At 73.7% G+C, this 55,036-nt stretch carries 60 protein-coding genes and 1 pseudogene (1 of these 61 cut by a window edge); 22 read left to right on the forward strand and 39 right to left on the reverse strand.

The annotated features are described in order from the left end of the window. Positions 1-125: integrase core domain-containing protein (locus ABEA04_RS21160; protein WP_345464394.1), on the forward strand; the 125-nt coding region annotated here is incomplete at its 5' end. Between the two features lie 6 nt (positions 126-131). On the opposite strand, the gene ABEA04_RS21165 is transcribed toward ABEA04_RS21160, so the two are convergent. Together ABEA04_RS21165 and ABEA04_RS21170 are read right to left on the reverse strand one after the other, a co-directional pair. Next, the gene (locus tag ABEA04_RS21165) at positions 132-575 is read right to left on the reverse strand and encodes a hypothetical protein (protein WP_345463686.1); all 444 of its coding nucleotides are present in this window, start codon (positions 573-575) and stop codon (positions 132-134) included. A gap of 15 nt (positions 576-590) precedes the next feature. Next, a complete protein-coding gene (locus ABEA04_RS21170; RefSeq protein WP_345463689.1) occupies positions 591-911 on the reverse strand; it encodes a DMT family transporter in 321 nt (106 codons plus the stop codon). Between the two features lie 193 nt (positions 912-1,104). On the opposite strand from ABEA04_RS21170, the gene mraY reads away from it, so the two are divergent. Then, complete coding sequence (mraY, locus tag ABEA04_RS21175) at positions 1,105-2,190, forward strand: phospho-N-acetylmuramoyl-pentapeptide-transferase (protein WP_345463692.1); 1,086 nt, start codon at positions 1,105-1,107, stop codon at positions 2,188-2,190. On the opposite strand, the gene ABEA04_RS21180 is transcribed toward mraY, so the two are convergent. Beyond that, a complete protein-coding gene (locus ABEA04_RS21180) occupies positions 2,169-2,891 on the reverse strand; it encodes an alpha/beta fold hydrolase (RefSeq protein ID WP_345463695.1) in 723 nt (240 codons plus the stop codon). The genes mraY and ABEA04_RS21180 overlap by 22 nt on opposite strands. A gap of 116 nt (positions 2,892-3,007) precedes the next feature. Here ABEA04_RS21180 and ABEA04_RS21185 point away from each other — a divergent pair, with 116 nt between their 5' ends. Next, on the forward strand, positions 3,008-4,258 hold the full coding sequence (locus ABEA04_RS21185) for a DUF3500 domain-containing protein (protein WP_345463697.1): 1,251 nt from the start codon (positions 3,008-3,010) through the stop codon (positions 4,256-4,258). 73 nt (positions 4,259-4,331) lie between these two features. On the opposite strand, the gene ABEA04_RS21190 is transcribed toward ABEA04_RS21185, so the two are convergent. Beyond that, on the reverse strand, positions 4,332-5,003 hold the full coding sequence (locus ABEA04_RS21190) for a LuxR C-terminal-related transcriptional regulator (protein ID WP_345463699.1): 672 nt from the start codon (positions 5,001-5,003) through the stop codon (positions 4,332-4,334). 144 nt (positions 5,004-5,147) lie between these two features. On the opposite strand from ABEA04_RS21190, the gene ABEA04_RS21195 reads away from it, so the two are divergent. Beyond that, positions 5,148-5,441 (forward strand): GlsB/YeaQ/YmgE family stress response membrane protein, encoded by a 294-nt coding sequence (locus ABEA04_RS21195; RefSeq protein WP_345463701.1) that lies wholly within the window; start codon positions 5,148-5,150, stop codon positions 5,439-5,441. A gap of 199 nt (positions 5,442-5,640) precedes the next feature. Here the strand turns inward: ABEA04_RS21195 and ABEA04_RS21200 are convergent, their stop codons facing one another. Then, on the reverse strand, positions 5,641-6,525 hold the full coding sequence (locus tag ABEA04_RS21200; RefSeq protein ID WP_345463703.1) for a GNAT family N-acetyltransferase: 885 nt from the start codon (positions 6,523-6,525) through the stop codon (positions 5,641-5,643). Between the two features lie 84 nt (positions 6,526-6,609). Here ABEA04_RS21200 and ABEA04_RS21205 point away from each other — a divergent pair, with 84 nt between their 5' ends. After that, positions 6,610-7,299, forward strand: a complete 690-nt coding sequence (locus ABEA04_RS21205) for a VOC family protein (RefSeq protein ID WP_345463706.1) — start codon at positions 6,610-6,612, stop codon at positions 7,297-7,299. Here the strand turns inward: ABEA04_RS21205 and ABEA04_RS21210 are convergent. The 5 genes from ABEA04_RS21210 to ABEA04_RS21230 form a co-directional block, all read right to left on the reverse strand. Beyond that, positions 7,286-7,789, reverse strand: coding sequence for a hypothetical protein (locus ABEA04_RS21210; RefSeq protein WP_345463709.1), 504 nt, complete (start codon positions 7,787-7,789; stop codon positions 7,286-7,288). The two genes, ABEA04_RS21205 and ABEA04_RS21210, sit on opposite strands and share 14 nt — an antisense overlap. A gap of 10 nt (positions 7,790-7,799) precedes the next feature. After that, positions 7,800-8,495 carry a VOC family protein gene (locus ABEA04_RS21215; protein WP_345463712.1) on the reverse strand — a complete coding sequence of 232 codons (696 nt, stop codon included), beginning with the start codon at positions 8,493-8,495 and terminating at the stop codon, positions 7,800-7,802. A 246-nt stretch (positions 8,496-8,741) separates the two neighbouring features. Next, complete coding sequence (locus tag ABEA04_RS21220) at positions 8,742-11,114, reverse strand: ATP-binding cassette domain-containing protein (RefSeq protein ID WP_345463715.1); 2,373 nt, start codon at positions 11,112-11,114, stop codon at positions 8,742-8,744. 64 nt (positions 11,115-11,178) lie between these two features. Further along, a complete protein-coding gene (locus ABEA04_RS21225; RefSeq protein ID WP_345463718.1) occupies positions 11,179-11,592 on the reverse strand; it encodes a VOC family protein in 414 nt (137 codons plus the stop codon). 5 nt (positions 11,593-11,597) lie between these two features. Next, the gene (locus ABEA04_RS21230) at positions 11,598-12,077 is read right to left on the reverse strand and encodes a helix-turn-helix transcriptional regulator (RefSeq protein ID WP_345463721.1); all 480 of its coding nucleotides are present in this window, start codon (positions 12,075-12,077) and stop codon (positions 11,598-11,600) included. Positions 12,078-12,149: 72 nt separating this feature from the next. On the opposite strand from ABEA04_RS21230, the gene ABEA04_RS21235 reads away from it, so the two are divergent. Further along, positions 12,150-13,544, forward strand: a complete 1,395-nt coding sequence (locus ABEA04_RS21235; RefSeq protein ID WP_345463724.1) for an arylsulfatase — start codon at positions 12,150-12,152, stop codon at positions 13,542-13,544. Positions 13,545-13,573: 29 nt separating this feature from the next. Here the strand turns inward: ABEA04_RS21235 and ABEA04_RS21240 are convergent, their stop codons facing one another. After that, the gene (locus tag ABEA04_RS21240; RefSeq protein ID WP_345463727.1) at positions 13,574-14,332 is read right to left on the reverse strand and encodes an SDR family oxidoreductase; all 759 of its coding nucleotides are present in this window, start codon (positions 14,330-14,332) and stop codon (positions 13,574-13,576) included. A gap of 117 nt (positions 14,333-14,449) precedes the next feature. After that, positions 14,450-14,725, reverse strand: coding sequence for a DUF7218 family protein (locus ABEA04_RS21245; RefSeq protein ID WP_345463730.1), 276 nt, complete (start codon positions 14,723-14,725; stop codon positions 14,450-14,452). A gap of 107 nt (positions 14,726-14,832) precedes the next feature. On the opposite strand from ABEA04_RS21245, the gene ABEA04_RS21250 reads away from it, so the two are divergent. Next, complete coding sequence (locus tag ABEA04_RS21250; RefSeq protein WP_345463733.1) at positions 14,833-15,294, forward strand: DinB family protein; 462 nt, start codon at positions 14,833-14,835, stop codon at positions 15,292-15,294. 22 nt (positions 15,295-15,316) lie between these two features. Here ABEA04_RS21250 and ABEA04_RS21255 read toward each other — a convergent pair whose 3' ends face one another. Beyond that, the gene (locus ABEA04_RS21255) at positions 15,317-15,727 is read right to left on the reverse strand and encodes a YybH family protein (RefSeq protein ID WP_345463736.1); all 411 of its coding nucleotides are present in this window, start codon (positions 15,725-15,727) and stop codon (positions 15,317-15,319) included. Between the two features lie 58 nt (positions 15,728-15,785). Here ABEA04_RS21255 and ABEA04_RS21260 point away from each other — a divergent pair, with 58 nt between their 5' ends. Then, positions 15,786-16,550, forward strand: a complete 765-nt coding sequence (locus ABEA04_RS21260) for a phosphotransferase (protein ID WP_345463739.1) — start codon at positions 15,786-15,788, stop codon at positions 16,548-16,550. 118 nt (positions 16,551-16,668) lie between these two features. Continuing rightward, entirely contained in the window at positions 16,669-16,830 is a 162-nt protein-coding gene (locus tag ABEA04_RS21265; RefSeq protein WP_345463742.1) for a hypothetical protein, read from the forward strand. A 93-nt stretch (positions 16,831-16,923) separates the two neighbouring features. Here the strand turns inward: ABEA04_RS21265 and ABEA04_RS21270 are convergent, their stop codons facing one another. Continuing rightward, positions 16,924-17,898 (reverse strand): helix-turn-helix transcriptional regulator, encoded by a 975-nt coding sequence (locus ABEA04_RS21270; protein WP_345463745.1) that lies wholly within the window; start codon positions 17,896-17,898, stop codon positions 16,924-16,926. Between the two features lie 26 nt (positions 17,899-17,924). Then, positions 17,925-18,236 (reverse strand): DUF3072 domain-containing protein, encoded by a 312-nt coding sequence (locus ABEA04_RS21275; RefSeq protein ID WP_345463747.1) that lies wholly within the window; start codon positions 18,234-18,236, stop codon positions 17,925-17,927. 177 nt (positions 18,237-18,413) lie between these two features. Here ABEA04_RS21275 and ABEA04_RS21280 point away from each other — a divergent pair, with 177 nt between their 5' ends. Then, the gene (locus ABEA04_RS21280) at positions 18,414-19,760 is read left to right on the forward strand and encodes a TolB-like translocation protein (RefSeq protein ID WP_345463749.1); all 1,347 of its coding nucleotides are present in this window, start codon (positions 18,414-18,416) and stop codon (positions 19,758-19,760) included. On the opposite strand, the gene ABEA04_RS21285 is transcribed toward ABEA04_RS21280, so the two are convergent. Further along, the gene (locus ABEA04_RS21285; protein WP_345463752.1) at positions 19,744-20,358 is read right to left on the reverse strand and encodes an HAD-IA family hydrolase; all 615 of its coding nucleotides are present in this window, start codon (positions 20,356-20,358) and stop codon (positions 19,744-19,746) included. The genes ABEA04_RS21280 and ABEA04_RS21285 overlap by 17 nt on opposite strands. A 91-nt stretch (positions 20,359-20,449) precedes the next feature. Between ABEA04_RS21285 and ABEA04_RS21290 the strand changes: the two genes are divergently transcribed. After that, entirely contained in the window at positions 20,450-21,970 is a 1,521-nt protein-coding gene (locus ABEA04_RS21290; RefSeq protein ID WP_345463755.1) for a helix-turn-helix domain-containing protein, read from the forward strand. Positions 21,971-22,532: 562 nt separating this feature from the next. Here the strand turns inward: ABEA04_RS21290 and ABEA04_RS21295 are convergent. Continuing rightward, positions 22,533-23,489: a helix-turn-helix transcriptional regulator gene (locus ABEA04_RS21295; RefSeq protein ID WP_345463758.1), complete on the reverse strand. Its 957-nt coding sequence runs from the start codon at positions 23,487-23,489 to the stop codon at positions 22,533-22,535. An 84-nt stretch (positions 23,490-23,573) separates the two neighbouring features. Here ABEA04_RS21295 and ABEA04_RS21300 point away from each other — a divergent pair, with 84 nt between their 5' ends. From ABEA04_RS21300 to ABEA04_RS21320, 5 genes are all read left to right on the forward strand, one after another. After that, positions 23,574-23,978: a VOC family protein gene (locus tag ABEA04_RS21300; protein ID WP_345463761.1), complete on the forward strand. Its 405-nt coding sequence runs from the start codon at positions 23,574-23,576 to the stop codon at positions 23,976-23,978. Then, positions 23,975-24,349, forward strand: coding sequence for a YdeI/OmpD-associated family protein (locus tag ABEA04_RS21305; protein ID WP_345463764.1), 375 nt, complete (start codon positions 23,975-23,977; stop codon positions 24,347-24,349). Before ABEA04_RS21300 ends, ABEA04_RS21305 begins: the two co-directional genes overlap by 4 nt. A gap of 16 nt (positions 24,350-24,365) precedes the next feature. After that, entirely contained in the window at positions 24,366-25,184 is an 819-nt protein-coding gene (locus ABEA04_RS21310) for a glycerophosphodiester phosphodiesterase family protein (RefSeq protein WP_345463767.1), read from the forward strand. Next, complete coding sequence (locus tag ABEA04_RS21315) at positions 25,181-26,575, forward strand: MFS transporter (RefSeq protein WP_345463770.1); 1,395 nt, start codon at positions 25,181-25,183, stop codon at positions 26,573-26,575. The genes ABEA04_RS21310 and ABEA04_RS21315 overlap by 4 nt, the downstream gene beginning before the upstream one ends. A 174-nt stretch (positions 26,576-26,749) precedes the next feature. Then, positions 26,750-27,136, forward strand: a complete 387-nt coding sequence (locus ABEA04_RS21320) for an RNA polymerase-binding protein RbpA (RefSeq protein WP_345463773.1) — start codon at positions 26,750-26,752, stop codon at positions 27,134-27,136. 57 nt (positions 27,137-27,193) lie between these two features. On the opposite strand, the gene ABEA04_RS21325 is transcribed toward ABEA04_RS21320, so the two are convergent. From ABEA04_RS21325 to kdd, 7 genes are all read right to left on the reverse strand, one after another. Continuing rightward, positions 27,194-27,697 (reverse strand): FxsA family protein, encoded by a 504-nt coding sequence (locus ABEA04_RS21325; RefSeq protein WP_345463776.1) that lies wholly within the window; start codon positions 27,695-27,697, stop codon positions 27,194-27,196. A gap of 5 nt (positions 27,698-27,702) precedes the next feature. Then, entirely contained in the window at positions 27,703-28,467 is a 765-nt protein-coding gene (locus ABEA04_RS21330; RefSeq protein ID WP_345464397.1) for a polyprenol monophosphomannose synthase, read from the reverse strand. After that, on the reverse strand, positions 28,467-30,029 hold the full coding sequence (gene lnt / locus ABEA04_RS21335) for an apolipoprotein N-acyltransferase (protein ID WP_345463779.1): 1,563 nt from the start codon (positions 30,027-30,029) through the stop codon (positions 28,467-28,469). The genes ABEA04_RS21330 and lnt overlap by 1 nt, the downstream gene beginning before the upstream one ends. A 700-nt stretch (positions 30,030-30,729) precedes the next feature. Further along, positions 30,730-31,119: a 3-aminobutyryl-CoA ammonia lyase gene (gene kal / locus ABEA04_RS21340; RefSeq protein ID WP_345463782.1), complete on the reverse strand. Its 390-nt coding sequence runs from the start codon at positions 31,117-31,119 to the stop codon at positions 30,730-30,732. Beyond that, positions 31,116-31,898, reverse strand: a complete 783-nt coding sequence (kamE, locus tag ABEA04_RS21345) for a lysine 5,6-aminomutase subunit beta (protein WP_345463785.1) — start codon at positions 31,896-31,898, stop codon at positions 31,116-31,118. The genes kal and kamE overlap by 4 nt, the downstream gene beginning before the upstream one ends. Beyond that, positions 31,895-33,490, reverse strand: coding sequence for a lysine 5,6-aminomutase subunit alpha (kamD, locus tag ABEA04_RS21350; RefSeq protein WP_345463788.1), 1,596 nt, complete (start codon positions 33,488-33,490; stop codon positions 31,895-31,897). Before kamD ends, kamE begins: the two co-directional genes overlap by 4 nt. Then, positions 33,487-34,533, reverse strand: a complete 1,047-nt coding sequence (kdd, locus tag ABEA04_RS21355; RefSeq protein WP_345463791.1) for an L-erythro-3,5-diaminohexanoate dehydrogenase — start codon at positions 34,531-34,533, stop codon at positions 33,487-33,489. Before kdd ends, kamD begins: the two co-directional genes overlap by 4 nt. 61 nt (positions 34,534-34,594) lie before the next feature. On the opposite strand from kdd, the gene ABEA04_RS21360 reads away from it, so the two are divergent. Continuing rightward, positions 34,595-36,070 (forward strand): KamA family radical SAM protein, encoded by a 1,476-nt coding sequence (locus tag ABEA04_RS21360; RefSeq protein WP_345463794.1) that lies wholly within the window; start codon positions 34,595-34,597, stop codon positions 36,068-36,070. 565 nt (positions 36,071-36,635) lie between these two features. On the opposite strand, the gene ABEA04_RS21365 is transcribed toward ABEA04_RS21360, so the two are convergent. Beyond that, a complete protein-coding gene (locus tag ABEA04_RS21365; protein ID WP_345463797.1) occupies positions 36,636-37,091 on the reverse strand; it encodes an Lrp/AsnC family transcriptional regulator in 456 nt (151 codons plus the stop codon). 67 nt (positions 37,092-37,158) lie between these two features. Between ABEA04_RS21365 and ABEA04_RS21370 the strand changes: the two genes are divergently transcribed. Genes ABEA04_RS21370 through ABEA04_RS21385 form a run of 4 tightly spaced genes read left to right on the forward strand, consistent with a single transcriptional unit; the run spans position 37,159 to position 40,639 of the window. Next, positions 37,159-38,085 carry a 5'-3' exonuclease gene (locus ABEA04_RS21370; protein ID WP_345464400.1) on the forward strand — a complete coding sequence of 309 codons (927 nt, stop codon included), beginning with the start codon at positions 37,159-37,161 and terminating at the stop codon, positions 38,083-38,085. Further along, positions 38,078-38,740 (forward strand): hypothetical protein, encoded by a 663-nt coding sequence (locus ABEA04_RS21375; protein ID WP_345463800.1) that lies wholly within the window; start codon positions 38,078-38,080, stop codon positions 38,738-38,740. The genes ABEA04_RS21370 and ABEA04_RS21375 overlap by 8 nt, the downstream gene beginning before the upstream one ends. Next, positions 38,740-39,939, forward strand: coding sequence for an NAD(P)H-binding protein (locus ABEA04_RS21380; protein ID WP_345464402.1), 1,200 nt, complete (start codon positions 38,740-38,742; stop codon positions 39,937-39,939). The genes ABEA04_RS21375 and ABEA04_RS21380 overlap by 1 nt, the downstream gene beginning before the upstream one ends. A gap of 10 nt (positions 39,940-39,949) precedes the next feature. Further along, the gene (locus ABEA04_RS21385; protein WP_345463803.1) at positions 39,950-40,639 is read left to right on the forward strand and encodes an SDR family oxidoreductase; all 690 of its coding nucleotides are present in this window, start codon (positions 39,950-39,952) and stop codon (positions 40,637-40,639) included. Between the two features lie 69 nt (positions 40,640-40,708). Here the strand turns inward: ABEA04_RS21385 and ABEA04_RS21390 are convergent, their stop codons facing one another. From ABEA04_RS21390 to ABEA04_RS21445, 12 genes are all read right to left on the reverse strand, one after another. Continuing rightward, the gene (locus tag ABEA04_RS21390) at positions 40,709-43,531 is read right to left on the reverse strand and encodes a DEAD/DEAH box helicase (RefSeq protein WP_345463806.1); all 2,823 of its coding nucleotides are present in this window, start codon (positions 43,529-43,531) and stop codon (positions 40,709-40,711) included. Continuing rightward, positions 43,528-44,424, reverse strand: a complete 897-nt coding sequence (locus ABEA04_RS21395; protein WP_345463809.1) for a diacylglycerol/lipid kinase family protein — start codon at positions 44,422-44,424, stop codon at positions 43,528-43,530. The genes ABEA04_RS21390 and ABEA04_RS21395 overlap by 4 nt, the downstream gene beginning before the upstream one ends. 56 nt (positions 44,425-44,480) lie before the next feature. Beyond that, complete coding sequence (locus tag ABEA04_RS21400) at positions 44,481-44,888, reverse strand: hypothetical protein (protein ID WP_345463812.1); 408 nt, start codon at positions 44,886-44,888, stop codon at positions 44,481-44,483. Positions 44,889-44,895: 7 nt separating this feature from the next. Next, positions 44,896-45,738 (reverse strand): twin-arginine translocase subunit TatC, encoded by an 843-nt coding sequence (tatC, locus tag ABEA04_RS21405; RefSeq protein ID WP_345463815.1) that lies wholly within the window; start codon positions 45,736-45,738, stop codon positions 44,896-44,898. 30 nt (positions 45,739-45,768) lie between these two features. Then, on the reverse strand, positions 45,769-46,074 hold the full coding sequence (gene tatA, locus ABEA04_RS21410) for a twin-arginine translocase TatA/TatE family subunit (protein WP_345463818.1): 306 nt from the start codon (positions 46,072-46,074) through the stop codon (positions 45,769-45,771). A 75-nt stretch (positions 46,075-46,149) separates the two neighbouring features. Further along, on the reverse strand, positions 46,150-47,184 hold the full coding sequence (locus ABEA04_RS21415; RefSeq protein ID WP_345463821.1) for a helix-turn-helix transcriptional regulator: 1,035 nt from the start codon (positions 47,182-47,184) through the stop codon (positions 46,150-46,152). Next, complete coding sequence (locus tag ABEA04_RS21420; RefSeq protein WP_345463824.1) at positions 47,181-48,155, reverse strand: helix-turn-helix transcriptional regulator; 975 nt, start codon at positions 48,153-48,155, stop codon at positions 47,181-47,183. The genes ABEA04_RS21415 and ABEA04_RS21420 overlap by 4 nt, the downstream gene beginning before the upstream one ends. A gap of 67 nt (positions 48,156-48,222) precedes the next feature. Further along, positions 48,223-49,239 (reverse strand): FKBP-type peptidyl-prolyl cis-trans isomerase, encoded by a 1,017-nt coding sequence (locus ABEA04_RS21425; RefSeq protein ID WP_345463826.1) that lies wholly within the window; start codon positions 49,237-49,239, stop codon positions 48,223-48,225. A gap of 130 nt (positions 49,240-49,369) precedes the next feature. After that, the gene (gene pafA, locus ABEA04_RS21430) at positions 49,370-50,731 is read right to left on the reverse strand and encodes a Pup--protein ligase (RefSeq protein WP_345463829.1); all 1,362 of its coding nucleotides are present in this window, start codon (positions 50,729-50,731) and stop codon (positions 49,370-49,372) included. Positions 50,732-50,808: 77 nt separating this feature from the next. Then, positions 50,809-52,089, reverse strand: a complete 1,281-nt coding sequence (locus tag ABEA04_RS21435; protein WP_345463832.1) for a class I SAM-dependent methyltransferase — start codon at positions 52,087-52,089, stop codon at positions 50,809-50,811. A gap of 7 nt (positions 52,090-52,096) precedes the next feature. Next, positions 52,097-53,455 (reverse strand): FAD-binding oxidoreductase, encoded by a 1,359-nt coding sequence (locus ABEA04_RS21440; protein ID WP_345463835.1) that lies wholly within the window; start codon positions 53,453-53,455, stop codon positions 52,097-52,099. Between the two features lie 78 nt (positions 53,456-53,533). Then, the gene (locus tag ABEA04_RS21445; protein WP_345463838.1) at positions 53,534-53,878 is read right to left on the reverse strand and encodes a hypothetical protein; all 345 of its coding nucleotides are present in this window, start codon (positions 53,876-53,878) and stop codon (positions 53,534-53,536) included. 48 nt (positions 53,879-53,926) lie between these two features. Between ABEA04_RS21445 and ABEA04_RS23045 the strand changes: the two are divergent. Next, positions 53,927-54,283, forward strand: a pseudogene (locus tag ABEA04_RS23045) (DUF6228 family protein); the annotation flags it as partial. A 65-nt stretch (positions 54,284-54,348) separates the two neighbouring features. On the opposite strand, the gene ABEA04_RS21450 reads toward ABEA04_RS23045, so the two are convergent. Further along, positions 54,349-54,693 carry a cytidine deaminase gene (locus ABEA04_RS21450; protein WP_345463841.1) on the reverse strand — a complete coding sequence of 115 codons (345 nt, stop codon included), beginning with the start codon at positions 54,691-54,693 and terminating at the stop codon, positions 54,349-54,351. A 243-nt stretch (positions 54,694-54,936) separates the two neighbouring features. Further along, on the reverse strand, positions 54,937-55,036 hold the 3' portion of the coding sequence (locus ABEA04_RS21455) for a S49 family peptidase (RefSeq protein ID WP_345463844.1). The gene runs 1,619 nt beyond the window's last position; only the last 100 of its 1,719 coding nucleotides appear in the window; its start codon lies beyond the right edge, outside the window; the stop codon is at positions 54,937-54,939.

The raw sequence follows: 55,036 nt of genomic DNA on the forward strand, positions 1-55,036 counted from the left end.
AAAACGCCCGCCGAGCAGCCCTGGCAGGATGGCTGCACCAGTACAACCACCACCGGCCCCACTCAGCCCTCGCAGGCCAACCACCCATCAACCGGTTGAACAACCTGGCTGGGCATCACACCTAGCCGCGTCTAGCCCGAGCCGGACGCCCACGGCGGGTCGAAGCGCCGCACGTAGCAGCGCGCCCGCGGCCACGGGTCGTGGGCGAAGTCCGGCGGCGGCCGGTGGCGGTGCTCGCGACAGAACCGGGCGAGGTCGGGGTCGAGGACGACGACGTCGAGCGGCCCGTCGGCCTCCTGGTTGACCCGCACCACCTCGGACGCCGGGTGCCAGCCGCTGTGGTCGAGTGCCCACCCGTCCCGCGTCGCGACGACGTGGCTCACCTCCGCGGCACCGGGGCGGCGCAGCCCGATGAGACCGACGCCGCGGCCGGGGTGCAGCCGCCGGCAGGCCCAGGCGAGCACGTGGCACGCCCCGGCGGCGAAGAAGGCGCGGTCGGCGCGCGCCCAGGCCAGCCGCTGGTCGGCCCGCTCGGCGTCGGTGCGCCGGAACGCGGCGGCGGGCAGCAGGTCCACGGCGACCGTCGGGCGCTAGTGCGCGCCGCCGAGGTTGAGCACCACGACCCCGGCCACGATCAGGCCGATGCCGACCCCGGCCCGCCAGGTGAAGGGGTCGCCGAGCAGCGTCACTCCGACGGTCACGATCAGCAGGGTGCCGATGCCGCTCCACAGCGCGTAGGTCACGCCGATCGGCAGCTCCTGCACGATCCGGCTCAGCAGCAGGAACGCCGCCACGTAGGCGAGCAGGCACGCCACCGTCGGCCACAGGCGCGTGAAGCCCTCGGTGGAGCGCAGCAGCGAGGTGCCGATGACCTCGAGCACGATGGCCCCGAGCAGCAGCAGGTAGGCCACGGGGCCGAACCTACCGGCGCGCCGCGGCCGGCAGCGACCGGCGGGTGGCGGCGACACGCCGGGACCCTCGGGTGGCGGCCGGACGTCGGGCTGGGCCAGAGTGGGTGCCGCTCGCTCCCGTTGCACCCGCTCGTCCCGTGGCACCCCTCCGGCCGCGGTGACGCCCGTGAAGGAGGCAGCAGGTGGTCCCCTCGTGCGCGCTCTCCTCCTCGCCGGCGGCCTCGCACTGGCGTGCTCGATGCTCGGCACCCGCGTGGCCATCGGCTGGTTCACCCGCCACGGCTTCGGTCAGCCGATCCGCGAGGACGGTCCGACCACCCACCACGTCAAGCGCGGCGTCCCGACCATGGGCGGCGTCGTCGTGGTCGCCAGCGCCCTGCTCGCCTACCTGCTCGCCACGCTCATGGCCGGCGGCTGGCCGACGGCGAGCGCGTGGCTGCTCGCGCTGCTGATCGTCGGCTGCGGGGTGGTCGGCTTCCTCGACGACTACATCAAGGTCTACACCCAGAACAACGCCGGTCTGAACAGCCGCCAGAAGATGGCCGGGCAGACCCTCGTGGCGGTGGTCTTCGGCGTCCTGGCCACGCAGCTGTTCGCCGACGCGGACGGCGTCCGCCCGGCCTCGCAGTACATCTCGACCACGCACGACTGGGGTCCCAAGCTCCCCCTGGTCGTGGTGCTGGTGGTGATCTGGTTCATCGTCACCGCCACCTCGAACGGCGCCAACCTCGCCGACGGCGCCGACGGGCTGCTCGCCGGCACGGCGGCCGTCGTCTTCGGCGCCTACGCGGTGGTCGGCATCTGGCAGAACAACCAGCAGTGCGGCTCGGTGCGCGCCAACGTCGTGGAGTCGCAGTGCTACACCGTGCGCGACCCGCTCGACCTCGCGGTCTTCGCCACGGCGGTCGCCGCGGCCTGCGTCGGGTTCCTCTGGTACAACGCCAAGCCGGCGCGCATCATCATGGGCGACGTCGGCTCGCTGGCCATCGGCGGCGCGCTCGCCGGGCTCGCGATCATGACGCGCACCGAGCTGCTCATGGCGCTGATCGCCGGCCTGTTCGTGCTCGAGACCATGTCGGTGCTGCTGCAGATGAGCTACTTCAAGCTCACCCGCCGGCTCACCGGCACCGGACGCCGCATCTTCCGCATCGCGCCCATCCACCACCACTTCGAGCACCTCGGGTGGGACGAGGTCACCGTCGTCATCCGGTTCTGGATCATCGCCGGGCTGTGCGTCGCCGCGGGCCTCGGCGTCTTCTACGCCGACTGGCTGCTCTGAGAGAGGTCCGCGCAGGCGCGGGTGACCACCTCGACCCACCGGTCGGGGTGGGTGTGCCAGAGGTCGTGGGGCACGCCGGGCACCACCTCGTGGCTCCCCCGCGGCACCAGCGCCGCCAGCTGGGCGTGCGGCCACGCCGGACGGATGTCGTCGCCGGCGGTGACCACGTACACCGGCACCGGCGAGTCGGCGAGCGCCCGCCACAGCCCCGGCTCGTGGATCCACTCCGCGAACGAGGCCCGCAGCGAGCGCCACACGGTGTCGGAGAAGGGGATGTCGGGCCCGGGGTCGTCGTCCTTCGCCGCCTCGTAGGCCTCCGCCCACGACCGGTCGCGGTGCAGCCCGTGCATCGCCACCGACACGACGCCGCGGACGGCGTGGGGCGCGTCGAGGGCGTAGCGGACGGCGAGGTCGCCGCCCCAGGAGTGGCCGAGGACCACCCAGCGCTCCACGCCCGCCGCGGCGCGCACCGCCTCGAGGTCGGCCACCGCCCGCGCCATCGGGTGCGCCCCGCCCTCCGAGCGCCCGACCCCGCGCGGGTCGGGGAACCACGCCCGGACGCCGCGTGGCGCCAGCGCCTCGTCGGCCAGGTAGTGCACGCACCCCGGGCCGCCCGAGAGCACCACGACGTCCGGCCCCGAGCCGCACGCCGCGACGTGCAGCCGGACGCCGTCGTCCGCGACCACGCTCAGCTCGTCCACGCCGTGACGCTAGCGTCGGCCACCGCCGGGCCGCACGACCGGCATCCGAGCACCTCGCGGCCGCACCACAGAGGTCTCACAGCAACCGCACAGTGCGTCTCGCCAGCCTTCGGGACATGACCTCACCGCGTCCCTCCGCCGCTCGCCTCCGCCGCCGACTCGCCGGCCTGGCCTCCGTCACGCTCGTCGGTGTGCTCGCGCTCACCGGCTGCGGCAGAGTGAGCGACACCAGCGCCTCGTCCTCCTCGACCTCGGCGACCTCGTCGAGCACGGTCGCCGACGCGGCCACCGCCGTGGCCGACGAGAGCGGCGCCGACGCCACCAGCACCAGCACGACCGTCAGCGATGCCGCCGCGGCGGCCGAGGCCTTCCTGGCCACGTTGACCGACGAGCAGCGCGGGCAGGTGGTCTACGACTACGACGACGAGACCAGGACGACGTCGTGGTCGAACTTCCCCGTCACCTTCGTCGAGCGGGCGGGGCTGAACCTGGCCGATCTGACCGAGGAGCAGCAGGGCGCCGCGATGGAGGTGCTGGCCGCGCTGCTCGACGACGAGGGCTACGCCACCGTGGCCGCCATCATCGGTGGCGACCAGTACCTCGCCGACAACAGCAGCTCGACGGAGAGTTCGCTGGGCCAGTACTACATCGCACTCTTCGGTGAGCCCTCGACCACCGAGGCGTGGGAGGTGCAGTTCGGCGGCCACCACCTCGGCATCAACGCCACGCTCGACGGCTCGGCCGACGCGATCACCTTCGCTCCCACCCACCTCGGTGTGCAACCGGCCGTCTACACGAACGAGGACGGCGAGGAGGTGCAGCCCTTCGAGGGCATCTACACCGACGCCTTCGCCTTCTTCGACAGCCTGACCGCGGAGCAGCAGGCCACCCTGACCTCGGGCGAGGTGAGCATGTGCGCCCCCGGCGACACCTGCGGCTTCGCCACGGGCGAGGGCCTCAGCGGCGCCGACCTCACCGACGAGCAGGCCGAGCTGCTGCTCGAGCTGATCGCCAACTGGACCGGCCTGGCCGACGACGAGACCACCGAGGCGACCCGCGAGGAGATCGAGGCGACCCTGGACGAGACCGTCATCGCCTGGTCGGGCGAGACCACCTACGACATGTCGACCGGCGACGGCATCAGCTTCTCGATCTCCGGGCCCGACGTCTACGTGGCGTTCCAGGCCCAGCAGGGATCGGCCGGTGCGGACGTCGACGGCGTGACCACCTCGGGCTGGGGCCACGTGCACACCATCTACCGCGACCCGACGAACGACTACGCCGGCAGCGTGACCCAGCAGGCCGCCAGCGGCATGGGCGGCCCGGGCGGGGGCGAGATGCCCGGCGCGCCCGGTGACGTCAGCTAGGACGGCGGCCGGCCCGTGCCACGCCAGGCCGGTCCCGGGGTGCCCGGACGTCCCGGAGTGCCCGGACGGCGACTCAAGGGCCGCCGCGCCAGTGGTCGATGCGGTGGTGGTCGGGCAGGAACCCGTGGCGAACGCCCCACACGACGGCCTGGGTGCGGCTGTCGACCTCGATCTTGCGGTAGAGGTTGCGCACGTAGGACTTCACGGTGTTGGGCGCGAGGTAGGTCACCTCGCAGATGTCGGCGTTGTTCTTGCCCTGGGTGATCAGCGCCAGGATCTCGGCCTCGCGGTCGGTCAGGCCCTCCTGACGACCGGGCCAGTCCTGGCTGGTGGGGGTCCGCATGCGTGACGGCGGGTCGCTGAAGACGATCTCACCGGCGTGGACCGCCTCCAGGGCCGCGACGAGGTCGCGGGCCGGCAGCGCCTTGGACAGATAGCCGTGCGTGCCGAGCGCCCGCGCCGCCTCGACCAGCTCGGGGTGGAAGTTCCAGGTGTAGACCACGACCTTGCGGGCCCGCGGGTTCGCCAGGAGCACCTTGATCTGCTCCTGGTCGGACTCGGGCTGGGCGAAGGAGTCGTAGAGGGCGATGTCGACGTCGTCCTTGACCGGGCGGTCGGTGTCGAGCTCGGCCACCAGCACGCGGTCGCGGTAGGGGTCGAGCATCGTGGCGACACCCTTGACGACCACGTCGTAGTCGTCGACCAGGGCCACCCAGATCGCGTCCTCGTTGGGGGCCCGGGTCATTACCGGACGGTAACCCACCCAGGTGTGTGCAGCGCTAGCCCTAGGGGTGGTTCTGTCGGAGGCGAGCCCCACCCGGCTCCTCAGGCGCACCGCAGGACGCCGTGGCCACCAGGCCGCGTCTGCGCGCCTCGGAAAGGAATCGTCATGCTCGGACTGATCCTCACCATCGTCGTCGTCGGCGCCCTCGCCGGCTTCGTGGCACGGCTGCTCATCCCCGGCCGGCAGGACCTCTCGGTGGTCGCCACGATCGCGATCGGGATCGTCGGCTCGTTCGTCGGCGGCCTGCTGGGCTACCTGCTGCTCGGCGACGACGCCGACGCCGGCCTGCTGCAGCCCTCCGGCGTCCTCGGGTCGATCGTCGGAGCCGTCATCGTGCTGCTGATCTGGACCGCGACCCAGCGTCACCACAGCTCGCGACGCACGGCGTCCCGCATCTGACCCGCACCTGACCCACCCCGCTCCCCCACGGTCGACAGCCGCCGGCGACTCCCACCCCCGGCCCGGCGGCCGTCGCGGCGAGGGGCCGGCTCCGAGACCTCGGACCGCCCTCGGCGTCGCTCGCCCGAGCGAGCACCGGCCCGGCCGCCCGACGACACGCTCGTCGGGCGGTCGGGCCGGCCGGCGTGGCGGGAACGCGTCAGCGGGCCGGCGCGTCCCCGTCGGGCTCGTCGGTCGGCGGGCCGAACCAGGTGGAGGTCGACGTCGGGGTGAACCCGACACCCCGGTAGAGGGCCCCGGCGGCCTCGGAGCCGTAGGAGACCTTCACCCGCCGCACGCCACGCGCCGCGAGCCGGTCGATGCCCGCGGTCAGCATGGCGCGGCCCAGACCACGTCGCGCGAAGTCGTCCTCGACCCGCACCGGCTCGACCAGCCCGACGCCGGTGCGCTCGTCGTGCCAGAGCAGCGTGTAGCCGGCGACGCGCCCGTCGTCGGTCTTGACGGCGAGGTCGAGGGCCGGGTCGTAGAGCGAGAGGCCCGCCAGCCGTCGGGCGACGTCGTCCCCGTTGCGCGCGACCATCGGGTGGGGGACGTCGTCCCGCCCGACCCGGTCGACCAGGCGGAAGCCCGCGGGCGGCGGCACCACCGGCAGCCGGTCGGCGGCGTCGAGCCAGCCGGTGGAGTCCCGCGAGCCCGCCACCAGCCCGGCGTCGGTGGCCAGTGCCACCGCGGCGGTGTCGGCGTCGTCCACCGGGACCTCGAAGGTGCCGGGCGAGTGCTGCCGGGCCAGCTCGACGGCGCGGGCCCAGACGGCGGCGACGTCGACCCCGGCCCCGGGCACGACGACCGGGTCGACCTGCCAGGCCGACTCGCGCCAGGCGGTCAGCACGACCCCGGCCACGGGTCCGTCGTCGTCCAGCCAGAAGGGCCGTGCGACGCCGTCGGAGGCCATCGGCTTGCGCGACCACCACTGCACGTCGGCGGCCTCCCACACGCCCGCCGTCGGGTGGGCCAGGCGGACCCGCTGCAGCAGCCGGGTCGTCAGGTCGAGCGCCTCGCGGCCGGTCGCCGTGGTCTCGTGCATGCGCCCAGCCGACCACCGCCGGCCGGGGCCGCGCCAGCGCATATCCGGTTGAGCGGCCGGCGACGGCCCGCCTAGCGTCGGACGATGGCGTGCGAGCTCGTGGCGATCACCTTCGACGTCGACGACCCGGTGGGCGTCGCCCGGTTCTGGGCTGCGCTGCTCGGCCGCGAGGTGGTCGACGACGCGCTCGGGCTCCGCGTGCTGGGCACCGCGGCGCAGGTGGGGCTGGGGTTCGAGCGGGCCACGACCCCGCGCGGTGAGGCGCCCGAGCTGGTGCACCTGCACCTGACGAGCGACGGCGTCGGCCAGGACACGACCGTGGCGCGGGTGCTCGACCTCGGCGGTCGGCACCTCGACGTCGGCCAGCGACCCGAGGAGGGGCACGTCGTCCTCGCCGACCCGGCGGGCGACGCGCTGTGCGTGCTCGAGGAGGGCAACCGGTTCACCGCCGGCTGCGGGCCGCTCGGCGAGGTCGCCTGCGACGGGCTCCGCGAGGTCGGGGTGTTCTGGAGCGAGGCGCTCGGCTGGCCGCTGGTGTGGGACGACGACGGCGAGACCGCCGTCCAGTCACCGCACGGCGGGACGAAGATCGCCTGGGGCGGCCCGCCGGTCGCGCCGCGGGCCGGTCGCGGCCGCCAGCGCTTCACGCTGCTCGCCGTCGGCGACCACGGCGCCGAGGCCGACCGGCTCGTCTCGCTCGGCGCCACCCGGTCGGCGGACGGCGGGCTCGCCGACCCCGCCGGCGACGAGCTGGTCCTGCTCAGCCCGGTCTGACCACGTCGTCGCGCACCAGTACTCCTGGTCGGCCGCCGCCGGTCGGCACCTCGGTGAAGCCGAACCGCTCGCAGAGCAGCGGCGGCACCAGCTCGCGGTCATCGGGGTGCATGGCCGCCACCAGTCCGCGCGACTCGACTCGGTCGACCGCCTGCCTGAGCAGGTGCCGTGCGATCCCGACGTGGTGGGTCACCGGCTTCACGAACAGCCGGCCGACCACCCGCAGGTCACCGACGTCGCGTCCGACGAGGCCCGCGACCTCGCGGGCCCAGGCGTCGTCGTCCGGCCGGCGGACCTGCACGTGACCGACCACGTTGCGGGTCGGGGTGACGCTCACCGGCGCCTGGTCGAAGACCCAGGAGACGTCGGCCCCAGGCCGCCGCAGCCAGCTGAGCGCCGACGAGCCACCGACGACCCCGGTGCCGCCGGTCAGGTCGGTGAGCACGCGGACCAGGACGTCGAGGTCCTCCTCGCGCCGGTCACGGATCATCGGCCCAGTCCTACCCGTCCGCTGCGGCCGAGAGCGCGGTGCAGACGCAGGCGCGGTTGCCGTCGGCGTCGGCCAGCACCGTGAAGGACGGCGCCTGGGTGGCGTCGACGACGACGCCTCCGGCGGCCACCGCTGCCGCGATGCGGGACCCGGCCTGCTCGGGCGGCACCCACACGTCGAGGTGCCAGCGCTGCGGGACTGCGTCAGCACGCGGCTCGGACTCCTGGAACCACAGGATCGGCACGCGCCCGGTCGGGTCGCGGACGTCGTCACCCGGCGAGCCGGCGTCACTGCTCAGCAGCGCCGACCAGAACGGCGACAGCTCGCCCGCACGGGCCGTGTCGAGGGCCAGCTCGATTGTGAGCACCGAGGCCGGGTCGGGCCTGGCGCCCTGCCGGGCGGCAACCTCGCTGACGCGCCGGGCCAGCTCGACGTCCTGCGCCGTGACCCACGCGAGCACGCGCTCGTCCCCGTCGCCGCCGCGGTAGACGGCGTCGGGGGTGATGGCCCGCAGGTCGACCCACCCCTCCCCCAGGCTCACCGTCGGGTGGTGCCCCAATTCGTCGCCCACCTCGGCCACCGCCACCACGAGCCGGGCCGCGGCCGCGAACCCGTCGACGGCGAACCGGGCGTGCAGCCCCTGCCCGAGCTTGCGCCAGTCGGCCAGGCCGGCGCCGGCGATCTCGTCGTTCGTCAGCATGTCCATGTCGACGACGCTAGGCGGGGTCGCGGACGATCGACAGCCTCGTTCGAGCGTCGTCCCGACGAGGCGGTGCGAGGCCGGGTCGGGCCGGTGGGTCGGGCCGGTGGGCAGGCGGCCCGGAGGCGGGGTCGTGTGCCCCTGGACGGCGCATGGGCCGGTCTCAGGCACACGACCCCCACCCCGGCCCCGGCCAGCCCAACCCGCCCCGGCCGGGCGCAACCCCGCCAGGACCACGACGCCGACCAGGACTCAGACCCCGACGTACTCCGCCAGGTGCTGCCCGGTCAGCGTCGTCTTCTTCTTCATCCTCTTCGCGGCGACCAGGTCGGCCGGGGTGCCCTCGAAGACCACCTGGCCGCCGTCGTGGCCGGCGCCGGGGCCGAGATCGATGATCCAGTCGGCGTGGGCCATGACGGCCTGGTGGTGCTCGATGACGATGACCGAGCGGCCGTCGTCCACGAGCCGGTCGAGCAGCCCGAGCAGCTGGTCGACGTCGGCGAGGTGCAGGCCCGTCGTGGGCTCGTCGAGCACGTAGACCTCGGCCTTCTCGGCCATCTCGTTGGCCAGCTTCAGCCTTTGCCGCTCGCCGCCGGACAGCGTGGTGAGGGGTTGGCCGAGGGTCAGGTAGCCGAGGCCGACGTCGACCAGGCGGTCGAGCACCTTGTGGGCCGCGGGCACCTTGGCGTCGCCGTCGGCGAAGAACGTCTCGGCGTCGGCCACCGACATCTCCAGCACCTCGGCGATGTTGCGGCCGCCGAGGGTGTGCTCGAGCACCGAGGCCTGGAAGCGGCGTCCCTCGCACTCCTCGCACGGCGACTCCACGGTCGCCATCACGCCCAGCTCGGTGAAGATGACGCCGGCGCCGTTGCAGGTCGAGCAGGCGCCCTCGGAGTTGCTGCTGAACAGCGCCGGCTTCACGCCGTTGGCCTTCGCGAACGCCTTGCGGATGGGCTCGAGCAGGCCGGTGTAGGTGGCCGGGTTGCTGCGGCGCGAGCCCTTGATGGCGCCCTGGTCGACCACCACGACACCGTCGCGGCCGGCCACCGAGCCGTGCACCAGCGAGCTCTTGCCCGAGCCGGCGACGCCGGTGACCACGCACAGGACGCCGAGCGGGACGTCGACGTCGACGTCGCGCAGGTTGTGGGTCGAGGCGCCGCGCACCTCGAGGGTGCCGGTGGGCTCGCGCACGGCGTCCTTGAGCGCGGCGCGGTCGTCGAGGTGCTTGCCAGTGACGGTCGAGCTGCGACGCAGCCCGGCGACGGTGCCCTCGAAGCACACCTCGCCGCCGCCCGAGCCCGCACCCGGGCCGAGGTCGACGACGTGGTCGGCGATCGCGATCGTCTCGGGCTTGTGCTCGACCACGAGCACCGTGTTGCCCTTGTCGCGCAGCTGCAGCAGCAGCTGGTTCATGCGCTCGATGTCGTGCGGGTGGAGCCCGATCGTGGGCTCGTCGAAGACGTAGGTGACGTCGGTGAGCGAGGAGCCCAGGTGGCGGATCATCTTGGTGCGCTGCGCCTCGCCGCCCGACAGCGTGCCGGCCGGCCGGTCGAGCGAGAGGTAGCCGAGCCCGATCTCGCCGAAGGAGTCGAGCAGGTGCTGCAGGCCGCCGAGCAGCGGCTTGACCGACGGCTCCTTCAGCGCCCGCACCCACTCGGCGAGGTCGCTGATCTGCATGGTGCACAGGTCGGCGATGCTCTTGCCCTTCACCTTCGAGGCGAGCGCCTCCTTGGTGAGCCGGGTGCCGTCGCACTCGGGGCAGGTGTCGAAGGTGATGGCCCGCTCGACGAAGCGCCGCACGTGGGGCTGCATCGCCTCGACGTCCTTGCTCAGCATCGACTTCTGCACCTTGGGGATGACGCCCTCGAAGGTCAGGTTGATGCCCTCGACCTTGATCTTGGTCGGCTCGCTGTAGAGCATCGTGTCGAGCTGCTTCTTGGTGAACGTGGCGATGGGCTTGTCCATCGGCAGCCCCATGCCGGCGAACAGCCGGCCGTACCAGCCGTCCATCGAGTAGCCCGGCACCGTGAGCGCGCCCTCGTTGAGCGTCTTGGACTCGTCGTACAGGGCGGTGAGGTCGAAGTCGCTGACGTGCCCCATGCCCTCGCAGCGCGGGCACATGCCGCCGAGGTAGACGACGTCGCGCACCACGTTGCGCTCGGTGCGGCCGGCCTTCTCGGTGCTCATCACGCCGCTGGCCTTGCGGGTGGGCACGTTGAACGAGAACGCCGTCGGCGGGCCGACGTACGGCTTGCCGAGGCGGCTGAACAGGATGCGCAGCATCGCGTTGGCGTCGGTGGCGGTGCCGACCGTCGAGCGCGGGTTGGCGCCCATGCGCTCCTGGTCGACGATGATCGCGGTCGTCAGCCCCTCCAGCACGTCGACCTCGGGCCGGGCCAGGCTCGGCATGAAGCCCTGCACGAAGGCGCTGTAGGTCTCGTTGATCAGCCGCTGCGACTCCGCCGCGATGGTCGCGAAGACCAGCGAGCTCTTGCCGGAGCCCGAGACGCCGGTGAACACCGTCAGCCGGCGCTTCGGCAGCTCGACGCTGACGTCCTTGAGGTTGTTCTCGCGTGCCCCCTGCACGCGGATGAGGTCGTGGCTGTCGGCTGCTCTCGTGGTCACCGGGTGGGTCCTCCCCTGCTCGTCGGTCGTGGCTGCGGTGATGGACCCGCCGCGGGCCCACGACTCATCGGCGCACCTCGAAGAGCCTGATCGTGGTGCCCGCCGGGTCGCGCAGCGCGCAGTCGCGCACGCCCCACGGCTGGTCGGTCGGCTCGCTCACGACCTCGACGTCCCCCGCCTGCAGCCGCTCGAAGGCGGCGTCCACGTCGGGCGTGGCGAGGTTGAGGCTGGCGAAGGTGCCCTTGGCCATCATCTCGGCGACCACGCGTCGCTCCTCCTCGGTGATGCCGGGGTCGACGGCGGGCGGGTGCAGCACGAGGGCGACGTCGGGCTGGGACGGCGGCCCGACGGTCAGCCAGTGCTGACCGCCGTTCTCGACGTCGTTGCGCACCTCGAAGCCCAGGAGGTCGCGGTAGAAGGCCAGCGAGGCCTCGTGGTCGGTGTGCGGGAGGTAGGCCTGGTGGATGGTGATGTCCATGCCGCTCACGCTAGGTCCGTCCCGCCCGGTGCCGCTTCTCGATTCGTGATCGATCCGCCGGTGGGCCGGGCGTCCCTGACCGGTCGGGTCACCTTGCGGGCCTCGCACGGTGGCAGCTCGGCCCCGACGCCGTCGTCCCCCGCGTGCTGCGCCCGGTAGGCGCTCGGCGGCACGCCGACGAGCTCGCTGAAGCGGGTGCTGAAGGTGCCGAGCGAGGAGCAGCCCACGGCGAAGCAGACCTCGGTGACGCTGAGGTCGCCGCGCCGCAGCAGCGCCATCGCGCGCTCGATGCGCCGGGTCATCAGGTAGCTGTACGGCGACTCGCCGTAGGCGAGCCTGAACTGCCGGCTGAGGTGGCCGGCCGACATGCCGACGCCGCGGGCCAGGGCGGGGACGTCGAGCGGTCGGGCGTACTCGCGGTCGATGCGGTCGCGCACCCGGCGCAGCAGCACCAGGTCACGCAGGTGGGGGTCGGCCGGGGCCACCCGCCGATCCTGGCACGCCGGGGCGCCCGTGAATCACACTGAGTCGAGTCGATTTGTCTAGTATGCGTCGCCATGACCTCTCGGACCCTCCCCCGCCGCTCCGTGCTCTCGGGCCTGGCCGCCACCGCGGTCGCCGGCACCGCGGCCACCACGACCACCTCGTCGGCCGCCCAGGCCGTCCCCGCACCGTCGTCCCGGGCCCCGCGCGGCCGCAAGGGCCGCCCGAACATCCTGCTGGTCGTCGTCGACGACCTCGGCCGCGGCGAGGTCGGCGCCTACGGCCAGCAGGTGCTGCAGACGCCCGTGCTCGACCGGCTGGCCGCCGACGGCATCCGCTTCGACCAGGCCTACGCCACCCCCACGTGCGCCCCCACCCGCTGCTCGCTGTTCACCGGCCAGCACACCGGCCACGCCACCGTGAAGACCAACGCGGACGCCGGCCGCGGCCTGAGCCGCGACGACGTCACCATCCCCGAGGTGCTCGGCCGCGCCGGCTACCGCACCGGGCTGATCGGCAAGTGGGGCCTGGGCCCCGAGCGCGCCGGCCAGGCGAGCCACCCGACCGAGCAGGGCTTCGACCGGTTCTTCGGCTACATCAACCAGTCGCACTGCCACGACTACTGGCCCACCTACCTGTGGGACGACGAGACCACCGTCATCTACTCCGAGAACCACACCAGGAACGCCGTCTACGCCGGCACCCTGATCACCGAGCAGGCGCTGGCCTTCCTCGACGACGCCGCCCGCCGCGACCAGCCGTTCTTCCTCGACGTCTCCTACACCACGCCGCACGCGCCGAACGTGCACATCGACGAGGGCCCGTACGGCGACCAGGACTGGCCCGACGGCGAGAAGGCCCACGCCGCGCAGGTCACCTGGACCGACGCCCAGGTCGGTCTGCTGCTCGAGCGCCTCGAGCAGCGCGGCCTGGCCGACGACACCGTGGTGGTCTTCGTCAGCGACAACGGCCCGCACGAGGCCGGTGCGAACTACGACTACGTCAACGCCGCCGTGCCCCACGACGCCGACTTCTTCGACAGCAACGGCGGCCTGCGGGGCATCAAGCGCGACGTCTACGAGGGCGGCATCCGGGTGCCGATGATCGCGCGCGTGCCGGGCACGCCCGGCGGCCGCGTGGTCACCGAGCCGATCGCGGTCTGGGACCTGCTGCCGACCTTCGCCGAGCTCGGCCGGGCCCGCACGCCGCGTGGCCTCGACGGCATCTCCTTCGCCGCCGCCCTGCAGGGCCGGGCGCAGCGCGCCCACGACCACCTCTACTGGTCGTTCGACGAGGGCCGCTTCGACGAGGCGGTGCGCTTCGGCCGCTGGAAGGCCGTGCGGCTCGGCGGGCGGGCCGTCGAGCTGTACGACCTCGAGACCGACGAGGCCGAGACCACCGACGTGGCGGCCCAGCACCCCGACCTGGTGCGCCGGGCCGAGCAGCTGATGGCGCAGGCGGTGGCCTGACCTTGGGGGCCTGACCTCGGTGACCGGGCTCAGCGCCCGCCGGAGACGTCGACGAAGGCGCCGGTCGTGAACGACGCGGCCGGCGAGAGCAGCCACAGGATCGCGGCCGCCACCTCCTCGGCGGTGCCGGCCCGGCCCATCGGCTGGCCGGGGCCGAGCCGGGCGGCCCGGCCGGGCTCGCCGCCGTCGGCGTGCATGTCGGTGTCGATGATGCCGGGGCGCACGCCGTTGACGCGGACGCCGTGGGGTGCCACCTCGAGCGCCAGTCCGCGGGTGAGCGTCTCGAGGGCGGCCTTGCTGGCCGCGTAGTCGACGTACTCGTGCGGCGAGCCCAGCTGGGCGGCCTTCGACGAGACGTTGACGACCGCTCCCCCGCGGCCGCCGTGCGCGGCCGACATCCGGCGGACGGCGTGGCGGCAGGCCTCGGCGACGCCGAGGACGTTGGTGGCGAAGACGCGGCGCCACCGCTCGTGGTCGAGGTCCTCGAAGTCGGCCTGCTGCTCGAGGGTCGCGGCGTTGTTGACCAGCGCCACCAGCACGCCGAGCGCGTCGGCACGCTCGAAGACGCCGGCCACCTCGGCCGGGTCGGCGACGTCGCAGCGCACCGCCTCGGCCCGGCCGCCGGCGTCCACCACGTCGGCGACCACGCGCGCGGCGTCCTCGGCCCGGCTGCGGTAGGTCAGCAGCAGCACGTCGGACGGCGTCGCCGACGTCGCCCACAGCCGTGCCGTGGCCGCGCCGATGCCGCGCGACCCACCCGTCAGCACCGTGACCCGGTCGCTCGTCATGGCCCGATGATGCCGCGCTCGGACAGGGGTCGAGGTGCGAGGCCGGGCACGGCCTTCACGACGGTCGAGGTGCGAGGCCGGCCACGGCCGATCCTCGAGACCCCCGGCCCGCCGTCCTCAGCTGTCGCGCAGCGCGTCGATCAGCTCGTCGCGCCTCATCGACGAGCGGCCGCTGATGTCGAGCTCGGCGGCGCGCTTGCGCAGGTCCTCGACGGTCCAGTCGTCGTAGGAGCCGGACGCGCCGCCCTTGCGGCCGACGGCGCTGCGCGAGGTGTTGGCCGCGGCGTTGGCGATGCGGGCCGCCTTCTGCTTGCTGCCGCCCTCGGCGCGGATCTTCTCGTAGAGCTCGTCGTCGCCGACGCTGGCGCCGTGGTCCTTCTTCGCGGGCATCATGCCTCCTCCTGGCCGCCGGGCGGACGGGTGCCGCCGGGTCCAGCCTCCGGCCGCCCGGCGCATGTCGCCTCACCCCGCCGGTCGAGGCTCCCCGCCAGACTGTCGCCATGAGCGACCAGCCGCCCCCGACCACCGACAGCGGCGAGCGCGACACGCTCTGCGCCTTCCTCGGCTACCTGCGCACCTCGGTCCTCTCCACGCTGGACGGCGCCCCCGAGCCCGCCGTCCGCGAGCCCGGTGTCGCCTCGGGCACCAACGTGCTGGGCCTGGTGACCCACCTGACCGCCGTCGAGCGGTTCACCTTCCTCGGCGAGGCCCCGGACGACTGGCAGGTCACCTTCCACGCCGACGACGCGGCGAGCGTGGACGACGTCCGCGACGCCTACCGCGCCGCCGTGGCCGAGGCCGACGCCGTCATCGCGGCCACCGACCTCGACGACCCGATCCGCCGTCCGGGCAAGCGGCTGTCGATGCGGTGGGCACTGGTGCACATGATCGAGGAGACCGGCCGGCACGCCGGCCACGCCGACATCCTGCGCGAGCTCATCGACGGCGCCACCGGCCGCTGACAGCCCGAGCCGTCCGAGGGGCTCAGGCCGGGTGGCAGAACGAGTGGTGCTCGTGGGTCACCACCCACCGCCCCGCGCGCCGCTCCAGGCCGAGCGTGAGCCGGAGCCGCCGCGCCGGGTCCACGGCCAGCTCGTCGGGCGTGCCGCACCGCAGCAGCGCCCAGGCGAACGCGACGTCGTCCCCCGCGGTGACCTGCAGCTCGACGATCTCGAAGACCGCGCCGCTGCGCTGCCAGTCGAAGAACGGCGGCCAGGTCGCGCGGTAGGCCGCCAGGCCGCGGACGCCGTCGTGCGGGGGCGGCACGTCGAACATGACCAGGTCGTCGCCGTGGTCGGCGACCACGGTCTCGAGGTCACCGGTGTGCACCGCCTCGGCCCAGCGCCGCACCAGCTGCTCCACCTGCTGCTCGACCTGCTGCTCGTGAGTGCTCATGCGGGTACCGACCCGCCGAGGCGGGCGGATCCAACGCCGATCGGCGAGAGTGGCGCCCGTGACCCACGACGAGCAGCTGCTCGCCGGCGGCAACGTCGGCCGGGTCTGGCGGGTCGGCGACACGGTGCGTCGCGAGACCGGGCCGTGGACGCCGGCGGTCATGCGCCTGCTCGGCCACCTGGCGCCACGGCTGCCCGCGGTGCCGCGCCACCACGGCACCGACGAGCGCGGACGCGAGGTGCTCGACTTCCTGCCCGGCCTCGTCGTCGACGTCGACCGCGAGCAGCTGAGCAAGGCCCAGCTGGCGGCCGTCGTCGCCTGGACCCGGCGCCTGCACGAGACCACCCGCGGGCTCGACCTGCGCGGCCCCTGGCGCTTCCCGTCGGCACCCGGTGCCGACCTGATCGGCCACAACGACGTCGCGCCCTACAACCTCTGCTTCGTGACCGGTGCTCCCGACCGGCTCGCCGGCGTCTTCGACTGGGACCTCGCCGGCCCCACCACCGCGCGCCTCGAGCTCGGCTTCCTCGCGTGGAACTGCGTGCCGCTCTACCGCGTGCCGCCCGTCGACGACCCCGACGCGTGGACGGCGTCCCGGCTGCGGCTGGTCGCGACCGCCTACGGCGAACCCGGTCTCGAGGCCCGCGACGTGCTGGCGGGCGCCCTCGAGCGGCTGGCGTGGGTCGCGGTCGCCCTGGTGCGGGCCGCGGACGACGGCGACGCTGGCATGCGCCGTCTGCGCGCCACCGGCGAGCCGGAGCGCACCCTGCGGGCCCTTCGCGGCCTGCGGGATCGTGCCGGGGCCATCACCGCGCACCTGTGACCCGTGCCGCGACCCGGCCGGTTCGCCGGTCTGACATCGCACCGCAAGCCCACTGCAAGTCGAGCGCAAGCCGGTGCGCCCAGGCTGTGGTCACACCCCGAGAGAGAGCAGGACCGCCATGACCACCATCTCCGCCCGACTCGCCTCGCGCCGCACCCACCGCCGCGCCGCCGGCGCCCCGCTGGACCGCGAGGAGCGCCTCGTGCGACTCGCGTCCCGGCGTGACCGGTTGCGAGCGCAGACCCACCACGACGTCGCTCGGTTCGGCCAGCTGCGCTGAGGCCGGCCGTGCGCACGCACTCCCGCACCACCTGCAGGACCAGCACGACCCGCACCACTCTCACGATCAGCTCCACCTGCACGACCTGCACGATCAGGGCGGCCCGGCCGCCCGCACGACCAGCTCGCCCAGCCTGCGACAGGCGTCCTTGAGGGACTGAGGTCCCTCCACCACGTAGGGCGCCTCCAGGCGGGCGAGCTGTCGTGCGTACCAGTCGGGGTTCTCGGTGCTCGCCACCACGCGCGTGCGCGCCCCCTCGTCGATCGGCTCACGCCGTCCGAGGTGACGCGGCAGCCAGCAGGCCACCAGCCCGGGGGGCGCGTCGACCACGACCGAGACCTGCTCGCCCCAGCCCTCGGAGAGGTGCTCGTCGACGGCGTCGGCCACCTCGAGACCGGCCGGCGGCTCGAAGCGGTGCTCGGTGTCGGCGAGCGCCTCGACCCGGTCGAGCCGCAGCACCCGGGTCGCCTCGGCGGTGTGCGACCAGCCGAGCAGGTACCACCGGTCGTGGCGCAGCGCGACGCCCCAGGGGTCGACGTCCATCTCGCGCGCCGGCCGCTCGGGGTGGGTGCGGTAGGTCAGCCGCACCCGGACGCCGTCCTGCGCGGCCTGCGCCAGCCGGCTGGCGACCGCGGGGTCGGGACCGCCCGGCTCGTCGCGCGGCGAGCGCACCTGCCGCAGCGCCTCGACCGGGCCGACGACCGCCGCGGGCAGCACCCGCACGATCTTGTCGAGCGCGTCGTCGACCGCGCCGGTGCCGCCGACCGCGTGCCGACCGCGCACCGCCGCCATCACCAGGGCGAGGGCCTGCTCGGTGGAGAACATCAGCGGCGGCACCCGGAAGCCGCGCCCCACGCGGTAGCCGCCGTAGCGGCCCGAGGTCGACTCGACCGGGATGCCGGCCTCCCGCAGGATGCCGACGTAGCGACGCGCGGCCCGGGTGGAGACCCCGAGCCGCCGCGCCAGCGCCTCACCGGAGACGCCGGGCCGGTCGTGGATCAGCTCGAGGGCCATGAGCGCCCGCGAGGTGGGGCTGGTCTCCTCGGTCAGGTAGGGGTCGACGGCCACCGCGGCAGGCTAGCCGCGGCCGGGGCTCAGGTGCCCTGGCCGCGCCCGGTGACCTCCTGCAGCCGATCGATGTGCTCGCTCGCCTCGGCCTTGGTCAGGTCGGCCGAGATGGTCTCGCCGGCCTGGCGGGCCAGGGTGTCGAGGTAGCTGCGCTGCGCGCCGGTCATGGGCTCGTCGCCGGTGACCCACTGCTCGGGGTCCTTCTCGGCACTGCTGTCGTTCTCGGCGCCCAGCACGTCGCCGCTGGCGGTGGGCGGGGCCTCGGCCGCAGCCTCCGCGGCGGCGTCGACGGGGGCAGCGTGGGTAGCGGGGTCCGAATGTGTGTTCGATTCACTCATGGCTCGAACCTACGTCGCGCCACCGACAGTGCCACCCACCTCTGGGGTGGGGCCGCGGGTGACGGCCCCGGGCCGGGAGCCCCGCCGGCTGGTGACCGGCGTCCCTGGGGCCCGGGACGACGGGCTCCCTAGCGTCCGCGGCACCGCACCGCGACCACCCGACCCAGGAGCACCACCGTGAACCGCACCGCCCTCCTCCCGCTCGCCACGCTCGCGACCGCCGCCACCCTGGCGTCGGCGGCGCTCGCGCCGTCCGCCGCCGCGGTCACCGACGGCCCCGACGGCCCCGACGGCCCGGCCACCGCCGCGCCGGTCGTCGGGCACACGGTCGGTGGCGCACCCGACGCCGGCACGCAGCGGCGGACCGGCGCGGCTGCTCCGGTCGGCAGCCTGGTCTTCGTTCGCGACCACGACGTGTGGGTCGCCCGTGCCGACGGCTCCGGCGCCCGGCCGGTGACCACCGACGGCACCGTCCGCCGGGCCTACGGGTCGCCGTCCCAGGCCGACGACGGCACGATCGCCGCCCGGCACGGCCACGACATCGTGCGCCTCACGCCGAACGGCCGGGAGCTGAGCCGCTTCGACCCCGCCCCGCTGCTGAACTCGGTGAGCCACCCCGTCGACGGCGTCCCGATCGACGTCGCGATCTCGCCCGACGGCCGGCGGGTGGCCTACAGCTTCACCGGCTTCGAGTGCACCAACGGGTGCCTCGAGCGCTGGGCCACCGGCGTCTCGCGCTCCGACCGGCAGACCGACACCGACCAGCACGGCACCTCGTTCGGCAACGACCCGCAGTGGCTCGGCACCGACCGGCTGCTGCTCGGCGGCGGGGGCAGCAGCGACGTCCGGGTGCAGGACCTCGGCAGCGACGAGCGGCTCTGGTTCACCGACTGGGAGACCGGCTCGGGCGACACCTTCGACTTCGAGGACCTCGAGGACCCGGCCCTGTCGCACGACGGGCGCTACGTCGCCGCCGTCCGCGGCGTGGACGACGACACCACCATCTTCTGGTACACCACCGCCGGCGACCCGCGCACCGACGCCAACCCGGCCACGCCCGCGCGGCGCTGCACGACCGGCAAGCTCGACGGGCTCGCGTCCCCGGTCTTCTCGCGCGACGGGCGCCTGGCGCTGGTCTACGAGGACGAGATCTACATGACCACGAACCCCGCGGTCTGCGAGGCCCCGATCGACGTCGTGCTGAGCAACGCCGAGGAGCCGTCGTTCTCCGGCTGGACCTACCGCGCCGCCGTCCCGGCCAGCACCGCGCGGCCCGTCGTGCGCGGCACGGCCGTCGTCGGGAAGACCCTGACCGCCGCCAAGGGCACCTGGAGCGGCTCGCCGACGTCGTTCGCCTACCGCTGGCTGCGCGACGGCCGCCCCATCGCCGGCGCCACGCGGTCGACGTACCGCCTGGTGAAGGCGGACGGCGGCCGCAAGGTCTCGGTGACCGTCACCGCCGGCGGCGCCGGCGGCACCGCGCAGGCCACCTCGACCGCCGTCCGGGTCAGGGCTGCGCGCTGAGCTGCCGGGCGATGACCGCCTCGGCCTCGGCGATCGAGGTCGGGGTGTCGACGTGGAGGACGGCGTGCCAGCCCGCCGCGCGCGCCGCCTCCACGTTGGCCTCGACGTCGTCGAGGAAGACGATCTCCGACGGCTCGACGCCCAGGCGTCGGGCCGTCAGGTCGTAGACCCGCGGGTCGGGCTTGGCCAGCCCGACCTCGTGGCTGTAGACCAGCACGTCGGTCACGGCCTCGAAGCCGTGGTGCCGCTCGGCCTCACGCGCCCCCGGCCCGGAGTTGCTGAGGATGCCGGTCAGCCGGGCAGGGCGCTGGCCGGCGTACCACGCGAACAGCGGCCGGTCGAGCGTGCCGACGTACCAGCGCCAGAAGTCGGCCATCAGCTCGTCGGCCTGCTCCTCGCTCAACCCCAGCCCGTCGCGCCAGGCGGCGCGCACCTCCGCCTCCGACAGGCCACCGACTCCGGCGTCCGCCCGCAGCGGCACCTGCTCGAGCGCGTCCGCTGCGTGGCCGTGACGGCTCAGGAAGGGGCCCGGGAAGACGGCGTCGTCGATGATCTCGAGGACCCCGCCGATGTCGAGGACGACGGCACGGATCGACACGACCGACATCCTGCCGCGGGCCGCAGCCCGTGACACGCGGCACGCGAGTGTCGGTGTGGCGTTATCTCACATGTGAGTTACGGTCGGTGTCATGACCGTCGACTACAAGGGACGCATCGGCACCCTCATCCGCGACGCCCGCATGCACCGCGGGCTGACCCAGAGCCAGCTGGCCGACCAGCTCGGCACCAGTCAGTCCGCCGTCAACCGCATGGAGAAGGGTCACCAGAACCTCTCGCTCGAGATGCTCGCCCGCGTCGGCGAGGCCCTCGACTCCGAGATCGTCGAGCTCGGCCCCACCCACCTGCGCGTGCAGGGCCCCACCACGCTGACCGGCTCGATCGACGTGAAGACCTCGAAGAACGCCGGCGTCGCCCTGCTGTGCGCCACGCTGCTCAACCGCGGGCGCACCACGCTGCGCAAGGTCGCCCGCATCGAGGAGGTCAACCGGCTGCTCGAGGTGCTCACCAGCCTCGGCGTGAAGACCCGCTGGCTCAACGCCGACAACGACCTCGAGATCGTGCCCCCGCACCACCTCGACCTCAGCAACATCGACGAGGACGCCGCCCGCCGCACCCGCTCGGTGATCATGTTCCTCGGCCCGCTGCTGCACCGGGAGGAGACCTTCGAGCTGCCCTACGCCGGCGGCTGCAACCTCGGCACCCGCACCGTCGAGCCGCACATGACCGCGCTGCGTCCGTTCGGGCTCGAGGTCAAGGCCACCGACGGCAACTACCACGCCCAGGTCAACCGGGCCATCGAGCCGAACCGGCCGATCGTGCTCACCGAGCGTGGCGACACCGTCACCGAGAACGCGCTGATGGCCGCCGCGCTGCACGAGGGCACCACCGTCATCCGCAACGCCTCGTCGAACTACATGGTGCAGGACCTCTGCTTCTACCTGCAGAAGCTGGGCGTCGGCATCGAGGGCGTCGGCACCACCACCCTCACCGTCACCGGGGTGCGCGAGATCGACGTCGACGTCGACTACGCCCCCAGCGAGGACCCCATCGAGGCGATGTCGCTGCTGGCCGCCGCGATCGTCACCAAGTCGTCCATCACCATCCGCCGGGTGCCGATCGAGTTCCTCGAGATCGAGCTCGCGGTGCTGGAGGAGATGGGCTTCCTCTACGAGCGCTCCGAGGAGTACGTCGCCCGCAACGGCCACACGCGCCTGGTCGACATCGTCACCCACCCCTCGCAGCTGCACGCGCCGCTCGACAAGATCCACCCGATGCCGTTCCCGGGCCTCAACATCGACAACCTGCCGTTCTTCGCGGTCATCGCGGCCGTCGCCGACGGCCAGACCTTCCTGCACGACTGGGTCTACGAGAACCGCGCCATCTACCTCACCGAGCTCACCAAGCTCGGCGGCCACGTCAAGCTGCTCGACCCCCACCGCGTGATGATCGAGGGCCCGACGTCCTTCACCGGCACCGAGCTGGTCTGCCCCCCGGCGCTGCGCCCGGCCGTCGTCATCCTGCTGGCCATGCTCGCCTCCAAGGGCACCTCGGTGCTCCGCTCGACCTATGTCATCCACCGCGGCTACGAGGACCTCGCCGAGCGCCTCAACCTCCTCGGCGCCCAGATCGAGACGTTCCGCGACTTCTGAGCCTCGGCCCGGGGCGGCGGTGAGCTGCTTACCGTTTCGGGCTGCGATTCGGTCACTGACGCACCGCCGGGTCCGGGCTGGGTCGGGGCGGCGGTGAGCTGGTGACCGTTTCGGGCTGCGATTCGGTCACTGACGCACCGCTGGTGCGGGCTGGGTCGGGTCGGCGGTGAGCTGGTGACCGTTTCGGGCTGCGACTCGGTCACTGACGCACCGCCGGTCCGGGTCGGCTCGGGTCGGCGGTGAGCTAGTGACCGTTTCGCGGTGCGAATCGGTAAGTCACTCACCGCTCGCCTGGCTCAGGCCCGGGCGGCGGTGCGCTAGCCACCGTTCCCGCCCCCGAGACCGTGGCCAGCGCACCGCTCACCGACCCAGCCCCGGACGGCGGTGCGCCACCCACCGTTCCCGACCCCGAGACCGTGGCCAGCGCACCGCCCACCGACCCAGCCCCGGACGGCGGTGCACCAGCCACCGTTCCCGACCCCGAGACCGTGGCCAGCGCACCGCCCACCGACCCAGCCCCTGACGACCCAGCCCAGCCCAGCCCAGCCCGGCACGGCCCCGCTCAGCCGTACGCCGCCACCAGCTCGGCGCCGATCCGCGCCAGCTCGTCGCGGACGGCGTCCGGGCCGACCACCTCGACGAGGCCGCCCCAGCCGGCGAGGTGGCGGGCGACGTCGCGGGGGGTGGGGGCGGTGACGCGCACGCGCACCCGGCCGTCCGGCTCGGGGCCCGAGGTCGCGTCCTCGCAGTGCCGCCCCAGGACGTCGCGCAGCACCGGCAGCCAGCGAGGGGCGAGGAGCACCTCGGCGGCGGTGGCCGCACGGCGCCGCTCCATCGCGCCGACCGTCTCACGCCAGGCGGCGTCGAGGTCGAAGCCGGCGGGACGCTCGAAGGTCTCGCCGGTGGGCTCGGCGTCGACGACCCGGTCGACCCGGAAGGTGCGGCGTCCGCGGTCGGTGCCGGCGACGAGGTACCAGACGTCGTCCTTGTCGACCAGGCCCCACGGCTCGACGACCCGCCCGCTGACCGCCCCCCGCGCGTCGGCGTAGGACAGTCGCACCCGGCGCCGCGCGACCACCCCGGCCTGCAGCACCTCGAGGTGCGCCGATCGCCCACGGTCGTGCCGCCCCCACGGCGACGAGTCGACGGTGACCGCCGCGGCCGCGGCCTCGGCGTCCTCGCGGAACGTCGCCGGCAGCGCGCGCAGCAGCTTGCGCAGCGCCGTGCGCGAGGCGGCCGCACCACCGGCGGCCGGACCCAGGCTGAGGAACAGCGCCTGCGCCTCCGTCGCGGTCAGGCCGCTGAGGTCGGTGCGCGCTCCCCCGACCAGCTGCCACCCGCCGCCGCGCCCGGGCTGGGCGTAGACCGGGACGCCGGCCGCCGAGAGCGCCTCGAGGTCGCGCCGCGCCGTGGGCACCGAGACCTCCAGCTCGTCGGCGACCTCGCGCGCCGTCACCCGCCCGCGCTGCTGCAGGAGCAGGACGGTGGCCACGAGGCGGTCGGCGCGCACGTCGTCCATCGTCCTACCAAAGTGATCAGACGGTGATCACTTCACCCGGCAGAGTCGTCCACGTCCCATCAGGAGCAACCCCAGGAGGCAGCCGTGCTGCGCGGACTCACCACCATCACCTACCTCGCCGACGACGTCGCCGCGGCCCGCGACTGGTACGCCGAGGTGCTCGGCGTCGAGGCCTACTTCGAGCGAGCGGACGACGCCGGCCCGGCCTACGTCGAGTTCCGGGTCGGCGACCACCAGCACGAGCTGGGGGTCATGGCCCGCCGCTACGCACCCCACGGCCCCGAGGTCGCCGGCGCGATCGCCTACTGGGCCGTGGACGACGTCGAGGCCGCCCACGACCGCCTGCTCGTCCTCGGCGCGACGCCGCACCACCCGCCGACCCCGCGCGGCCCGGGCTTCACGACCGCCTCGGTGGTCGACCCGTTCGGCAACGTGCTCGGCGTCATGTTCAACCAGCACTACCTCGACACGGTCGGGTCGGCCCGATGAACGGGCCCACCACCGCCCCGACCGTCGTCGACGTCCCCGACGCCGACGCGTGGCGGGCCTGGCTCGCCGAGCGCGCCGACCGTGCCACGGAGGCCTGGCTCGTGCTGCCCCACACGAACAGCCCGCGCCCCGGGCCGACCTACGAGGACGCCGTGCGCCAGGCCGTCTGCTTCGGCTGGATCGACAGCACTCGACGCCGGCACGACGAGCACTCCTCGGTTCTGCGGTTCACCCCGCGCCGGCCGCGCAGCCGGTGGAGCGGGTCGAACCGGAGGCGGGTGGCCGAGCTGGAGTCGGCCGGCCTGATGACGGCCCGCGGGCGACACGAGGTCGACCGGGCGCGGGAACGGGGGACGTGGGAGGAGGGCTGAGGACATACTCGTCGCCGTGACCCCACGCCCCCTTCCCCCACGGACGGGGCGGCCCTACCTCGACCACGTGCGCGACCACCCCGGCGCCGTGCTCGCCTTCGCCCACCGCGGCGGCGCCTACCACCCCGACCTCGAGGGCCTCGAGAACACGATGCAGGCCTTCCGGCACGCCAGCGCGCTCGGCTACCGCTACCTCGAGACCGACGTCCACGCCACGGCCGACGGCGTCCTGCTGGCCTTCCACGACGCGGTCCTCGACCGCGTCACCGACCGGCAGGGCGCCATCGCCGGGCTCACCCACGCCGAGGTGCGCGAGGCGCGGGTCGGCGGGCGCGAGGAGGTGCCGGCGCTGGCGCAGCTGGTCGACGAGCTGCCCCGCGGCACCCGGTTCAACATCGACCTGAAGTCCGACAACGCGGTGCGGCCGCTGGCCGACTTCGTCGCCGCCCGGGGCCTGTGGGACGACGTGCTGGTCGGCTCGTTCGGCATCGCCCGGATGCGCGAGTTCCGGCGCCTGACGCAGGGTCGGGTCGCGACGTCCGCCTCGCCGTCGGAGGTCGCGGCCTTCCTGGTGCGCCCCAGCCGCCGGGCGGCGTTCGACGCGCTGCAGGTGCCGCGGCGCCGCGGCCGGCTGCCGGTGCTCACCCCACGCCTGCTGCGCACCGCGCACGCCGCCGGCAAGCACGTGCACGTGTGGACCATCGACACCCGCGACGAGATCCACGAGCTGGCCGGCCTCGGCGTCGACGGCCTGTTCACCGATCGCACCGACGTCCTCAAGGACGCGCTCGTCGAGCGCGGCCAATGGCTCGACCCCGGGAGGGACCCCCGATGACCGACAGCCCCGCCGTCCGGGGGGTCGCCGACCTCGCCCCGCTCGAGCGCGCCCGCGAGCAGAAGGCCTGGTACTGGTACGACTGGGCCAACAGCGCCTACTTCACCACGGTGCTGAGCGTGATGTTCGCGCCCTACATGATCGAGGTCGCGGGCAACGCCGCCGGCTGCCCCGACAACCTGGACGACGCCGCCACCTGCGGCAACACCGTCGGCCTGCTCGGCCTCGACCTCGCCGCCGGGTCGCTGCCGTTCTACCTGACCAGCTTCGCCACCATCGCCAGCGCGTTCCTGCTGCCGATCGTCGGCGCCGTCGTCGACCGCTCGGACCACAAGAAGCGCCACATGGCGTTCTTCGCCTGGGCCGGCGCCGCGTGCGCCTCGCTGCTGTTCTTCATGAAGGACGACCAGTGGCAGATCGGCGCGGTCGCCATCGTGGCGAGCAGCGTGCTGGCCGGCTGCTCGGTGATCAGCTACTCCGCGATCCTGGTCGACATCTCGACCGAGGAGGAGCGCGACCGGGTCTCCTCCCGGGGGTGGGCGTTCGGCTACCTCGGCGGCGGCGTGCTGCTGGCGATCAACCTCGCGATGTTCCTCGGGCACGACGCGGTCGGGCTGTCGAGCTCGATGGCGGTGCGGCTCTCGCTGCTCTCGGCCGCGGTCTGGTGGGCGGCGTTCACGATCATCCCGTTCGTGCGGCTGCGCGACCGGCCACCGGTCGACCGGCTGCCGGTCACCGGCAGCATCGTCGACCGCAGCTTCGGCCAGCTGTTCCGCACCCTGAAGGAGCTGCGCAACTACCCGATGACGCTCACCTTCCTGGTGGCCTACCTGTTCTTCAACGACGGCATCCAGACCGTCATCTACGCGGCGTCCACCTACGGCTCGAAGACGCTCGGCTTCGGCGACAGCGTGCTGATCGGCACCATCCTGCTCATCCAGTTCGTCGCCTTCGGCGGCGCGCTGCTCTTCGGGCGCATCGCCTCGCGCATCGGCAGCTACAAGCCGATCCTCTACGGCACGTTCGTGTGGATCGTGATCGTCGTGGTCGCCTTCTTCCTGCCCGAGAAGAACGTGCCGCTGTTCCTGCTGGTGGCGCTGGCCATCGGGCTGGTGCTCGGCGGCACCCAGGCGCTCTCGCGCTCGTTCTACAGCCTGCTGATCCCCCGCGGCCGCGAGGGCGAGTACTTCGCGCTCTACAACGCCGCCGAGCGGGGGACGTCGTGGCTGGGCACGCTGGTCTTCGCGCTGGTCTTCCAGCTCACCGACTCCTACCGCCCCGCGCTGCTCGCCCTCATCGCGTTCTTCGCCATCGGGGCCTTCTTCCTCATGCGGCTCGACCCGCAGCGAGGCATCCGCGAGGCCGGAAACGTCGTCCCCTCGACGCTGTAGCGCACCGCGACGCTGCGCCGCCCGGCCCGGGCGGCCGCAAATCGTCCGCGTGAGGGCTTGGCAGGGTGGGTACGGTTGAGGAGGGCAACGGGTCTGCACGCCGACCCTCAGCCACCCCCACCACATCACTCGAGATCACTCGAGCGACACGCTGACGACTTTGGGAGGTGCCTCATGGCAGAGCGCACACTGCGTGGCGCGCGACTCGGCGGCCAGAGCTTCGAGGACGAGCGCGGCATCGAGTTCGCGGCGCGTCAGCAGGTCGGCTACCGCTGCGCCCAGGGCCACGACTTCGAGATCACCATGTCCGTCGAGGCCGACGTGCCCGCCGTCTGGGAGTGCCCGCGCTGCGGCGCCGAGGCGCTGAGCACGGCCGGCATCGAGCGCGTGGAGAAGGCCGAGAAGCCGGTCCGCACCCACTGGGACATGCTCCTCGAGCGCCGTTCGGAGAAGGAGCTCGAGGACATCCTCAAGGAGCGCCTCGAGCTGCTCCGCGGCGGCGAGATCGGCCCGGCGCACCTGCACCGCGCCGCGGGCAAGAAGCGCAAGGCCAACGCCTGACCCACACGGTCGGGCAGCCCGCCGGCTGATCGACTGGCTTGCTGGCTCACTGACGAGCTACTCGTCGACCACCTCACCTCGGACCACCGGTCCGGGGTGTCGTGCGTCAGGACGCCGGGCGCGCCCGGTGGGCCACCCGGCCGCGGTCGGCACGGGGCCGGCGTGGACGGTCGTGAGCCGGCGGGTGACCACGCGGGCGAGCACGCGACGGAACAGCGGCCGCGTGACCGGCAGGATGAGCAGGATGCCGAAGACGTCGGTGACGAAGCCCGGGCTCAGCATCAGGGTGCCGCCGACGAGCAGCAGCGCCCCGTCGGCCAGCTCGGTGGCCGGCATCCGGCCCTGCTCGAGCGCCGAGGTCAGTGCCCGCCACGCCCGGCCGCCCTCGCGCTTGATCAGCCAGCTGCCGAGGATGCTGTCGGCCACCAGCAGCGCGACCGTCCACCACGCGCCGATGACCTGGCCGACCTGGATGATCACGTAGATCTCCAGGATCGGGACCACCACGAACGCGACGAGCAGCAGCCACGGGAGCCGCCGACGTGCCGTGCCCTGCACCATGGGCCTCAGTCTAGGTCGGCGCCCGGAACCGGAGCCCGCGCGCCGGGTCGGACGGCGTCCCAGCGCCGCGCCAGCTGCTCGCGCCGCTCGCGCAGGCCCCACACGGTGATGCGGCGCAGCGACTCGGTGGCCACGGCGCCGCTCATCTTCGACTCCCCGCGCACCCGCTCGACGAACTCGATGGGCACCTCGCGCACCCTCATCCCCGCCCGCAGGGTGCGGGTGACGAGGTCGGCCTGGAAGACGTAGCCGCTCGAGCGCACCTGCGAGAGGTCGAGCCGCTCGAGGGTGGCGCGGTGGAAGAGCCGGAAGCCGGCGGTGGCGTCGCGCACGCGGACGCCGAGCAGCGCCCGCACGTAGAGGTTGCCGCCGCGCGAGAGCGCCTCGCGGGCCAGCGGCCAGTTGACGACGCTGCCGCCGGGCACCCAGCGCGAGCCGATCACGAGGTCGGCCTCGGGCAGCGCGTCGAGCAGGCGGTGCAGCTGCTCGGGCTGGTGCGAGCCGTCGGCGTCCATCTCGCCGACCACGTCGTAGCCGCGTCCGAGGGCCCAGGCGAACCCGTGCAGGTAGGCCGCCCCGAGGCCGGCCTTCACGGTGCGGTGCACCACGTGGACGGCGGGGTCGGCCGCGGCCAGCGCGTCGGCGAGGTCGCCGGTGCCGTCGGGCGAGCCGTCGTCCACGACGAGGACGTCGACCTCGGGGTGCGCGCGCCGCAGCCGGCCGACGATCCACTCCAGGTTCGCCGCCTCGTTGTAGGTCGGCAGCACCATCACGACACGCACGCGGGCTCCTCGGGCGCGGTGGCGGCGTCGTCGTCCGGTGCGTCGCCGTCGGGCCCACGGCGGCGGTCACGGCGGTCACGGCGGCCGACCACGACGCCGAGCAGGACGCCCAGCAGCGTCGCCGCGGGCGCGACGGTGGCGAGGGCGCGGCCGACCCGCACGCCCGGAGTGACGCCGCTGCGCAGGTCGACGGTCTCGACGACGACGTCCTGGGTGAGGCGCTGCGTGCGGTCGACGACGCTGCCGTCGGGCGCGATGACGCCGGTGATGCCGTTGACGGCCGCCACGACGACGTACTTGCCGCTCTCGAGCGCCCGGGCGCGGGTGATCGCGAACTGCTGCTCGATCTGGTCGGTGAAGATGAACGAGGCGTTGCTGGTCTGCACCGTCATCAGCTCGGCCCCGTCGGTGAGCTGGGCGGTCAGACCGTCGTCGTAGGCGATGTCGAAGCAGATGGCGTCGGCGACGTCGACGCCCGCCACACGCAGCGGCTCGGTGCGGCTGCCGCTCTTCATGTCGCGCGGGATGCGGTCCAGGCGCCCGAACAGGCCGGAGAGGTAGGCCCGGAACGGGATGTACTCGCCGTAGGGCACCGGGTGCCACTTGGTGTAGCGCTCCCCCGCCCCGGTGACGGGGTCCCACACGATGCCCTGGTTGAGGATGTGGTCGGGGCCGTCGTCGACGATCGCCCCCACCACCACGGGGACGCCGGCCGCGGCGACGGCGCGCTCGATGCCGTCGTGCACCACCTCGGAGCGGAACGGGTCGCGCGCGGTGGAGTTCTCGGGCCAGAGCACGAAGTCGGGCGCCGGCGCGCGACCGGCCGCCACCTCGGCGGCAAGACGCTCGGTGGCCACGACGTGGTTCTCGGTGACGCCGTCGGGGTCGTAGAGGATGTCGTTGCCAGGCCCCGGGACGTCGCCCTGCACGGCGGCGACGGTGGTCTCGCCCGTCGTGGGCAGCGTCCAGGGCACGACGGCCGGGACCGTGGCCACGGCCACGACGCCGACCAGGCCCGCGGCCGCGAAGAGCCGCTGCTCGCCGGCGGCGAGCACGAGCCGGGCGAGCAGGAATCCGGTGCCGGCCACGAGCAGGCTGACGCCGTTGACGCCGACGTAGGCCAGGGCGGGCGCGTAGGGCGTGTCGACCACCCCGAACCCGAGCCGGCCCCACGGCATCCCGCTGAAGGGCCAGCCGCTGCGCACGACCTCCATGGCCACCCACGCCAGCGCGAGCCACGCCGGCCACGCCCTGAGCCGGTGCAGCACGGTCGCCGCCGCGCCGAGCAGGCCGTAGAAGAACGCCTCGATGCCCGCGAGCGCCGCCCAGGCGTCGGTGCCGATCGAGGAGCTCATCCACCAGATGTGCACGTAGTAGAACGCGATGCCGTAGACCAGGCCGACCGCGAACCCGCCGCGCGCCCGCAGGCCGCGGGTCACCAGCGCGTAGACCGCCAGCGAGAACGGCATCAGGTAGGCCAGCGCCACCGGCTCGTAGGCCAGCGAGAGCGCGAGCCCGGCGACCGCCGCGGCGAGCAGACGGAGCGGCACGAGGGGGAACGCTACCCGGCACCCGGACACCGCTGCGCCCGAACCCGGGCGCCCGCTCGGCGGGGACGACCGCAGCCCTAGTGGCGCCATAGCCCGTTCCGGCGGCGCGTCGGCGGCGACACGCCGTCCGTTGGGACTATTTCGGTGACTATTTGCCACCGAGGGGTGAGCCGCTGACCTGCATCTTTGCTTGTTCTCGCAGGTCAGCGCCGTGTTGACACCCTTTCGGCCCGGCGAGAGTGTTCTCCGGTCCGCTCGTGCAGGTCGTGGCCGGTGGACCGACGTCCGAGTGGCCGTCGTCGTCAGGTGTAGCGCCAACATCTGTCGACCATGGTTCGCGGAGGTCGGTCCGCCCTACGGGAGTGGACCCGGGAGGACCCGCCCGGCCCTAGACAACGACTCCGTCACGGCAGCCCGTCGTGGCCGGGGACGGCCGAAGGCCGAAGCGGGTCCTCCCGCCTTCTGCAAGGCCGGAGCCGAGCCCGAGGAACGAGGGCGCGGCTCACCGACCGCAGGTCGAGCAAGCGCCGCGGGTGAGGAACGAACCCGCGACGCGCGTGACGAGACCACGCAAGGACGACGCAAACGCGAGCACGGACGTCGCGAGGGCCCTTCGACAGGCTCAGGGTCCGTGCCGGGGCCCTTCGACAGGCTCAGGGTCCGTGAGGCTCCCCGCACCTCGACCAGCGTGAGGAGCCCCCTACGGGACGACGACGGTGCCGGTGGCGGTGGTGGCCAGCAGCGGCGGGTCGAGGACGGTAGCGGCGCCGGGAGCGTCGTCGGTGGCGGCGCCGCGGGCGACGACGTGCACCGCGAACTCCATGAGCCGCGACCGGGTGCCGGCGCGCACCAGCTCGGCGCTGACCTCGAGCACGTCGCCGGCGCGCACGGGCGCCTTGAACTGCACGTCGCTGTAGGAGGCGAACAGCCCCTCGTCGCCGTCGGTGTGGATGCACAGCTCGGTGGCGACGTCGCCGAACAGGCCGAGGCTGTAGGCGCCGTCGACGAGGTTGCCGGCGTAGTGGGCGTGGCCGTAGGGCACGTAGCGGCGGTGCACCACCCGGGTGCCGACGAGGTGGTCGTTGCTCATGAGGCGACCTTCCTGGGGGTCGGGGCAGGGGCGAGGCGGTGGGCGATGAACGAGGCGACCTCGCCGGGCGTCGTCCCGCGGCTGAAGACGCGGTCGACGCCGAGCTCGTCGGCCATGGCCTCGTCGAAGCGGGGGCCGCCGACGATGAGCAGCGGACGCCGCTCGGCCGGGTAGGCCTCGCGGAAGGCGGCCGACATCTCGCGGGTGTTGAGCAGGTGGGCGTCGCGCTGGGTGACGACCTGGGAGACCAGGACGGCGTCGGCCTTCTCGGCCTGGGCGCGGTCGACGAGCTGGGGCACCGAGACCTGCGCGCCGAGGTTCACGACCTTCAGCTCGCGGTAGTACTCCAGGCCCTTCTCGCCGGCGAAGCCCTTGATGTTGAGGATGGCGTCGATGCCGACGGTGTGGGCGTCGGTGCCGATGCAGGCGCCGACGACGGTCAGCCGGCGGCGCAGCGAGCGCTTGACCGCGGCGTTGACCTCCTTGGGCGACAGCAGCGGGTAGTCGCGCTCGACGACGACGACCCGGCTGGGGTCGACGACGTGGTTGACCCGGCCGTAGACGACGAAGAAGGTGAAGTCGGGGCCCATCGGCTTGGCGTGCACGAGCAGCGCGGGGTCCATGCCCATCTTGTTGGCCAATTGGATCGCGGAGCCCTCCGCGACCTTGGAGTGCGCCATCGGCAGCGTGAACGAGATCTGCACCATGCCGTCGCCGGTGGTGTCGCCGTAGGGCATCACGACGCGCGGGGTGGTCGGCTCGGCGGTCGGCTCGGTCATCGCACGCCCTCCTTCGCGTCGAGGATCTCGGTGGCGGGGTTGTAGTAGGCCGAGGACTTGCGGGCCACGCCGTCGAGGCCGCGGCCGCCGTCCGCGGGGCGTTTCATCAGGCCGAAGGTGCCGTCGGCGATGGCGTCGAGCAGGCCGTGGTCGTGGGCGAGGATGCGCTCGAGCAGGTCGATCGACTCCCCCAGCACCTGGTTGGCGCGCTGGACGATGAACCCGTCGGGCGAGGGGTGGAAGTCCTCGTGCAGCCGGCCGGCGGCGTCCATCACGTAGCGCACGTTCTGCAGGGCGATGTCGCGGTCGGAGATCCACGGCGTCACCACGGCCTCGGTCATCATGCCGACGAGCAGGATGCCCTGGCCGGTGAGCGCGCCGGCGAGGTTGAAGAAGCCGTCGAGCAGGTTGCCGCGGAAGACGTCGCCGGTCATGTGCCGCGTGGGCGGCATCCACTTCAGCGGCGCCTTGGGGAACAGCTCACGGGCCAGCAGCGCGTGGGCGAGCTCCATGCGGAACGAGTCGGGCACGGCGGGGTCGATCTCGAAGGCGTGGCCCAGGCCCAGCTGCCAGTCCTCGAGCCCGGCCTCCTTGGCGAAGTACTCGTTGAGCAGCTGCGAGGTGGTCACCGTGTGCGCGGCCTCGACGGCGTCGGCGGTGGTGAGGTAGTTGTCCTCGCCGGTGTTGATGATGATGCCGGCGCGGGCGTGCACCTGGCGGCTGAAGCGCTGGTCGACGAAGGTGCGCACGGGGTTGATGTCGCGGAACAGGATCCCGTACATCGAGTCGTTGAGCATCATGTCGAGCCGCTCGAGCCCCGCGAGGGCGGCGATCTCGGGCATGCAGAGGCCGCTGGCGTAGTTGGTCAGTCGCACGTAGCGACCGAGCTCCTTGCTCGAGTCGTCGAGCGCGGCCCGCATCAGGCGGAAGTTCTCCTGCGTGGCGTAGGTGCCGGCGTAGCCCTCGCGCGTGGCGCCCTCGGGCACGAAGTCGAGCAGGCTCTGGCCGGTGGAGCGGATGACGGCGATGACGTCGGCGCCCTCGCGCGCGGCCTGCTGGGCCTGCGGGATGTCCTCGTAGATGTCGCCGGTGGCGACGATGAGGTAGATCCACGGCGTGCGCGGGGCGTCGCCGTGGCGGGTGACGAGGCGCTCGCGCTCGGTGCGGCGGCGGTCGACCCGCTTGATGCCGGCCGCGACCGCCTTGCGGCTCGCGGTGCGGGCGCGCTGGGCGTCGCGGCCCTCGGGCAGCCGGAACCGCACGCTGCCGGCGGCCGCCTTCTGCGCCAGGACGCCGAGGTCGTCGGCCTCGCCGCGCAGCAGGGCGTCGTAGACCGGCAGCGAGAGGCCGTGCTCGAGGCCGCCCACGTCGTGCAGGTCGGCGCGGACGACGTCGGCGAGCCGGTTGACCCAGGGGGTGCCCTCGTCGTCGGCGCCGCCGAGGCCGGCCAGGCGCAGCGTGGCGCGCTCGACGGCGACGGTGGTGTGCTGCTGGGCCAGCCTCACGATGGGGCGGCCGGCCTTGCGGGCCAGGCTGCGCGCCTGCCGGACGACGGCGGGGTCGAGCCCGAGCTTCGGCTTGGGGCGGCTCACGCCTCGAGCCTCCCCTCGAACAGCGAGCGGACGCCGTCGTGGGCGCGCAGCAGCTCGAGCGCGCGGTCGGCGTGGCCGGGCACGTAGCCGTTGCCGACGAGCATGGTGACGTCGGCGGCGAGGCCCTCGGCGCCGAGCGCCGCGGCGGAGAAGGAAGTGGCCATGGAGAAGAACACCACGGTGCCGCCGTCGGCGGTGGCGAGCACGGCGCCGCCCTCGCAGCCGGGCACGTCGACGCAGACGATGGTGACGTCGGCCGGGCCGCCCGCCTTCTCGACGGCGTCGCGCAGGGCGATCGGGTCGCGGGCGTCGGCGACCGCCACCTCGTCGGCCAGGCCGGCGGCCTCGAGCAGGTCGGCCTCGTCCCGGTGCGGGACGACGCCGATGGTGCGGCCGGCGCCGGCGTCCCGCGCGGCGGCCAGGCTGAGCGAGCCCGACTTGCCCGCGGCGCCGATGACCACCACGACCGGCTCGGCGTAGTGGTGCACGACCCGCTCGGTGAGGGCGGGCGCCCCGCACACGTCCATGACCGACAGGCTGAGCGGCGCGGGCAGGTCGTCGGGCAGGACGGCGGCGATGGAGCGGCCGAACAGCACGGCGTAGCCGTCGCACGGCACCTGCTCGGAGCGGCCGTCCCACGCGCGCAGGTCGTCCTCGATCACGAGCGGGGTGAGGGTGAGCGAGACCAGGGTGGCGACGCGGTCGCCGACCGCCAGGCCCAGCGGGGAGTCGGGGCCGACCTCCTCGACGGTGCCGACGAGCATGCCGCCGGAGCCGGTCTCGGGGTTCTGCATCTTGCCGCGGGTGCGCACGATGTCGAGCACGGCCGCGCGGACGGCGTCCCCCGACCCCTCGTGGGTGCGCTCGAGCTGGCGGAACGAGGCGGCGTCGAGGTTGAGGCGCTCGACGCGCACCCGCACCTCGTCGGGCCACAGCTCGCGGCGGGTGTCGAGCGCCTGGGCCGCCTGCGGCAGGACGGCGGGACGGTCGAGCACCCGGTGCAGCCCGGTGGGATCACTGACGTGCGGGAAAGCGGCCGACATGCGGCAAATCCTACGGCGGATCGATGTGAACTCCGCAAACTTTGCGCGTAACCTGTCGCGCATGAGCATCGACACCTCCGTCGGACGCCTCGCCGCCGAGGCCGGGCAGCCCTACCCCTACCGGCGCACCGAGCTGGTCGAGCCCGACTGGACCCGCTTCCCGGGCTGGCGCGACGTCACCGCCGAGGACTGGGCGTCGGTGCAGTGGCAGCGCGCGCACTGCGTGAAGAACGTCAAGCAGCTGCGCGAGCTGCTCGGCGACCTCGTCGAGGAGCGGTTCTTCGCCGACCTCGAGCGCGACCAGGCCGAGCGCGCCACGATGTCGATGCTCGTGCCGCCGCAGATGATGAACACGATGGTGCCGCACGCCGGCCGCGACGGTGTCGCGCTGACGGCCGGCTCGCTCACCGAGGCGTTCTACGCCGACCCGGTGCGCCACTACATGATCCCGGTCTTCAGCGACCGCCGCACCGACTGGCCGAGCCACCCCCACGCCACCCGCGACTCGCTGCACGAGCACGACATGTGGGTCGCCGAGGGCCTCACGCACCGCTACCCGACCAAGGTGCTCGCCGAGCTGCTGCCCACGTGCCCGCAGTACTGCGGCCACTGCACCCGCATGGACCTGGTCGGCAACTCCACCCCGACCGTCGACAAGCTGAAGTTCGTCGCCAAGCCGAACGACCGCCTCGAGTCGATGCTCGACTACCTGCGCCGCACCCCGCAGGTGCGCGACGTCGTCGTCTCCGGCGGCGACGTCGCCAACATGCCGTGGCCGCGCCTCGAGGCGTTCCTCACCTCGGTGCTCGAGGTCGAGAACATCCGCGACATCCGCCTGGCCACCAAGGCGCTGGTCGGCCTCCCGCAGCACTGGCTGCAGGACTCCGTGCGCGAGGGCATGGCCCGCGTGGCCGGCATCGCCCGCGCGCGCGGCGTCTCGATCGCCATCCACACCCACGCCAACCACGCGAGCTCGATCACCCCGATCGTCGCCGAGGCGTCGCGGGCGATGCTCGAGGCCGGGGTGCGCGACGTCCGCAACCAGGGGGTGCTGCTGGACGGCGTCAACGCCGACCCGCACGCGCTGCTCGACCTGTGCTTCGCCCTCCTCGACGGCGCGCAGATCATGCCCTACTACTTCTACATGTGCGACATGATCCCGTACTCGGAGCACTGGCGGGTCTCGGTCGGTGACGCGCAGCGCCTGCAGCACCACATCATGGGCTACCTGCCGGGCTTCGCGACGCCGCGCATCGTGTGCGACGTCCCGTTCGTCGGCAAGCGGTGGGTGCACCAGCTGGCCTCCTACGACGCCGTGCGCGGCATCTCGTACTGGACCAAGAACTACCGGACCTCGATCGAGATGGACGAGGGCCACGACATGGACACCACCTACGAGTACTACGACCCGATCCACACCCTGCCCGCCGAGGGCCAGGCGTGGTGGGCCCAGCACGCCGACCTCGACACCTCCGCCCTCAAGGCCGCCGAGGTCGCCGAGGCCTCGCGCCGCACCGCGGCGCTGCAGGCGTACTGAGCCGGCTCGTCGCCGGCTCGGCCCGGGTCGGCGGTGAGCTGTCTACCGTTCTGCGGCTCGGTTCGGTAACTGAGGCACCGCTGGCCCGGCTGGGTTCGGGTGGGCGGTGAGCTGGTGACCGTTCCGCGGTTCGGTTCGGGAACTAAGGCACCGCCACCCCCGCTGGGTGCGCGTGGGCGGTGAGCTGGTGACCGTTCTGCGGCTCGGTTCGGGAACTGGCGCACCGCTGGCCCGGCTGAGTTTGGGTGGGCGGTGAGCTGGTGACCGTTTCGCGGCTCGGTTCGGGAACTCAGTCACCGCTGGCCCAGCTCGGCCCGGTGGGCGGTGCGTCAGCCACCGTCGCGGCACGTCGAACCGTGGCTCACGCACCGCCACCCCGGCTCGACCCGGTGGGCGGTGCGTCAGCCACCGTCGTGGCGCGTCGAACCGTGGCTCACGCACCGCCACCCCGGCTCGACCCGGTGGGCGGTGCGTCAGCCACCGTCGTGGCACGTCGAACCGTGGCTCACGCACCGCCCCCGCCGCCCCCGCCGCCTCGAGGCAGTCGAACCAGCCGGCCAGCCACTCAGTCGCCGAGCACCGACCGGTTCTCGTACGGCGTGGAGAGGACGATCGTCGTCCGCGTGGAGACGTTGGCGGCGGAGCGGACGCGGGCGAGCAGGTCCTCGAGGTCGGCGGGGGTGCCGACGCGCACCTTGAGGATGTATGACTCCTCCCCCGCCACCGACCAGCACGACTCGATCTCCGGCAGCCCGGCGAGCCGGTCGGGCGAGTCGTCGGGCTGGGAGGGGTCGATGGGGCGGATCGAGATGAACGCCGTCAGGGGCAGGCCGACGAGGTCGTGGTCGACGACCGCGCCGTAGCCGGCGATCAGCCCGCGGGCCTCGAGGCGCTTGACCCGCTGGTGCACCGCGGACGTCGACAGGCCGGTCGCGCGGCCGAGGTCGGTGAACGACATCCGGCCGTCCTCGGCCAGCAGACCGAGGATCCTGCGGTCGGTCTCCTCCGGCTCTCCCGTCACGGCGGTCACAGTAGTGGGAGCCGCATGACACGATGCGCCCGTGACCAGCCCGCAGTCCGGCCACCTCATGCTCCTCGACAGCGCCTCGATGTACTTCCGGGCCTTCTTCGGCATCCCGGAGCACGCCGCCCCCGACGGCACCAACGTCAACGCCGTCCGCGGCATGCTCGACTACCTCAGCCGCCTCGTCGAGGAGTACCGCCCCAGCCACCTCGTCTGCTGCTGGGACGACGACTGGCGCCCGCAGTGGCGCGTCGACCTCATCCCCAGCTACAAGGCGCACCGCGTCGTCGAGGAGGTCGCCACGGCGCCCGACGTCGAGGAGGTGCCCGACCCGCTCGAGCGACAGGTGCCGATCCTGCGCGAGGTGCTGGCGGCGTTCGGCATCAGCGTGGTCGGCGCGCCCGGCTACGAGGCGGACGACGTCATCGGCACGCTCGCCACGGACGCCGGGCAGCCCGTCGACGTCGTCACCGGCGACCGCGACCTCTTCCAGCTCGTCGACGACGACGGCGAGGGCGGTCCGGTGCGCGTGCTCTACATCGGGCGCGGCGTCGGGCGCCACGAGAAGGTCGACCAGGCGTGGGTGCGCGCCAAGTACGGCGTCGAGGCCGGGCAGTACGCCGACTTCGCCACCCTGCGCGGTGACGCCTCCGACGGCCTGCCCGGCGTCGCCGGCGTCGGCGAGAAGACCGCGGCCACCCTGCTGCAGCGCCACGGCGACCTCGACGGCATCGTCGCGGCGGCCGGCGACCCCGACTCCGAGATGGGCCCGGGCCCGCGCGGCAAGATCAAGGCCGCCGACGACTACCTGGCCGTCGCCCCCCAGGTCGTCGCGGTCGCGCGCGACATCGATCTCCCGCGCACCGGCCACGAGCTGCCCACGACGCCGGCCGACCCCGACCGCGTCGCCGCCCTCGCCGAGCAGTGGAGCCTCGGCTCCCCCGCCGCGCGGCTGGTGACGGTGCTGGGCGGTGGCTCCGGGCGTGGCTGAGCCGCTCGTCGTCCGTCCCTCGTCAGCGGTCGTCGAGAAGCGGGCGTGGGCCGCCCTGGGCCTCAACGTCGTCGTGTGCGTCGGCATCGTCGTCCTGGGGGCGGTGCTCGTGCTCGACGGCACCACCCGCTCGCTCGTCGGCGGCGGTCTGCTGGTGGCGCTCGGGGCGCTGCTCGCCGGACGGTCGATCCGGCCGCTGGCGGTGCTGGTGCGGGTGCGGCGGGCGCAGGCCGAGCCGTCGCCGCCGCGGCTCGTGCTCGACGACGACGCCGTCACCGTCTTCAACCACGACGCCGGCAGCCGCCGGTCCGCCCACCCGGCCGTGCTCGCGTGGGACGACTGCGTCGCGCTCGTCGCGAGCCCACTGGCCGGCAGCCCGGCGCGGGGGCTGCGCTACTACTACCTGCACTTCATGCCCCGGCCCGGCGTCGACGTCGGCGCCGGAGTCCCCGCCGACCGGCTCGCCCTGCGCAGCAACCTGATCGGCCAACCCGTCGAGGCGGTCGCGACGTCGTGGGTGCTGCAGTCACCCGACCTCGACCTCGCCCGCGCGGTGCTGGGCGACGTGCGGCGACGCCGTCCGGCCCTGCGGGTGGTCGACAGCATCGACCGCACGGGCGCGAGCCCCGAGACCTACGAGAGGGAGGCCGAGTGATGGAGCCGCACGAGGTCCGCGTCGCGCCCGGGGCCGCGCTCGGCTGGGCCCGCGGCATGGCCGTCGGGTTCACCGCCTTCGCCGGGTTGCTGGCCGCGGGCTGCTTCATCGGCCTGCTCACCCAACAGCTGAGCCGGCCGCAGGCGCTCAGCGCGGTGGTCATCGGCGTGCTCGGCGCGTTCGGGGTCAGCTGGGGCGTGCGCGGCCTGCGCGGCCTGCGCGAGCTGAGCCGGCCGGTGCTGCTGGCCCGGTTCGACGGCGACGGCGTCCACCTCCACGAGGGCGCGGGCATCGACGACATGCCCGACGAGCTCGCGTGGACGACGATCCCCTGGGCCTGGGTGGGCTCGGTCAGCCACACCTCCTTCGACCTGCGCGCGGCCAAGCAGATGGGCGGCGAGGCGGGCTTCGAGTGCCTGCGGTTCGTGCTGGCCGACGACAGCCTGCTCGACCCGCCGCACGTGCAGCGGCCGCCGATGCTCGCCGAGTGGCTCGGCCTGACGACCACCCAGCTGCGGGCGGTCGTGCTCACCGAGCCCGGCGACCCCGCCGTCCCGGCCGCGACGGCCTGGTTGCGCGCCCACCGGCCCGACCTGCCGCTGCTCGAGGGCTCGACCGCGCCGTGGACGACGAAGGCCACCCCCGACCGCTGGGCCGACCGGCCGCGCATCGCCGTCGTCGGGGCGCACGGTCGGCTCGGCCGCCACGTCGTCGACGTCCTCGCGCGCCGCGAGGACGTGCCCGCCGTCGCGCTGGTGCGCAACGAGGCGCACCGCGCGCTGCTCGAGCGGGCCGGGGCCGAGGTGCGCATGGTCGACGTCACCGAGCAGGGGCCGTCGGCGCTGGCGGCCGCGCTGCGCGGGTGCGCGGGCGTCGTCCACCTGGCGCCGTCGGGGCTGGCGGTGACGGTCGAGGCGGCCCGCCGCGCGGGCACCAACCGGTTGCTGCTGGTGGCCGACGGCAAGGAGGACGAGGTCGTCGCCTCGCTGCCGGGCGCCGGCCTGGCGTGGACGGCGTTCCGCCCGTCCTACCTCACCGACGAGCCCGCCACCGGCGAGGTCGGCCTCGGCGACGGGACGACGCCCGGCCCGGTGCCGCGCGCCGACCTGGCCGAGGTGCTGGTCGCCTCGATCCGCGACGAGGCGTCGTCGGGCGCGGTGTGGCCCATCAACGGGCTGCCGTCATCGCCCGCCTCGTAGCGTGGACGCCATGAGCGAGAAGCAGAGGATCGCCGTCGTCGGAGGCCACGGTCAGGTGGCCCGCCACCTGCTCGACGCGCTGGTCGCGGGCGGGCACCGGCCCGTCGCGCTGGTACGGCGCGACGAGTACCGCGACGAGCTGGAGGCGCAGGGTGCCGAGGTGCGCCTGCTCGACATCGAGGGCGCGGACGCCGCCACGTTCGCCGCCGCGTTCGAGGGCTGCGACGCCGTCGTCTTCGCCGCCGGCGGCGGCCCCGACGGCAACATCGAGCGCAAGCGCACCGTCGACCTCGAGGGGTCGCTGAAGTCGGTCGAGGGTGCCCGCCAGGCCGGCATCCGCCGGTTCGTGCAGGTCTCGGCCATCGGCGTCGACCGGCCCCTCGGCGACGACGGCTCCGAGGTGTCCGAGGTGTGGCGCGCCTACGTCGAGGCCAAGCGCGACGCCGACGCCGCGCTGCGCGGGAGCGACCTCGACTGGACGATCGTGCGCCCCGGCGGCCTCACCGACGACCCCGCCACGGGCCGGGTCGCCCTCGGCCCCTCCGACACCGACATCCAGCGCGGCGAGGTCACCCGCGCCGACGTCGCCGCCGTGCTGGCCGCCGTCCTCGACACCCCCGCCAGCGTCGGCCACCAGTGGGACCTCGTCGGCGGCGACGTCCCCGTCGCCGAGGCCGTCGCGAGCGCCGTCCAGCGGTAGTCCCGGACGTTTGCGGGGTCGAAACGCGGTCTGGACCCCCCGAACGTCAGGGACTACCCGGCGTGGGCCCTACTCGGCCAGACCGGAGTAGGCGACGACGCCGCGCTTGACGAGGCGGACCATCTCGCGGGCGGTGCGGCGCAGGGGGCGGTCGCCGGCGGCGTCGGCGACCTGGCCGGCGAGGTCGAGCAGCTGCTTGGTGGCCCGCACGAAGTCGCCCGCGGTGAGGTCGGACGCCGCGCCGCGCAGGACGTCGTCGAGGTCGTCGCCCTCGGCCCACCGGAACGCCAGCCAGGCGAAGCCGGCGTCGGGCGGGCGCAGGAAGTCGAGCCGGTGCTCGCGCTCGAGGGTGTCGAGCCCGGCCCAGAGCCGGCGGGTCTCCTCCAGCGCGTCGCCGATGCGGCCCTTCGGGATGCGCGGCACCCGATTCTCGTCGGCGCGGCGGGTCTCGAAGACCAGCGCCGACAGCGCGGCGGCCAGCTCGGACGCCGTCAGGTCGTCCCACACGCCGAGGCGCAGCGCCTCGGCGGCGACGAGGTCCATCTCGCCGTAGAGCTGCATCAGCGGGCGGCCGCGGTCGGTGACCGAGCCGTCGCCCGACGGGTCGAGGTAGCCGAGCGCCGTCAGCACCTCGCAGACACGGTCGAACTGACGCGCCACGGTGTTGGTGCGCTGCTCGATGCGACGCCGCAGGGTGGCGGCGTCGCGGTCGAGCTTGAACCAGCGCTCGGCCCACCGGGCGTGGTCCTCGCGGTCGGGGCAGGCGTGGCACGGGTGCGCCTTGAGCCGGCGGCGCAGGTCGGCGACCTCGTCGGCGACCGGGTCGACGCCGCCCGGCGAGCCGCCCGAGCCGAGACCCGACCCCGGACCGGTCGGCGGCGGCCGCAGGTCGCGGGTGCGCTCGTTCAGCTGGGCCGCGAGGTCGCGGCGCTGCTGCGGGTTGCGGGCGTCGAAGCTCTTGGGCACCTTGAGCCGCGTGGCGGCCGCCACCGGCGTCGGGAAGTCCATCATCGCCAGCCGCCGCGCCTGCCGGGCCGCGGTCACGACCGAGGGCCGCGGGCTCTCGGGCGACCAGCCGGGGTCGACGACGACGGCCCAGCCGGCGAACTTGCCGGCCGGCACCATGATCACGTCGCCCACCTTGAGCGTCTTCAGCGAGGCGATGGCCTCGTCGCGCCGGTCGGTGCGCCGCGCCCGGCTGGCCGACTTCTCCAGCTCGCCGATGCGCTGCCGCAGACCCGCGTAGGCCATGAAGTCGCCGAGCTCGCAGCTGGCCGCCTCGGCGTAGCCGGCCAGGGCGTCGTCGCTCTTGGCCAGCTGGCGCGCCAGCCCGACGACGCCGCGGTCGGCCTGGAACTGCGCGAACGACTGCTCCAGCAGCTCGCGGGCCTTGGTGCGGCCGAACTGGTCGACGAGGTTGACCGCCATGTTGTACGACGGCCGGAACGACGAGCGCAGCGGATAGGTGCGCGTGGAGGCCAGGCCCGCGACGTCGCGCGGGTTGGTGCCCGGCTGCCAGAGCACGACGGCGTGCCCCTCGACGTCGAGCCCGCGGCGTCCGGCGCGGCCGGTGAGCTGGGTGTACTCCCCCGGCGTGATGTCGGCGTGGTTCTCGCCGTTCCACTTCGAGAGCTTCTCGATGACCACGGTGCGTGCCGGCATGTTGATGCCGAGCGCCAGCGTCTCGGTGGCGAAGACCACCCGGCACAGCCCGCGCAGGTAGAGCGCCTCGACCACCTGCTTGAACGCCGGCAGCATGCCGGCGTGGTGGGCCGCGACGCCGCGCGAGAGGCCGTCGAGGAAGTCGTGGTAGCCCAGCACGTGCCGGTCCTCGTCGGGCAGGTCGCGGCACGCGCCCTCGACGTAGGCGACGATCTCGTCGCGCTCCTCGGACGACGTGAGCCGCAGGTTGGCCTCGAGGCACTGCCGCACCCCGGCGTCGCACCCGGCGCGGCTGAAGACGAACACGATCGCCGGCAGCAGGCCGTCGCGGTCGAGCCGGTCGATGACGTCGGTGCGGCTCGGGATCCACACCCGCCGGCCGTTGCCGACGTTGCGCGGGTTCTTCGAGGACCCCGGCTTGCCCTTGCGCGGCGAGCGGCGGTCGCGCATCAGCCGGGTGCTGGCCCAGTCGTCGCGGGCCACCCGCATCAGCTCGTCGTTGACCGGGGCGCCCTCCTTGACGAACCCGGCCGCGGCGTCGACGTCGGAGGAGGCGAACAGGTCGAGCAGGCGGCGTCCGACCATGACGTGCTGGTAGAGCGGCACCGGACGACGCTCCTCGACCACCGTGGTGGTCTCGCCGCGCACGGTGGCCAGCCACTCGCCGAACTCCTCGGCGTTCGAGACCGTGGCCGACAGCGAGACGACGCTGACCGACTCGGGCAGGTGGATGATCACCTCCTCCCACACCGCGCCGCGGGCGCGGTCGGCGAGGTAGTGCACCTCGTCCATCACCACGTAGCCGAGGCCGATGAGGGTGCGCGAGCCCGCGTAGAGCATGTTGCGCAGCACCTCGGTGGTCATCACCACGATCGGGGCCTCGCCGTTGACGACGTTGTCGCCGGTGAGCAGGCCGACCTGGTCGGGGCCGTAGCGGTCGACGAGGTCGTGGTACTTCTGGTTCGACAGCGCCTTGATGGGCGTGGTGTAGAACGCCTTACGGCCGGTGGTGACGGCCAGGTGCACGGCGAACTCGCCCACCAGCGTCTTGCCCGAGCCGGTGGGCGCCGCGACGAGCACGCCCCGGCCGTCCTCGATCTCGGTGCAGGCGCGCACCTGGAAGTCGTCGAGCTCGAAGTCGTAGTGGGCGGCGAAGTCGCGGAAGACGGGGTGCCCGGCGTGACGGCGGGACGACGCGTAGCGCTCGGCCGCCGAGAGCTGCTCGCTCACAGCAGCTCCACCGCCCCGGGCACGCACTCCACGGTCAGCGGCAGCGGCCCGAACCGCTCGCCGTCGGCGTAGCCCACGACGTCGGGGCCGGTGACCGTCACCCGCCTGACCCGGTGCCGCTCGTACTGCGGGTGGGTGACGTGGGTGCCGCGGAACAGCTTCGGGTAGGTGCGCACCAGCTCGACCTTCGAGACCGGCTTGATGACCACGACGTCGAGCAGGCCGTCGTCGAGGCGGGCGCCCTCGGCGATGCGCAGGCCACCGCCGAACGACGGCCCGTTGCCGACCGCGACCAGCATCGCGGCGAGGCGGCGGGTCTCGCCGTCCAGCTCGAGCACGTAGTCGAGCGGGGTGAAGGTGCGCAGCTCGGCCAGCGTGGCGAGGTTGTAGCGCATCTGCCCGCGCGGCCAGCGCATGGCGTTGGCGCGCTCGTTGACGACCGCGTCGAAGCCCGCGGCCATCACCGTGGCGTAGTAGCGCTCGCCGACGCGGGCGAGGTCGATGCGCTCGCGGCGCCCGGTGGCCAGCGAGGCGATCATGCGGTCGGCGGCCGCGAGCGGGTCGCGGCGGTCGAGGCCGAGGTGGCGTCCGACGTCGTTGCCGGTGCCGGCGGGCACCAGCCCGAGCGCCACGCGCGAGGTGGCCACGGCCTGCAGCGCCAGGTTGACCATGCCGTCGCCACCCACCACCGCCAGCGCGTCGACGCCGTCGGCCACGGCCTCGCGGGCCAGCTCGAGGGCATGGTCGGCGTCGCGACCCTCCAGCGAGCGGACGGCGTGCCCGGCGGCCTCGAGCCGCGGCAGGACGACGTCACGCGCGGCCCGGCCACGGCCCTTGCCGGCCGCCGGGTTGGTGAGCAGCGCGATGTGGCGCGCGTCGCGGCGAGGAGGCACGTCGTCCAGCCTAGGAGGCGGTGGGGCGAGCGGCGGCCAGGTGGCCCGGCACGGGCTCAGCCGAGTCGCAGCCGCACGCCGTAGGACGACGGCCGCGCCCCCAGCGCGCGGGCCAGCCGCCCGACGGCGTCGAGCACCACCTCGGCGCCGAACCGGGTGCCCGGCACCAGCAGCGTGGCGCGACCGTCGTAGGCGACCAGGTGCACCTCGCCGTGCTGCCAGGCCTGGTGGGCGCGGGCGCGCAGCGCGTCGCCGGCGACCGGCGCCGGGTAGGCCTGGTCGACCGCCAGCAGGTCGCAGGCGACCTCGACGTGGCTGCCGTCGTCGTCGGTGAGCAGCCGGCCGTGCAGGTGGTGGCCGGTGAGGCCGTCGTCGGCGACCCAGGTGACCTCGCCGACGCCGAGGGCGTCGGGCAGGTCGAACGGGTCGAGGTCGTCGGGCGGGGGCAGCCGGGTGGGGCTCACCAGGAGGTCACAGCGTGGAGACCTCGTCGTCGTCCCACTGGTCGGTGCCGGCCTTGTTGCGTCCCTTGACCCGGTCGATCCAGCGCGCGACCACCTCGGCTATCAGGAAGAGCATCAGCATCGGCAGGGCGAGCATGATCATCGAGAACGGGTCGGTCGACGGCGTCGCCACGGCGGCGAAGATGAAGGTGCCGAGGATGATCCACGTGCGGTACTTGCCGAGCTGGCGCCCCGACACGACACCGGCCAGGTTGAGCATCACCACGAACAGCGGGATCTCGAACGCGATGCCGAAGACCAGGAGCATGCGGGTCGTGAACGAGAAGAACTTGCCGAAGTCGACCAGGTTCGTGGAGTCGGCCGGGGTGAAGTTGATCAGCACCTCGATCGCCTTCGGGAGCACGATGTAGCAGGTCGCGACCCCCGCGAAGAACAGCGGACCGGCGATCGCGGCGAAGATCCGCGACCACTTCTTCTCGCTCGGGTGCAGCCCGGGCATGATGAAGGCCCACAGCTGGTAGAGCCAGTAGGGCGAGCTGACGATGACGGCCACGAGACCGCAGAGCTTCAGCTGCAGCAGCAGCGGCCCGGTGACCTCGTTGACGACGATCTCGGTGCTGACGTCGTCGGGCAGGCGCTCGACCGCGGTGTCGTAGGGGATCCGGATCAGGTGCGCCAGCTCGTCGTAGAAGAACAGCGCGATGGCGAACACGACCACCAGCACGAGCACGCACCGGATGATGCGGGCGCGCAGCTCGCGCAGGTGGTCGGACAGGGCCATGCGGCCGTCGTCGCCGACGTCGTGGTGCGGGCGCGTCGAGAGGAGGCCGACGACTCCGCTGATCGACATGGGTGTGGGTGGAGGGAGCGGGTCCGGCCGTCAGGCCGGGTCGCGACGGGTGGGCTCGGTCTCGGAGGCCGGGCGGGGCGCCTCGGGGCTACCGGCCTCGATCTCGGGGTGGACGGCGCGCGCGGGGCCGGGCGCGGGGCGCTCGGCCTGGTCGGTGCGGGTCTTCTCGTCGTCGTCGTCGTCCATCAGGCCCTTGGTCTCGGCCTTGAAGATGCGGAGCGCACGACCGCTGCCGCGGGCGAGCTCGGGCAGCTTGGCCGCGCCGAAGAGGAGGATGATGACGCCGAAGATGATGAGCAGCTCGGTCGTGCCGAGTCCGGCGATGAGCGGGGTCATGGGTTCCTCACGTTGAGTACGGGGGACGTGGATCCATCCTACGTCGGCGACTGTGCCAGGGCCGTGGGCCGCCTGTCACCCGCGGTACAGCCCGAGAGTGGCGCGGGCAGCGTCCGCTGCGCCGGTGGCCAGGGACCCGGGCTCGGTCACCCAGGCATTCGGAGCCAACCGTAGGAGCAGCTTGGTGAGCCACCGGGCATCGGCCACCTGCAGGTCGACCTCGACGTCGCCGCCCGGGACGGGCCGCACGGCCTCGACGGGGTAGTACTCGGTGACCCACTGGGCTGCCGGGGCGAGGCGCAGGGTGACGGTGGTGACGTCGTCCGCCTGCGCGAACAGGCCCTCGGCGAGGTCGCGGGGGGCGGCCGGCTCGGTGGTGACCGGCGTGTCGAGCACCCGGGCGTCGGCGACGCGGTCGAGGCGGAACAGCCGGGGGGCCTCGGCGAGGTGGCAGTAGGCGTCGAGGTAGGCGTGGCCGTCGCGCCGGACGACGCCGCGGGGGTCGACGACCCGGTGCGACATCTCGTCGCGGGCCGGCACGTAGTAGTCGAGCTCGACCTGCACGGCGCGGGCCGCGGCGTCGTCGAGGCGGGCGGCGAGGTCGGCCAGGGCGGTCTCGGCGGCGAGCGCGCCGGCGTCGGCGGTGGGCTCGGTCTCGGGCGCGGCGCCGATGGGCACGGGCCCCGCGGCGGCGGCCGACTCGAGCTTGGCGAGGGCACGGTCGACGATCTCGGCGGTCTCGGGGGCGGCGCCGGCGCGCAGCGCGCGCAAGGCCACGATCATCGCGGTGGCCTCGACCGGCGTCAGGCGCATCGGCCGGGCCAGGTAGTCGGCGTTGGAGACGGTGACGACGCCCTCGCTGCGCACGCGGCCGTCGTCGCCCTGCAGCGCGTCGATGTCGACGTCGATCAGCTCGTCGGGGTAGCCGCCCGGCAGCCCGCACATGAAGAGCACCTTGAGGTCGCGCAGCAGCACCTCGGGCGTCACGTCGAGCGCCGCGGCGGCGTCGTCGAGGCGCACCGAGCCGCGCGAGTAGAGGTAGGGCACGAGGGTCAGCAGGCGGCCGACCTGCTCGCGGGCGTTGTGGCCGGCGGCCTCGCGGGCGCTCACGTCCCGGCCCTCGCCAGCAGCGCCTCGAGCCGGGCCACGACCTGCTCGCGCAGCGTGGCGGGCGCCTCGACGACCGCGCTGTCGCCGTAGCCGAGCACCTCGTCGACCACGCCGGTGGAGGCGCGGGTGAGGGTGAGCCGGTCCCAGCCGGTGCGGTCGTCGGGGCCTTCGACGCCGGTCTCGACGGTCTCGGCCGCCCTGCGCAGCGGGTGCGCGGCGCCGGAGCGGGCCAGGACGACGACCGGCTCGGTGGAGACGGCGGGGGCCAGACGGTGCGCGACGGCGGACACGTCGACCCCGGCCGGGATCTCGTAGGCGCCCGGCTTGCCGACCTTGCGGGCGCGGCCCTGCACCCGCGAGAGGCGGAAGACCCGCTCCGCGTCGCGGTCGAGGTCGTGGCCCACGACGTACCAGCGGCCGGCGTAGCGGGTGACGCCCCACGGCTGCAGGCGCCGCCGCGTCGGCTCACCCCGCCCGCTGCGGGCGTAGTCGAACTCGACGACCGAGCGCTCGAGGACGGCGTCCAGGAAGTCGTCGAAGGACGGCTCGTCGGCGCCGAGCCGCGGCTGGGCGATGTCGAGGGCGTCGAGGTCGATCTCGGCGCCGGCGGCGGTGAGCTTGCGCACCGCCTCGGTGGTGGCGCGGGCCAGGCGCTGGTGCTCCCACACGCGGGTGGCGAGGCCGACGACGGAGGCCTCGTCGGGGGTCAGGTCGACCGGCGGCAGCGCGAACTCGTCGGGCCGGATGCGGTAGCCCGGCTCGTCGTCGAAGTAGGCGTCGAGCTGGCCGAGCTCGACGGGGACGCCGAGGCTGCGCAGCTCTTCCTTGTCGCGCTCGAACATCCGCTCGAACGCCTCGTCGGAGGCGTCGGGGTAGAGGATCTCGCGGATGCGCCGCTTCGCGACGAGCCGGCGCTGCACGAGCAGCATGATGAGCAGGTTCATCAGCCGCTCGGTCTTGGCCGCGCTCACCGTGCCTCCGCTCCCCTGCCGCGCCGCGGCGTCCGACCCAGCATGCCGCCCAGCATGCCGCCCAGCGTCAGGCCGCGGCCAGGATGTCGACGACGAAGTACAGCGTGGAGTCGGCCGGGATGTCACCCGAGGCCTGGTCGCCGTAGCCCTCCTTGGGCGGGATCTCGAGCAGGACCCGGCTGCCGACGGTCTGGCCGACGAGCTCCTTGTCCCAGCCGCTCACCACGGCGCCGAGGCCGATGGGGGTCGGCAGGTCCTGCTTGGTGTAGCTCTCGTCGAACGGCTTGTCGCCGTCGTAGGTCTGGCCGAGGTAGTCGACGACGATCAGGTCGCCCTTCTCGACCTCGGGGCCGCTGCCCTTCTTGATGACCGCCGAGCGCAGCGTCTTGCCGTCGGGCTCGGGCACGCCGTCGAAGTCGAGGGAGGTGGGCTTGCCGTTCTTGTCGAAGACGATGCTGGGCGCCCAGGCCGGCTCGTCCTCGCGCGGGGCGTCGGGGTCGGGGCCGGGCAGCACCTCGGTGTCGAGGACGTCGGCCACGACCAGCAGGCCGTCCTTGTTGCCGATGCCGGCCTCGGCGACCGGCGCCGCGAAGGCGGCGTCGCCGAACATGGCGGTGGCGTCGCCGGTGAGGACGATGCGCGAGCCGCGGGTGACGCCGGCCTTGATCTGGTCGCGCAGCTGGGCGAGGACCAGGTCGTCGAGGGACGCCGGCTCGGTGGGCGCGGCGCCGACCTCGTACTGGATGGCCGGCTTCTCCTCACCGAAGGTGTCGATGGCGGTCTGCTCGGTGTAGCCGTTGGCGACCAGGAAGTTCACGAAGACGGTGTCGCCGTCCGCCAACGGCTCGCCCTCGCCCTCGACGAGCGTCTCGGCCTCGACGTCGGTGGCCTCCATCCGCTCCTTCCAGGTGAGCTCGGGGTCGTCGCCGACCTCGCCCTCGATGGAGACGGCCTCGAGGCGGTCGCCGAACTGCATGCCGGTGTCGCCCGGGGCGGCGGTCGAGTCGTCCCCGCAGCCGGCCAGCAGGCCGGAAAGCACGAGGAGCGGCACGGTCAGCGCGGCGGCGCGACGCGGTCGGAGCACAGGTCCACCTTCGGTTCGAGGTCGATCGGGGTCGCGCGCGACGGACGGCGCGCAGGCGACCGTGAGCCTACAAGGCCCGGGGTGGCGGCCCGGCATCCCGTCGGGACGACGTCGGCGGCCCGCCGCGACCTCACATGCCGTCGATGAGGCGCTGCACCCGCTCGTCGTGGGAGCGGAACGGGTCCTTGCAGAGCACGGTGCGCTGCGCCTGGTCGTTCAGCTTCAGGTGCACCCAGTCGACGGTGAAGTCGCGCCGCTTCTCCTGCGCCTTGCGGATGAACTCCCCGCGCAGCCGCGCGCGGGTGCTCTGCGGCGGCACCGACTTGGCCTCGAAGACCCGCAGGTCGGAGGTCACCCGGGCGACCGCACCCCGCTTCTCGAGCAGGTAGTACAGGCCGCGGTTGCGGTGGATGTCGTGGTAGGCGAGGTCGAGCTGGGCGATGCGCGGGTGGCCCAGCGGCAGGCCGTGCTTGGCGCGGTAGCGGTCGATGAGCTTCCACTTGATGACCCAGTCGATCTCGCGGTCGACCAGCCCGAGGTCGTCGGACTCCACGGCCTTCAGGCCGCGCTCCCACAGGTCGAGGGTGCGCTCGATGACGGGGGTGGCGATCTGGCGGCGGTCGACGAAGTCGCGGGCCTTGGCGAGGTACTCGCTCTGGATCTCGAGCGCGCTGGCCTCGCGGCCGTTGGCCAGCCGCACCTTGCGGCGTCCGGTGAAGTCGTGGCTGATCTCGCGGATGGCGCGGATCGGGTTCTCCATCGTGAGGTCGCGCATCACCACGCCCTCCTCGATCATCCGCAGCACGAGGTCGCAGCTGGCGACCTTGAGCATCGTGGTCGTCTCGCTCATGTTCGAGTCGCCGACGATGACGTGCAGGCGGCGGTACTTCTCGGCGTCGGCGTGCGGCTCGTCGCGGGTGTTGATGATCGGCCGGCTGCGGGTGGTGGCGCTGCTGACGCCCTCCCAGATGTGCTCGGCGCGCTGGCTGACGCTGTAGCTCGCGCCGCGGGGGGTCTGGGTGACCTTGCCGGCGCCGACGACGATCTGCCGCGTCACCAGGAACGGGATGAGGACGTCGGCGAGCCGGCTGAACTCCCCCGCCCGGCCGACGAGGTAGTTCTCGTGGCAGCCGTAGGAGTTGCCGGCGGAGTCGGTGTTGTTCTTGAACAGGTAGATCTCGCCGGCGATGCCCTCGTCGTGCAGCCGCTGCTCGGCGTCGAGCAGCAGGCCCTCGAGCACCCGCTCGCCGGCCTTGTCGTGGGTGACGAGCTCGGTGACGTCGTCGCACTCGGGCGTGGCGTACTCGGGGTGGCTGCCGACGTCGAGGTAGAGCCGCGCGCCGTTGCGCAGGAACACGTTGCTGCTGCGGCCCCAGCTGACGACCTTGCGGAACAGGTAGCGGGCCACCTCGTCGGGGCTCAGCCGTCGCTGCCCCTTGAACGTGCACGTGACGCCGTACTCGTTCTCGATGCCGAAGATGCGCCGGTCCACGTCTCGACCCTACGGGCTGGCCGGGTGCTCGCGTGGGTGGTTCTCACCTGCCGCGCCGGGCGGTCGGCGCGGGGTGGCTACCAGCTGGGGCGCAGCGGGAAGCCGTCGGAGCCGTCGTCCGCGGTGCGGACGGCGAGCACCTGGTGCAGCTGCACCTCGTTGCGCTCGAACCCGACCCGGCAGGCGGCCATGTAGAGGCCCCAGACGCGGGCGGTGCCGAGGCCGACCTCCTCGACGCAGGCGTCCCAGTTCTCGACCAGGTTGCGGTTCCAGTCGCGCAGCGTCATCGCGTAGTGCAGCCGCAGGTTCTCCGAGTGCATGACCTCGAGGCCGGCGTCCTGCGCCTCGGTGATGATGCGGCCGCTGCCGGTGAGCTCGCCGTCGGGGAAGACGTAGCGGTCGATGAAGGCGCCGGTGGCGGCGGGCCGGTTGTCGTGGCGGGTGATGCAGTGGTTGAGCAGCCGGCCCTCGGGCTTGAGCCGGTCGCGCAGGAAGCCGAAGTAGGCCGGGTAGTTGCGGATGCCGATGTGCTCCGTCAGGCCGATCGAGCTGACCGCGTCGAAGTCGCTCTCGAGCACCTCGCGATAGTCGAGGTGGCGCACCTCGGCGAGGTCGCCGAGCCCGGCGGCGTCGATGGCCCCCTTGGCCCACTCGGCCTGCTGCCGGCTGAGGGTGACGCCGAGGGCGCGGACGCCGTACTCGCGGGCCGCGTGCATGACCATCCCGCCCCAGCCGCAGCCGACGTCGAGCAGCCGCTGGCCGGGCTTGAGGTCGAGCTTGCGGGCGACGAGGTCGAACTTCTCGGCCTGCGCCTCCTCGAGCGTGGCGTCCGCGTGCGGGAAGACGGCGCAGGTGTAGGCCATCGAGGGGCCCAGCACGTGGCGGTAGAAGGCGTTCGAGACGTCGTAGTGGTGGCTGATCACCTCGGCGTCGCGGGTCAGCGAGTGCCGCACGCCCTCCACGAGACGCCGCCAGCGGGGCAGGTGCTCCTGCGGCGGCGGGGGCGGCGGCTTGAGGTTCGACAGGCCGAGGCCGCGCACGATGGTCACCAGCTCGGACGGCGTCGGCGCCCGGAACTTGGTGTGGTCCTTCAGCTTCGCCATCACCCCGTAGGGGTTGCCCGGGTGCTCGCCGTGGACGACGAGGTCGCCGGCCACGTAGGCGCGGGCCAGGCCGAGGTCGCCGGGCGCGGTGACGAGGTACTGCAGGCCGCGCTGGTTGACCAGCTCGAGCCGGATGTCGGCGTCCTCGGGGCCGGCGGCGCTGCCGTCGTACGCCTCGAACCGCAGGGGCATGCCGCCCCGGGTCAGGTCGGCGATGACGTCGGCGATCTTGAAGTCGGGCTTGGGGGTGCTCATCGGTGCATCACTTCCTGCGGACGGTCTTGTCGTAGAGGCTGGTCAGGCGGTCGTCGGGGTCGTAGGTCGCCTTCACCGCCGCGAGGTGGGCGCCGCCGTAGAGCGCGTCGAAGGCCTCGCGGTCGTAGAACGCCTCGGAGTAGAGGGACTTGTGACCGTCGAGCTCGTGGACCATCGCCTCGATCGCGCGGTTGCGCGGGGCGTCGGGGGCGTCGGGGCCGACGTGCACGGTGCCCCAGAAGCCGACGTTGACGTAGGGCTCACCCGCCTCGAGGGGGTAGGCCGGCCACGGCCGCCGCGCGACGAGCGGGCACAACCACACCGGCCGCATCCCGACCTCGCGGTCGAACCAGGTCAGGAACTCCGCGAGCCGGCCGACCGGCACCTCGATGTCCTGCACGACCCGCTCGCGCATCGGGCGTCCCGCGCGCCGGTCGAGCCGGTCGGCGACGTCGAAGCGCCGGTCGAGGCCCAGGAGCCTCATGTAGACGTCGGAGCGGCGCAGCGAGCGCGGCCAGAGCCGGCGCAGGCGGGGGTTCTGCGCACCGAAGGCGCCCGAGCACCAGAACCAATCGGTGTCCCAGCGCCACAGGTAGTCGTAGGAGGTGAGCACGTCGGTCTCGCGCTCCTGCAGCGAGCGGAAGAAGACCTGCTGGCCCGCGTAGTCGGACGTCGCGCCGCCGGGCCCGGGCTCGTCGCTCCAGCGCGCGAGGGTGAGGTAGAGCTCGTCGGGCGTGAACGCGACGCCGTCGAGGCCGTCGACCCGCTCGCCCTCGTGCTCGCCGCTCTCGACGATCGACTCGATCGTCTTGGCGAGCAGGTCGGCGTCGTCGAAGCGCACGTGCCGCAGCGCCACGTACGGCGCGATCGGCTCGAGCTCGATGCGCAGCCGGGTGGCGTAGCCGAGCGAGCCGTAGGAGTTCGGGAAGGCGTCGAACAGCTCGTCGCCGGGGCGCACGGTGACGACCTCGCCGGCGCCGGTGAGCACGTCCATCTCGAGCACCGACTCGTGCGGCAGGCCGTTGCGGAAGCTGGTCGACTCGATGCCGAGCCCGGTGACCGCTCCCCCGAGCGTGATGGTGCGCAGCTGCGGCACCACCAGGGGGACGAGGCCGTGGGCGAGCGTGGCGTCGACGAGGGTCTCGTAGGTGCACATGCCCTGCACGTCGGCGGTGCGGGCCCCGGCGTCGACCTCGAGGACGCCGGTGAGACCGGAGACGTCGAGGCCGGGCGCGGTGGTGGCGGCACGCACCCGGAACAGGTTGGTGGTGGGCTTGGCCAGCCGCACGGGCGCTCCGGGTGGGATGGCGGCGTAGGAGGCCACCAGCCGCTCGACCGCCTGCTCGTGCTCGGCCCGGGTCGTCATTCCTCGCAACTTACCCCGCTCGTCGGGTGCTCGCCGTCCGGGTCGCAGGGTGGTCGCCCGGGCGTCGCCGCCGGGTGGTCAGCGGCTGAGGTTGCGGCCGATCCGCACGCCCTCGGCCACGACGCCGATCGCGGTGACGACCGAGCCCAGCGCGGCGACCACGTAGCCGCCGAAGACCAGCACGTCGCGGTCGCCGTCGTCCGCGGCGGCGGCCACGACGGCCCAGCCGACCACGGCGACGACGAAGCCGACGAGGATCCAGCCCCAGGCGGTCTGCTGCTCCCCCGGCGCGGTGGGCCGGTCCGGCGTCGCGCCGGCCGCGCCCGGGCCGGCCTCCCACACGACGTCGCCCCCGCACTCGGGGCAGGTGCGGTCGCCGATCGCGACGTCGTGCCCCTCGACGCACCTCCACCCACTGCTCACGGCGGCATTCAACCGGATCCGCCCGGTCGCGTCGGGGATCATGGGACGGTGACGTTCGCGCAGGTCGGCACCGGCTCGGCCGCGCTGCGCCTGGCAGCCGAGGCCGGGACCCGCGACGCGCGGCTGCAGGCCGACCTGCGGCGCGACGCGCTCGCCGCCAGCGTGGTGGTGCCGGCCTTCCTGGCGCAGGGGTTCACCGACCTGGTCGGCTACGTCGACGGGGTGGCCGCCGACTGGCGGGGCTTCCCGGGCGTGCGGCGCTGGGAGTCGGTCGAGGGCGAGCTGGTGCTGGAGGCACGGCACGAGTTCCGGCGGCTGTGGCTGCGGGTGACGATGCGCGTGGGCGGACCCGGCTGGGGCGACGACGGCTGGACGGCGTGGGCCGACGTCGACGTCGACCCGGGCGAGAGCTGCCGCGCTTCGCCGCCGAGCTGCGGGCGGTGCTGGAGGGCTGAGCCGCGGCCCGCCGGCTACGACGACGCGACGACGGCGCCGGACTCGTCGGCCAGGTGGACGACGACCCCCTCGCCCCCGAGCTCGGCCAGCACGGCACGGTCGGGCTCGGTGAGGTGGTCGAGCTCGGTGGCCCGGCCGAGGACGACGGCCGCCGCCAGCCCCCGGGAGCCCGAGGCCACCGACATGGCCGCGCACACCTGGACGGCGCTGAGCTTGAGCGCCTCGAGGTCGACCGTGGCCCCGGCGTAGGTGCGGCCGTCGAGGTCGCGCACCGCGGCCCCCTCCGCCGCCTGCGTACGGGCCCGGGTGGAGCGGGCGAGCGTGACCAGCTTGGCGTCCTCGGGGCTCAGCTCGACCATGCGCCGATCCTAGGGGCGCCGCCCGTCACCGCCGGGGTGGATCCCACCCGGCCGCGATCCGCTCCGACGGCGGATGTCTGACCGGAGTCAGGCATCTCGTCGCGTGGGCGATCGCGGTCGGGTCCGGCCGCGGTCGGCGCCGTGCGCGATCCGCTCCGATCGCGGATGCCTGACCGGAGTCAGGCATCTCGTCGCATGGGCGATCGCCGACGCGTCCGGCCGCGGGTCCGCTCCGGTCCGCCGTCAGGCCCCCGACGGACGCAGCAGCGCCTCGAACCCCGACGGCATCGACAGCACGCCGTGCGGCAGGTGGACGCCGACCGCCTCGGCCAGCCGGCGCAGC

Source organism: Nocardioides marinquilinus, from assembly GCF_039543705.1.
Taxonomy (GTDB): domain Bacteria; phylum Actinomycetota; class Actinomycetes; order Propionibacteriales; family Nocardioidaceae; genus Nocardioides; species Nocardioides marinquilinus.

Excerpts from the sequence above, each read along its gene's own strand:
- ABEA04_RS21185 (WP_345463697.1), top strand. The coding sequence starts at position 3,008 with ATGACCTCACCGCGTCCCTCCGCCGCTCGCCTCCGCCGCCGACTCGCC.
- ABEA04_RS21190 (WP_345463699.1), bottom strand. The coding sequence starts at position 5,003 with ATGACCCGGGCCCCCAACGAGGACGCGATCTGGGTGGCCCTGGTCGAC.
- ABEA04_RS21195 (WP_345463701.1), top strand. The coding sequence starts at position 5,148 with ATGCTCGGACTGATCCTCACCATCGTCGTCGTCGGCGCCCTCGCCGGC.
- ABEA04_RS21200 (WP_345463703.1), bottom strand. The coding sequence starts at position 6,525 with ATGCACGAGACCACGGCGACCGGCCGCGAGGCGCTCGACCTGACGACC.
- ABEA04_RS21205 (WP_345463706.1), top strand. The coding sequence starts at position 6,610 with ATGGCGTGCGAGCTCGTGGCGATCACCTTCGACGTCGACGACCCGGTG.
- ABEA04_RS21210 (WP_345463709.1), bottom strand. The coding sequence starts at position 7,789 with ATGATCCGTGACCGGCGCGAGGAGGACCTCGACGTCCTGGTCCGCGTG.
- ABEA04_RS21215 (WP_345463712.1), bottom strand. The coding sequence starts at position 8,495 with ATGGACATGCTGACGAACGACGAGATCGCCGGCGCCGGCCTGGCCGAC.
- ABEA04_RS21225 (WP_345463718.1), bottom strand. The coding sequence starts at position 11,592 with ATGGACATCACCATCCACCAGGCCTACCTCCCGCACACCGACCACGAG.
- ABEA04_RS21235 (WP_345463724.1), top strand. The coding sequence starts at position 12,150 with ATGACCTCTCGGACCCTCCCCCGCCGCTCCGTGCTCTCGGGCCTGGCC.
- ABEA04_RS21240 (WP_345463727.1), bottom strand. The coding sequence starts at position 14,332 with ATGACGAGCGACCGGGTCACGGTGCTGACGGGTGGGTCGCGCGGCATC.
- ABEA04_RS21245 (WP_345463730.1), bottom strand. The coding sequence starts at position 14,725 with ATGATGCCCGCGAAGAAGGACCACGGCGCCAGCGTCGGCGACGACGAG.
- ABEA04_RS21250 (WP_345463733.1), top strand. The coding sequence starts at position 14,833 with ATGAGCGACCAGCCGCCCCCGACCACCGACAGCGGCGAGCGCGACACG.
- ABEA04_RS21255 (WP_345463736.1), bottom strand. The coding sequence starts at position 15,727 with ATGAGCACTCACGAGCAGCAGGTCGAGCAGCAGGTGGAGCAGCTGGTG.
- ABEA04_RS21265 (WP_345463742.1), top strand. The coding sequence starts at position 16,669 with ATGACCACCATCTCCGCCCGACTCGCCTCGCGCCGCACCCACCGCCGC.
- ABEA04_RS21275 (WP_345463747.1), bottom strand. The coding sequence starts at position 18,236 with ATGAGTGAATCGAACACACATTCGGACCCCGCTACCCACGCTGCCCCC.
- ABEA04_RS21290 (WP_345463755.1), top strand. The coding sequence starts at position 20,450 with ATGACCGTCGACTACAAGGGACGCATCGGCACCCTCATCCGCGACGCC.
- ABEA04_RS21295 (WP_345463758.1), bottom strand. The coding sequence starts at position 23,489 with ATGGACGACGTGCGCGCCGACCGCCTCGTGGCCACCGTCCTGCTCCTG.
- ABEA04_RS21305 (WP_345463764.1), top strand. The coding sequence starts at position 23,975 with ATGAACGGGCCCACCACCGCCCCGACCGTCGTCGACGTCCCCGACGCC.
- ABEA04_RS21315 (WP_345463770.1), top strand. The coding sequence starts at position 25,181 with ATGACCGACAGCCCCGCCGTCCGGGGGGTCGCCGACCTCGCCCCGCTC.
- ABEA04_RS21320 (WP_345463773.1), top strand. The coding sequence starts at position 26,750 with ATGGCAGAGCGCACACTGCGTGGCGCGCGACTCGGCGGCCAGAGCTTC.
- ABEA04_RS21325 (WP_345463776.1), bottom strand. The coding sequence starts at position 27,697 with ATGGTGCAGGGCACGGCACGTCGGCGGCTCCCGTGGCTGCTGCTCGTC.
- ABEA04_RS21330 (WP_345464397.1), bottom strand. The coding sequence starts at position 28,467 with ATGGTGCTGCCGACCTACAACGAGGCGGCGAACCTGGAGTGGATCGTC.
- kal (WP_345463782.1), bottom strand. The coding sequence starts at position 31,119 with ATGAGCAACGACCACCTCGTCGGCACCCGGGTGGTGCACCGCCGCTAC.
- kamE (WP_345463785.1), bottom strand. The coding sequence starts at position 31,898 with ATGACCGAGCCGACCGCCGAGCCGACCACCCCGCGCGTCGTGATGCCC.
- kdd (WP_345463791.1), bottom strand. The coding sequence starts at position 34,533 with ATGTCGGCCGCTTTCCCGCACGTCAGTGATCCCACCGGGCTGCACCGG.
- ABEA04_RS21360 (WP_345463794.1), top strand. The coding sequence starts at position 34,595 with ATGAGCATCGACACCTCCGTCGGACGCCTCGCCGCCGAGGCCGGGCAG.
- ABEA04_RS21370 (WP_345464400.1), top strand. The coding sequence starts at position 37,159 with ATGCTCCTCGACAGCGCCTCGATGTACTTCCGGGCCTTCTTCGGCATC.
- ABEA04_RS21380 (WP_345464402.1), top strand. The coding sequence starts at position 38,740 with ATGGAGCCGCACGAGGTCCGCGTCGCGCCCGGGGCCGCGCTCGGCTGG.
- ABEA04_RS21385 (WP_345463803.1), top strand. The coding sequence starts at position 39,950 with ATGAGCGAGAAGCAGAGGATCGCCGTCGTCGGAGGCCACGGTCAGGTG.
- tatC (WP_345463815.1), bottom strand. The coding sequence starts at position 45,738 with ATGTCGATCAGCGGAGTCGTCGGCCTCCTCTCGACGCGCCCGCACCAC.
- tatA (WP_345463818.1), bottom strand. The coding sequence starts at position 46,074 with ATGACCCCGCTCATCGCCGGACTCGGCACGACCGAGCTGCTCATCATC.
- ABEA04_RS21435 (WP_345463832.1), bottom strand. The coding sequence starts at position 52,089 with ATGAGCACCCCCAAGCCCGACTTCAAGATCGCCGACGTCATCGCCGAC.
- ABEA04_RS21440 (WP_345463835.1), bottom strand. The coding sequence starts at position 53,455 with ATGACGACCCGGGCCGAGCACGAGCAGGCGGTCGAGCGGCTGGTGGCC.
- ABEA04_RS21450 (WP_345463841.1), bottom strand. The coding sequence starts at position 54,693 with ATGGTCGAGCTGAGCCCCGAGGACGCCAAGCTGGTCACGCTCGCCCGC.